The sequence below is a fragment of the Pseudomonas sp. Choline-02u-1 genome (genome assembly GCF_002836515.1).
Lineage (GTDB): Bacteria > Pseudomonadota > Gammaproteobacteria > Pseudomonadales > Pseudomonadaceae > Aquipseudomonas.
In genome coordinates, this window is sequence record NZ_PJBC01000011.1 from 57672 (window position 1) to 115342 (window position 57671).

A 57671-nucleotide genomic window follows, 5' to 3' on the forward strand; every position below is an offset into this window, starting at 1 on the left:
CCGCTTGAGTCAGCTGATGAGCTTTCTCTTTAGCAAAGTAACCTAACCCCAAGCTGGTTATGAAGAAACCGGCGGCAAGTATAGCAGTAAACTTACTAAGAAAGGTAGAGGAACCTTGGCTTCCGAACACAGTATTTGAAGCACCTGCTCCGAAAGATGCGCCAGCGTCCGCACCCTTACCCTGCTGCAGCAAAACCAGAGCAACTACGCCCAATGCACCCAGCAGATGAAAAACGACTACGACTGTTTCCAGCATTTTTTCAGTTTCCCGCGGCGCGACAGATCGCACCGAACTCATCTGCATTCAGGGAAGCCCCACCAATGAGCCCCCCATCGATATCCGGCATGCCGAACAGTTCGACCGCATTGGCCGCCTTCACGCTGCCGCCGTATAGAAGCCGCACTCCTCGTGCGACTTCAGAATTCTCTGCCGCCAACTGGTCACGGATGGCTTTATGCACATCCTGAGCCTGTTGCGGCGTTGCAGTCAGCCCGGTACCAATGGCCCAGACCGGCTCGTAAGCAATGACCGCCTTGGCAAAGGCACCGACACCCAGCTCCTCGATGATGCTGCCCAGCTGACGCCCGACAACATCAAGAGTCTTCCCGGCTTCGCGCTGCTCGAGGGTTTCACCTACGCACAACACCGGAATCAAGCCACACGCCTGTGCCGCTGCGAACTTGCGATTCAGCATTCCGTCTCGCTCGCCCATAATCTGGCGACGCTCGGAGTGCCCGACAAGCACCAGGGAACAACCTGCATCCACCAACTGACTGGGAGCAATTTCACCGGTCAGTGCACCTTGCATGGCTTCCACCGCAGAGTTCTGCGCGCCGACTGAAATCGACTTGCCTTTCAAGCCATCAATCACTTGATTGATATACAAGCAAGGCGGAAACACCGCGACATCAATACCGCTCGGCAAGGCCAGATGACGAAGGCCGTTGATCAGCTCAGCGACGCTGGCGCGGGTACCGTGCATCTTCCAGTTACCAGCTACCATAGGGCGACGCATGCTGTACCTCGTCGGTCAAAGTGGGCGCAGATGTTACCCAACACAATCATGGCTTGCAAGCCGTATCAGGCAGAAACTTCGGTTATCAGTTTTGCCAGCTCCTCGGCGTAGCCGCGGACCTGGTTTTCATCTTCGCCTTCAACCATGACGCGCACCAAAGGCTCTGTACCGGACTTGCGCAGAAGCACACGACCGCGCCCCGCCATTGCCTGCGTTACACGAGCACTGGCTTCCTTGACAGCCGGATGCTCCAGCGGGCTTTCCCCGCCGCCAAAGCGCACATTGATCAGCACTTGAGGACACTTGCGCAACGCCTGCCGGGTTTGTGCCAAACCATCATTGCGGGATTTGAGAGCCATCAACACTTGCAAGGCCGCGATGATTGCGTCGCCCGTGGTGGTGTGATTGAAGCAAACCACATGCCCGGAGTTTTCCCCACCTACCAGCCAATTGCGCTCCTGCAGCTCGGCGATCACGTAGCGGTCACCGACATTGGCGCGAACGAACGGGATCGACAGCTCCGCCAGTGCCAGCTCAAGACCAAGATTGCTCATCAACGTACCGACAACGCCACCCTGCAACTTGCCGCGCTCATGCAGATCCCGGGCGATGATAAACAGCAAATCGTCACCATCGACGATGGTGCCGGTGTGATCAACCATCAATACCCGGTCGCCATCACCATCGAATGCGATACCGAGGTCGGCATGCTCGGCAAGTACCGCAGCCTGCAACGGCCCCATATGCGTGGAACCACAGTTATCATTGATGTTCAACCCGTTCGGCTGAGCAGACAGCACAACAACTTCAGCCCCCAACTCACGGAAGACGCTCGGCGCTACCTTATAGGTCGCACCGTGCGCACAGTCGATAACGATTTTCAGCCCAGCAAAATTGGTCCCAGTAGGCACGCTGCTTTTGCAGAACTCGATGTAGCGACCCGATGCGTCGTTGATTCGCGAGACCTTGCCGATTTTGCTCGACTCGACGACGGTCATCGGCGTATCCAGCAACTCTTCGATCATCAACTCCAACTCGTCCGGCAGCTTGGTGCCCTTACCGGAGAAGAACTTGATGCCGTTATCGTCATGAGGGTTGTGCGATGCACTGATCACAATGCCTGCTTCAGCCTGGAACGTGCGCGACAGATAGGCGATCGCGGGGGTCGGCATCGGGCCGAGCAGCATCACATCGGCGCCCGCCGAGGTCAGCCCGGCCTCGAGTGCCGACTCAAACATATAACCGGAGATCCGCGTGTCCTTGCCGACCAGCACCTTGCAGGCACCCATCTTGCGGAAGGCCATGCCGGCCGCCCAGCCAAGCTTGAGCATGAAGTCAGGCGTGATCGGGTACTCACCAACGCGACCGCGAATGCCGTCGGTACCAAAATATTTCTTGCTCATAAGTGCTCCATCATTCTTATTCGGCTGATTCCACGGCCGCGATCATTCGCACGACATCGACGGTTTCCGCCACATCGTGAACCCGCAATATAGACGCGCCCTTGACTGAAGCAAGCGCCGCCAGTGCCAGCCCGCCATGCAGACGCTCGCCCACGGGACGATTCAAGGCGTGGCCAATCATACTCTTGCGCGAAACACCTACCAGCAGAGGTCGACCCAGAGCATGCAGGGCCTCCATGTGCTTGAACAAGCTTAGATTGTGCTGCAGGGTTTTGGCGAAGCCGAAGCCGGGGTCAAGAATGATCCGCTTAGCGGGAATGCCAGCCTGGGCACACCGATCCATGCGCTCGGCGAGAAACTCACCGACCTCGCGAGTGACATCCTGATACTGCGGATTGTCCTGCATATCGCCCGGCTCGCCGAGCATGTGCATGAGGCAGACCGGTAATCCGGTCGCGGCCGCCGCGTCCAGCGCACCGTCGCGACGCAACGAACGCACGTCATTGATCAGCCCGGCACCGAGCCGTGCGGTTTCACGCATGACTGCCGGGGTGGAAGTATCGACCGAGATAACGACATCCAGCTCGCGATTGATCAGCTCGACAATTGGTGCGACGCGCTCAAGCTCCTCCAACGGAGAAACCGCTCGCGCACCGGGCCGAGTCGATTCGCCGCCGACATCGATAAGCGTCGCACCAGCCAGCACCATGGCTTCGGCATGGCGCAGAGCCGCATCGAGCTGGCTGTAATGGCCGCCGTCGGAGAAGGAATCAGGGGTGACGTTGAGAATGCCCATGACATGCGTCTGGGCCAAATCAAGAACCCGGTTGCCGCAAGGCAACCGGGTCAGGGACTGAACAGAAGTCATTTCAAACCTTAAACGTCAGCAGCCGGACCGCCAATCGGTTTTTCCGGACGCTCGTCCTGCACGACAGGCGGTGGAGGCGTACCGGTGCCGCCAGACCAGTCACGAGGCTCACGAGGTGTACGACCTGCCATGATGTCGTCGATCTGCTCGGCATCAATGGTTTCATACTTCATCAGCGCATCAGCCATGGCATCCAGCTTGTCACGATTATCCGTGAGAATCTGCTTGGCCGTACCGTAGCAGTGATCGATGATGCTGCGCACTTCGGAGTCGATCAGCTTGGCAGTCTCGCCGGAGAAGCTGGCAGCCTGACCACCGCCGCCGCGACCGAGGAACACTTCGCCCTCTTCTTCGGCGTACATCAACGGACCCAGTTTTTCCGACAGTCCCCACTTCGTCACCATGTTCCGCGCGATCTGACTTGCCCGCATGATGTCGTTGGACGCACCGGTGGTAACCCCATCGAAGCCCAAGGTCATTTCTTCAGCAATACGACCACCGTACAGCGAGCAGATCTGGCTGATCAGCGCACGCTTGGACAGGCTGTAGCGATCTTCTTCCGGAAGGAACATGGTCACACCCAACGCACGACCGCGCGGGATGATCGATACTTTGTAGACCGGATCATGCTCAGGCACTACCCGACCAACAATGGCGTGGCCAGCTTCGTGATAAGCAGTGTTCTGTTTTTCTTTCTCGGACATGACCATTGATTTGCGCTCGGCGCCCATCATGATCTTGTCCTTGGCCAGTTCGAACTCTTTCATCTCGACGATACGCTTGCCGCTGCGCGCAGCGAACAGCGACGCTTCGTTGACCAGGTTGGCCAGGTCAGCACCGGAGAAACCCGGAGTACCACGTGCGATCACTGCCGGAGCAACGTCGTCGCCCATCGGCACTTTGCGCATGTGTACTTTCAAAATCTGCTCGCGACCACGAATGTCCGGCAAGCCAACCACCACCTGACGGTCGAAACGGCCCGGACGCAGCAGCGCAGGGTCGAGTACGTCCGGACGGTTGGTTGCGGCAATCACGATGATGCCATCGTTCATTTCGAAGCCATCCATCTCCACCAGCAACTGGTTGAGAGTCTGCTCACGCTCGTCGTGACCGCCGCCCATGCCGGCGCCACGGTGACGACCGACTGCGTCGATTTCGTCGATGAAGATGATGCAAGGGGCGTGCTTCTTGGCCTGTTCAAACATGTCGCGGACGCGGCTTGCGCCGACACCGACGAACATCTCGACGAAGTCGGAACCGGAAATGGTGAAGAACGGCACCTTCGCTTCACCGGCAATCGCCTTGGCCAGCAAGGTTTTACCGGTACCCGGCGGACCAACCATCAGCACACCGCGAGGAATGCGGCCGCCCAGACGCTGGAATTTGCCCGGATCACGCAGGAACTCGACGAGCTCGCCGACTTCTTCCTTGGCTTCGTCGCAACCGGCGACGTCAGCCAATGTGGTCTTCACCTGATCTTCGGAGAGCAGGCGTGCCTTGCTCTTGCCGAAGCTCATCGGGCCGCCCTTGCCACCAGCGCCACCCTGCATCTGGCGCATGAAGAACATGAACACCGCGATGATCACCAGAATCGGGAAGCTGGCCACCAGAAGCTGGGTCCAGATGCTTTGCTGCTCAGGCTGTTTACCTTCAACCACGACATGGTTGTCGACCAGGTCTCCGATAAGACCATTGTCCTGAATTGCCGGACGAATGGTCTTGAAACTGTCGCCATCGGTACGCTTGCCGGTAATCACATAACCATCAACGGCGACGCGCTCGACCTTGCCATCCTTGACCTGCTGGATGAAGTCGGAATAGTTGAGGGTTTGCGGCTCGTTAGGGCTGGAGAAGTTGTTCATCACCGTCACCAGGACAGCCGCGATGATCAACCACAGGATCAGATTCTTTGCCATATCGTTCAATTAACTACCCTCTGAAGCAAGCTCCGCTACTGGCGCGCGCTTCGCATGATATTCACCGGCCTAACTTACTACATTACCTACGACTCTGGCAGGCGCCGTCTGTAACCCTTTGTGAAACACTTTCTACACAATATTCGCTTATGCACGCGGAGCGAAATACGAAAAACCTATCGCCCTGGCGAAAAACCTCGCTTTACGCATCACCGCCGCGGTAACCCCATGCCAGCATGTATTGCTCACGAGAGCTGCCACGGGAAGAGTCTGGCTTGATCATCTGGATCTTGTCGAATTTCTTCCGAGCATCCTTCAGATAAACATCGAAACCTTCGCCCTGGAAAATCTTGATGACGAAATTGCCACCCGGCTTGAGTATCCGCTCCGCCAGATCCAGAGCCAGCTCGCAAAGGAACATGGCCTTGGGCATATCCACTTCCGGCGTACCACTCATATTGGGGGCCATATCGGAAATCACAAGGTCTACCTGCGAATTACCCACAGCCTCAAGGATCTGAGCGAGAACCGCGTCCTCAGTGAAGTCGCCCTGGATAAACTGCACGTCAGGGATGCTGTCCATTTCCAGGATGTCCGAGGCGATCAGACGCCCCTGCCCACCAATCAGCCGACTGGTGACCTGCGACCAGCCGCCCGGCGCAGCGCCCAGGTCGACCACGCTCATGCCCGGGCGGATCAGTTTGTATTTTTCCTGGATTTCCAGAAGCTTGTAACTTGCACGCGAGCGGTAACCATCCTTCTGCGCCTGCTTCACATAAGGATCGTTGACATGTCTTTTCAGCCAACCAAGGCTTGTCTTGGAACGCGCCATTGGGCACCTCGATGATTAGGGTCGTGATTAGTTGGGCGGATCCACGAACCCTCGGGTAAAATGGCCGCCATTTTACAGAATCCAGACGAAAGGGTCAGATTATGCCGCTCACTCCAGAGCAGAAAAAACAGTACAAATCCATTGGCCACCACCTGAAACCAGTTCTGACGGTGGCTGACAACGGTCTGACTGAAGGTGTGCTAGCCGAACTTGAACGCGCCCTGGCGGATCACGAGCTGATCAAGATCAAGCTCAACATCCTCGATCGCGAGTCGCGCCTGGCGCACATCGCAGAACTGTGCAAGGTCGGCAAAGCGGACCTGGTACAGGTCATCGGCAAGATGGCTCTGGTCTATCGCAAGAACTTCAGCGCCAACAAGCAGCTGTCGAACGTTCATCGCTTCAAGTGATGACAAGAGTCAAGGGTGTGCTTCGCGCACCCTGCCACTCCAACCCGGCACCGGCTGCATGACCAGCACCAGCCCGGAAAATCCGAGTACCAGATAACTGAACAACTGCCAGCGCTGCGCCTCCGGCCAGCCGACACGCACGGCGACATACATCGCACACGCGTACAACGCCATCATCAGCACCTGCCCGCGAAAATCCCGCCATAGACTGCCAGGGCCCTCGGCCTGTACCAGCACCAAAGCCTGAAAAATCACGCAAACCGCAGCGAAACCCACCACCAGCACTTCAAAGGCACTGGCGACTTCGTCGATCAGCAGCGGCGCCAGGCCAATCTGACCCAACGCCGGCTGCAAACCGAGATGAATCAACCATAGCCCGCCGACCCAAAGCATCTGGGCCAGCTGCCAAAGCATGGCGCCCGCATGCAGCGGGCTGCCTTCTTTCAGATGTGACGAACTTCGACAATCTCGTACTCGATCACGCCACTTGGCGTTTTGACGGCGACGACGTCACCCTCTTCCTTGCCAATCAAGGCACGGGCCAACGGTGAGCCGACGGAGATCTTGCCGAGTTTGAAGTCAGCCTCATCCTCACCCACGATGTGGTAAGTGACGCTTTCATCAGTCTCGACGTTCGCGATTTCGACAGTCGTACCGAAGATCACCTTACCGGTGTGAGGAATGGCCGTAACATCGATGATGACCTGATTCTGAATCCGGCCTTCGATATCACGGATCCGCGCCTCGACCATGCCCTGCTGCTCGCGGGCAGCATGGTATTCAGCGTTTTCCTTCAAGTCACCCAACTCGCGGGCCGTACCGATGTCCTGGCTGAGCTTCGGACGGACGACCTTGGTCAGGTGAGCGTGTTCTTCTTCCAGGGCTTTTGCGCCCTGAACGGTCATTGGGTACTTGGTTATGCTCATGCCTTCAATCCTGCGTGTAGATCCTGCAAGCGGCGCACGGTCTTTTCCGGACCGAACTTCAGCGCTTCGCAGATCGCTTCGCCCGCAGCGATAGTGGTGGTGCAGTAGATCTTGTGCTGCAGGGCATTGCGACGAATGGAGTACGAATCGGCGATCGACTGACGACCCTCGGTGGTGTTGATGATCAGCGTGACTTCGTCATTCTTGATCATGTCGACCACGTGTGGACGACCCTCGGTCACCTTGTTCACGCGGCGCACTTTCAGGCCTGCGGCTTCGATCAGCTTCGCAGTGCCGGCAGTGGCGACCACTTCGAAGCCCAAGTTGATCAGATCACGGGCCACGCCTGCAACCAGTGGCTTGTCGTCATCGCGCACGCTGATGAACGCGGTACCGCCGGTCGGCAGCACTTCGCTGGCGCCCATCTGCGCCTTGGCGAATGCTTCACCGAAGGTGTCGCCGACGCCCATCACTTCACCGGTCGACTTCATCTCCGGGCCGAGGATCGGGTCAACGCCAGGGAATTTGGCGAACGGAAACACCGCTTCTTTCACGCTGTAGAAGTTCGGGATGATTTCCTTGGTGAAACCGATCTCTTTCAGTGTCTTACCGGCCATCACGCGAGCAGCGATCATCGCCAGGGAAACGCCGATGCACTTGGACACGAACGGTACGGTACGCGAAGCGCGCGGGTTGACTTCGATGACGTAGATGTCTTCGCCTTGCAGCGCCAACTGCACGTTCATCAGGCCGACAACGCCCAGCTCCAGGGCCATTTTCTTGACCTGTTCGCGCATTTCGTCCTGGATGTGCGCCGGCAGCGAGTACGGCGGCAGCGAGCACGCGGAGTCACCGGAGTGAACGCCCGCCTGTTCGATGTGCTGCATGATCGCGCCGATCACGACGTCTTTGCCGTCGCAGACCGCGTCCACGTCCATTTCAATGGCGCAGTTGAGGAAGTGGTCGAGCAGCACCGGGCTGTCGTTCGACACTTGCACCGCGTCACGCAGGTAACGCTTGAGCTCGTCTTCCTTGTAAACGATTTCCATCGCACGGCCGCCCAGTACATAGGACGGACGCACGACCAGCGGATAACCGATTTTCGCCGCAGCGCGAACGGCTTCGTCTTCGCTGCGCACGGTGGCGTTCGGCGGCTGACGCAGGTTCAGACGCTCGACCATTTGCTGGAAGCGCTCGCGGTCTTCGGCGCGGTCGATGGCGTCAGGGCTGGTGCCGATGATCGGCACGCCAGCAGCTTCCAGAGCGCGCGCCAGTTTCAGCGGGGTCTGGCCGCCGTACTGGACGATCACGCCTTTCGGCTTTTCGACGCGGCAGATTTCGAGTACGTCTTCCAGGGTTACCGGCTCGAAGTACAGACGGTCGGAAGTGTCGTAGTCGGTAGAAACGGTTTCCGGGTTGCAGTTGACCATAATGGTTTCGTAGCCGTCTTCGCGCAGGGCGAGAGCAGCGTGAACGCAGCAGTAGTCGAACTCGATGCCCTGGCCGATACGGTTCGGACCGCCACCCAGAATCATGATCTTGTCGCGACCCGACGGCGCGGCTTCGCACTCTTCCTCGTAGGTCGAGTAGAGGTAAGCAGTGTCGGTAGCGAATTCGGCAGCGCAGGTGTCAACGCGCTTGTAGACCGGGAATACTTCGAGTTTCTGACGGTGCGTGCGCAGGTTTTTCTCGGTCACGCCCAGCAGCTTGGCCAGACGCTGGTCGGAGAAGCCTTTGCGCTTGAGCTTGAACATCAGGTCGCGGTCGATCGAAGACAGACCGAGGGTCTTGACCTTCTCTTCGTCCTTGATCAGGTCTTCGATCTGCACCAGGAACCAGGGGTCGATCATGTTCATGCCGAAGATGTCTTCGACCGACAAACCAGCGCGGAATGCGTCAGCCACGTACCAGATACGCTCGGCGCCCGGCACGGTCAGCTCGCGCTTGAGCACGCTCATGCTTTCCGGATTGCTCAGGTCGAGTTTCTCGTCCAGACCACACACGCCGACTTCCAGACCGCGCAGGGCTTTCTGCAGGGATTCCTGGAAAGTCCGGCCGATGGCCATGACTTCACCCACCGACTTCATCTGCGTGGTCAGGCGCGCGTCAGCCTTGGCGAATTTCTCGAAGGCGAAGCGTGGCAGCTTGGTCACGACGTAGTCGATCGACGGCTCGAAGGACGCCGGAGTCTTGCCGCCGGTGATGTCGTTCGACAGTTCGTCGAGGGTGTAACCCACAGCCAGTTTGGCCGCGACTTTGGCGATCGGGAAACCGGTGGCTTTCGAAGCCAGCGCCGAGGAACGCGATACGCGCGGGTTCATTTCGATCACGACCATACGGCCAGTGTTCGGGCAGATACCGAACTGCACGTTGGAACCGCCAGTCTCGACGCCGATCTCGCGCAGTACCGCCAGCGAGGCGTTACGCAGGATCTGGTATTCCTTGTCGGTCAGGGTTTGTGCCGGCGCAACGGTGATCGAGTCACCGGTGTGCACGCCCATCGGGTCGAAGTTTTCGATCGAGCACACGATGATGCAGTTGTCCTTTTTGTCGCGGACAACTTCCATTTCATATTCTTTCCAGCCGATCAGTGATTCGTCGATCAGCAGCTCTTTGGTCGGCGACAGGTCCAGACCACGGGCGCAGATTTCTTCGAACTCTTCACGGTTGTACGCGATACCGCCACCGGTGCCGCCCATGGTGAAGGACGGACGGATGATGCACGGGAAGCCCAGCGTCTCGAGGACGGCGTTGGCTTCTTCCATGCTGTGCGCAATACCGGAGCGCGGGCACGCCAGGCCGATGGATTTCATCGCCTTGTCGAAACGCGAACGGTCTTCAGCCTTGTCGATGGTGTCGGCGTTGGCACCGATCATCTCTACGCCGAACTTCTCCAGAACGCCTTCGCGCTCCAGGTCCAGGGCGCAGTTCAGAGCGGTCTGGCCACCCATGGTTGGCAGTACGGCGTCCGGACGCTCTTTTTCGATGATCTTGGCCACGGTCTGCCATTTGATCGGTTCGATGTAAGTGGCGTCGGCCATGTCCGGGTCGGTCATGATCGTGGCCGGGTTGGAGTTCACCAGGATGACGCGGTAACCCTCTTCGCGCAGCGCTTTGCAGGCCTGGGCGCCGGAGTAGTCGAATTCGCAGGCCTGGCCGATAACGATCGGGCCAGCGCCGAGAATCAGGATGCTTTTAATGTCTGTACGTTTTGGCATGGGTTGTCACTCAAATCCGCAGGTCAGTCGGCAAGCCGTCTTGATCGATTTCTGAAGTCCCGAAGGGGCCACCGGTGCCGGGGCCGCCCTCGAGGGCTTCTCTCTACAGTCTCAAGGCGAACGCTTAGCGTCGCTTGGCCATCTCGTTGATGAAGCGGTCGAACAGTGGCGCGACGTCGTTCGGGCCCGGGCTCGCTTCAGGGTGGCCCTGGAAGCTGAACGCGCTCTTGTCGGTGCGTTCGATGCCTTGCAGGGTGCCGTCGAACAGCGATTTGTGGATCGCGCGCACGTTGCCCGGCAGGGTGGCTTCGTCGACCGCAAAACCGTGGTTTTGGCTGGTGATCATCACAACGCCAGTGTCCAGATCCTGCACCGGGTGGTTGGCACCGTGGTGGCCATGGCCCATTTTCAGGGTCTTCGCGCCGGAGGCCAGTGCCAGCAACTGGTGGCCGAGGCAGATGCCGAATACCGGCGTCTCGGTTTCCAGCACTTCCTTGATTGCCTGAATTGCGTAGTCGCATGGCTCCGGATCGCCAGGGCCGTTGGACAGGAACACGCCGTCCGGCTTCAGCGCCAGGACATCGGCAGCCGGAGTCTGCGCAGGCACTACGGTGACGCGGCAGCCGCGCTCGACCAGCATGCGCAGGATGTTGACCTTGACGCCATAGTCGAAGGCCACCACGTGATACGGCAGCTCGGAAGCTTCGATGGTCGCGTGGCTGTCGGTTTTCAGATCCCAGACAGTCGAGCGCCATTCGTACTGAGTCTTGGTGCTGACGACTTTCGCCAGATCCATGCCCTTCAGGCCCGGGAAGCCTTGCGCAGCGGCGATGGCCGCTTCTTCGGAGATGTTGTCGCCGGCCATGATGCAGCCGTTCTGAGCGCCTTTTTCACGCAGGATGCGGGTCAGGCGACGGGTGTCGATACCGGCGATTGCCACTACATTGTTGGCTTTCAGGTAATCGGACAAGGACATTGTGTTACGCCAGTTGCTCGCTACCAGCGGCAGGTCACGGATGACCAGGCCAGCGGACCAGACGCGGTCGGACTCGGCATCTTCCGGCGTGGTACCGGTGTTGCCGATGTGCGGGTAAGTCAGGGTAACGATCTGTTGGGCGTAGGAAGGATCGGTAAGGATTTCCTGATAGCCGGTCATTGCGGTGTTGAACACCACCTCACCAACGGTCTGACCGTCGGCTCCAATGGCTTCGCCGCGAAAAATGCTGCCATCAGCAAGGGCGAGTATGGCTGGCTTAGTCAAGAAGACCTCCCGTAAATAACGCATGAAAGGGCAATCGCAGGTTGTAAAAAAGCGGAGTGACGTATGGACACGTCACCCCGCTTCTTCACTGAAATTATTCTGCGCGCTTTTAGTGGACACACTAAAGCTGTAGCTTACAGAAAAGGCCGTTTTTGGTCCACCGCTAAAGAGCCCTAAAGGCCAGAGAATGCGACAGGTCGTCGCCAAGCGGTAAAAACCGGCGCAAAACGTGACGTTTGCGCCGGGTTCAGCAGCAACTCAACGCAGGTCGAGCACGTCTTGCATGTCGTACAGGCCCGGCTCGCGACCATCCAGCCACAGCGCCGCACGCACCGCACCTTTGGCGAAGGTCATGCGGCTCGACGCCTTGTGGGTGATCTCGACACGCTCGCCATCGGCGGCGAACAGGACGGTGTGATCACCAACGATATCGCCAGCGCGCACGGTGGCGAAACCAATGGTTTCACGCTCACGCGCACCGGTCTGACCTTCACGACCATAGACCGCGACCTTCTTCAGATCACGCCCCAGGGCATCGGCAATCACTTCACCCATGCGCACCGCCGTTCCGGACGGAGCATCGACCTTGTGCCGGTGATGGGCTTCCATGATCTCGATATCGACATCGTCACCCAGCACGCGCGCAGCGGTGTCGAGCAATTTCAGGCAGAGGTTGACGCCAACGCTGAAGTTGGCAGCGAAGACAATCGGAATGTCCTTGCCCGCCTCGGCCAGCAATTGCTTCTCTTCAACACTGAAACCGGTGGTGCCGATGATCATCGCTTTGCCGTGTTTGCGGCAGAACGCGAGATTTTTCAGGGTCACGGTCGGGTGAGTGAAGTCGATCAGCACATCGAACTCTTCAACCACACGATCCAGGTCACCGGACAGCGGCACGCCAATACGGCCCAGCGCTGCCAGCTCACCAGCATCCGCGCCGACCAGCGTGCTGTCGGGACGATCGACCGCCGCCGTCAGACCGGCGCCCGGCGTCTGCTGCACCGCTTCAATCAGGGTCTTGCCCATGCGCCCGGCGGCGCCCATCACTGCAATACGTCGCATGCCGACTCCTTACAAATCGCCGAAGAAACGCTTCACACCGTCGAACCAACCGGTGGTTTTCGGCGAGTGGCTGTTGTCGTCGGCCAGGGAGCTGCGGAATTCTTCCAGCAGTTCACGCTGACGACGGTTGAGGTTGACCGGCGTTTCGACAGCCACACGACACATCAGGTCACCGGCACCGCCGCCACGCACTGGCGCGACGCCTTTGCCGCGCACGCGGAACTGCTTGCCGGTCTGCGTGCCTTCAGGGATTTTCAGTTTGACGCGACCGTCGAGGGTCGGGATTTCCAGCTCGCCGCCCAGCGCTGCGTCGACGAAGCTGATCGGCACTTCGCAGAACAGATGCTTGCCGTCACGCTGGAAGATGTCGTGTTCGCGGACATTGATGACCACGTACAGATCGCCCGTCGGCCCGCCCTGGGTACCCGCCTCGCCTTCGCCAGACAGACGAATGCGGTCGCCAGTATCGACACCGGCCGGCACTTTGACCGACAGCGTTTTGTACTCTTCAACGCGACCGTCACCGTGGCACGAGTCGCATGGGTCGGAAATAATCTTGCCTTGGCCATGGCAGCGCGGGCAGGTCTGCTGCACCGAGAAGAAACCTTGCTGCATACGCACCTGGCCAATGCCGCCACAGGTCGGGCACGTCGAAGGCGAAGAGCCTTTCTTGGCACCGGAACCATCGCAGGGCTTGCAGTTGACCAGTGTCGGAACGCGGATATTCACCGACGTGCCGCGCACCGCTTCTTCCAGATTCAGCTCCAGGGTGTAGCGTAGATCGCTGCCACGCTGGGCGCCGCCACGGGCACCGCCGCGACCGCCGCCGAAGAAATCACTGAAGACATCGCCAAAGATGTCCGAGAAGTTCTGACCACCGAACCCGGCACCGCCGCTGCCCATGCTCGGATCAACGCCGGCATGACCATACTGGTCGTACGCCGCGCGCTTGCTGGCGTCGGACAACACTTCATAGGCCTCGTTGGCCTCTTTGAATGCTTCTTCCGAAGCTTTGTCGCCGGGATTACGGTCGGGGTGGTGCTTCATGGCCAGGCGGCGATAGGCCTTCTTCAGGTCCGCTTCGCTCGTGCCCCGCTCAACACCCAATACTTCGTAATAGTCACGCTTTGCCATAAGTTCTTTGCACTCTTAAGGACGTTCGGCAAACCCCTCCTGAGCCTCGCCAAACTCGTTGAGCCCCCATGAAGGCCCGGACCCAACTCACGTCAATTCAACGATCCTGGTCTTGATTGATGCGGTATTTGCGGCGCGAAAAGCAGGAGCATTCCCGGCCATACCACCAACACGCGAGCACTGTCGCATGCTGTAAAAATTCGCGTATTCCAGATACGCCAACGCGGGAGGCAAGCTCCCGCGCGGCGACATCCTACCAGTCACCGCCGCAAGGCAGTCAACCGGGCGACCAACAACTTACTTGTGGTCTTTGACTTCTTCGAACTCGGCATCGACAACGTCGTCAGCCTTCTCAGCCGATTCGCCTTGCGGGGCTGCGCCATCAGCTGGCTGAGCCTGTTCGGCGTACATCTTCTGAGCAACCGGAGCGGAGACTTTCGACAGCTCTTCAACCTTGGCTTCGATGGCAGCCTTGTCGTCGCCTTTGACAGCGGCTTCCAGGGCAACCACAGCAGCTTCGATTGCAGTCTTCTCTTCGGCGGTGACCTTGTCACCGGCGTCAGCGATCATCTTGCGAGTCGAGTGAACCAGTGCATCACCCTGGTTACGGGCAGCGGCCAACTCTTCGAACTTGCGGTCTTCCTCGGCATTCGCCTCGGCATCACGCACCATGCGCTCGATTTCTTCGTCGGACAGACCGGAGTTGGCCTTGATCACGATCGACTGAGTCTTGCCGGTGGCCTTGTCTTTCGCACCAACGTGCAGAATGCCGTTAGCGTCGATGTCGAAGGTCACTTCGATCTGCGGTACGCCACGTGGAGCTGGTGGAATATCGGCCAGATCGAACTTGCCCAGCGATTTGTTCTGTGCGGCTTGCTTGCGCTCGCCCTGCAGAACGTGAATGGTCACAGCGCCTTGGTTGTCGTCGGCAGTCGAGAACACTTGCGATTTCTTGGTAGGAATCGTGGTGTTTTTCTCGATCAGCGCGGTCATCACGCCACCCATGGTTTCGATACCCAGGGTCAGCGGGCTGACGTCGAGCAGCAACACGTCTTTCACGTCGCCGGCCAGAACAGCACCCTGAATTGCAGCACCCATGGCAACAGCTTCGTCCGGGTTCACATCTTTACGCGCTTCTTTACCGAAGAAATCGGTAACCAGCTTCTGCACCAGCGGCATACGAGTCTGACCACCGACCAGAATCACGTCGTTGATCGCGCTGACGTCGATACCGGCGTCTTTCATGGCAATGCGGCAAGGTTCGATGGTGCGCTGAACCAGGTCTTCAACCAGCGCTTCGAGCTTGGCACGCGAGATTTTCACGTTCAGGTGCTTAGGACCGGTCGCGTCTGCAGTGATGTACGGCAGGTTCACGTCGGTCGACTGAGCGGACGACAGCTCGATCTTGGCTTTCTCAGCGGCTTCTTTCAGACGCTGCATGGCCAGCGGGTCACCTTTGAGGTTCATGCCGCTTTCTTTCTTGAATTCGTCAACGAGGTAGTCGATCAGACGAATGTCGAAGTCTTCACCGCCCAGGAACGTGTCACCGTTGGTGGCCAACACTTCGAACTGGTGCTCGCCATCAACTTCAGCGATCTCGATCACGGAAACGTCGAAAGTACCGCCACCCAGGTCGTAAACGATCACGGTGTGATCGCCCTTGGCCTTGTCCATACCGTAAGCCAGAGCGGCTGCGGTTGGTTCGTTGATGATACGTTTTACGTCCAGACCCGCGATGCGGCCGGCGTCTTTGGTCGCCTGACGCTGACTGTCGTTGAAGTAGGCCGGAACAGTGATCACCGCTTCGGTCACTGCTTCGCCGAGGTAGTCTTCGGCGGTCTTCTTCATCTTTTTCAGGATTTCAGCCGAGATTTGAGGCGGGGCCATTTTCTGGCCGTTCACTTCAACCCAGGCGTCGCTGTTATCAGCCTTGACGATCTTGTAAGGGACCATCTGGATGTCTTTCTGCACAACTTCTTCGTCGAAACGACGACCGATCAGACGCTTTACTGCGTACAGGGTGTTGTGCGGGTTGGTGACAGCCTGACGCTTGGCCGATTGACCTACCAGAATCTCGCCATCGTTGGCGTAAGCGATGATCGACGGCGTGGTACGCGCGCCTTCAGCGTTTTCAATAACTTTAGCCTTGCCGTTTTCCAGCACGGAGACGCAGGAGTTGGTAGTCCCCAGGTCGATACCGATAATTTTGCCCATGTTCACTCTCCCGAAACTTTGGATTTTTTTGCCGCAGCAGTGGTGGCTGACTGCGGTAATACTTAAACGCTTGACTTCTAAATGGGGGCCTTGCGGCTAATTTCAAGCCTGCTCGTCAATCGACGGCGAAACCGGCGCCGGTGCCTTGCTGACCACGACCATCGCCGGGCGCAACAGGCGACCATTGAGCTGGTAGCCCTTCTGGAAAACCTTCAGCACGCTGTTCGGCTCAACGTCGGCGCTTTCCTGCATGGCCATCGCCTGATGGTGAACGGCGTTGAACGGTTCGCCATGCGGATCGATCGCTTCGAGCTGGTAGCGCTTGAGGGTGTCGTGGAACATTTTCAGGGTCAGCTCGATGCCTTCGCGCATCGGACGGATGCTTTCATCGTCCGGACTCGACAGCTCAAGGCCGCGCTCCAGGCTGTCCACAATCGGCAGCAAGTCGCTGGCAAATTTTTCCAACGCAAACTTGTGCGCCTTCTCGACGTCCTGCTCGGCACGGCGGCGAACGTTCTGCAGATCGGCAGCAACACGCAGAGACTGATCCTGCGCGGCGGCCAATTGCTCTTCGAGCACTTGCACACGGGTCGCCAGGTCGTCACCCGAACCTTCGGGCGCCTGATTGGCATCTGGATTTTGCGTATCTACTGTCTGTTCGTCAGCCATAGAATTCTCCTTTCAATTTCGTCCGCGAGCCTGACTCGCGCTTCTGCCCCGATATATGGGGCCGCAAAATCAGGCTTCAAGGGCTGCAAGCGATTGACCCTACAAAAAAGTGCTGATTAATCATTCTGCAATGCACTAAGAAAACTTTCTGATCAAGCAAATCGAGCTAAGCAGGGGCATTGTCAGGCCAGAACAAAACACTGTATAAATAACCAGACCTCAAGCCTGGGAGCGGCCTTTATGCTGGTGCACCTGTCCGTACACAACTACGCCATCGTTGAACATCTCGATCTCGAGCTCGATCGCGGGATGAGCGTGATCACAGGAGAAACCGGCGCCGGCAAGTCGATCATGCTCGACGCCCTGGGCCTCACTCTGGGCGATCGCGCCGACAGCGGCGTGGTTCGACCAGGCGCTGACAAAGCAGACATTCTCGCTACCTTCGATCTGGCTGATATCCCCGAAGCGAGCGCCTGGCTGGCCGAGCGCGACCTGGAAAACGACGGGCCATGCATCCTGCGCCGAGTCATCACTTCGGAAGGTCGTTCGCGCGGCTACATCAACGGCACGCCTTGCCCGCTCGGCGATCTCAAAGCCCTCGGCGAGTTGCTGATCGACATCCACAGCCAGCACGAACATCAATCGCTGCTGAAAACAGACACCCATCGTCGCCTGCTCGACGAGTACGCCGGTGCCACCGATCTGGCGCGCCAGGTGCAACTGGCCGCGCAGCGCTGGCGTCAGACTCGCCAGGAACTGGAGCGCCTCTCCAACTCCGGCGACGAACAACGCGCACGCCATCAACTGCTCAGCTATCAACTCGAAGAACTGGAAAACCTCGGGCTCGGCGAAAACGAACTCGAACAGCTTGAACAGGAACACAAGAACCTGACGAACGCCGAAACGCTGTTGGGGATTTGCCGGCAAGTGGTCGAGCAGTGCAGCGAAAGCGATTCCGGCAATGTGCTGAATGCGCTGACCGCCAGCCTCAATCGCCTGTCCAGCGTGAACAATTCGGTGGGTGCGCTGGGTGAGGCCAGCAGCCTGTTGACGAGCGCGCAAATTCAGGTGGAAGAAGCGGTCGGCGAACTCAACCGCTTCCTCGACAACTTCGATGCCGACCCGGCTCGCCTGCAATATCTGGAAGAGCGCCTTGATGCGATCTACACCCTGGCGCGCAAACACCGGATTCAACCGACCGAAGTCGGCGAGATGCAGCAGAAACTGCTGGATGAAATCGAAACCCTCAACGCCAATGACGAATCCATCGAACGCCTGGGCGAAGAACTGGCCTCTTACGCCCGCCACTATCAAGAGAAAGCCCGCGAGCTCAGCGATCTTCGCCATCAGGCCGCTGGCAGCCTCGCCAGCGCTGTCGAGCAGGAAATTCAGCGCTTGGGCATGCCCGGAGGCCGGTTCACCATTGAACTGAACGCCAACAGCAGCGACGAATTGCTGCCGAACGGGCTGGAACAGGTCGAACTGCTGGTCAGCGCCAACCCCGGCCAACCGCTCAAGGCGCTGGCCAAAGTTGCTTCCGGCGGTGAGTTATCGCGAATCAGTCTGGCGATCCAGGTAATCACCGCACAAACATCGCGTGTGCCGACGCTGGTATTTGATGAAGTTGACGTGGGTATTGGCGGACCGACTGCCGAGATCGTCGGTCAGCTACTGCGACGCCTCGGTGATCGCGGACAGGTATTGACCGTGACCCACTTGCCACAAGTCGCGGCGCAGGGGCATCAACATCTGTTCGTGCACAAGGTCCGCGACGAGAAGGCGACTCACACCGCTGTCGCGAAGCTGAGCAAGAATGAACGCATCGAAGAAGTCGCGCGCATGCTCGGCGGCATCGATCTGACCAAGGAATCGCTGGCCCACGCGAAAAAAATGGTGGTGACCGCCAAGGCGTAACGGATAGTAGAAAGCACGAAGGCGACCCTTGGGTCGCCTTCGTTCGTTTCGCGAATGTGAAATTCGCGCGACATGCTTACTTTTTCTTGCGTACGTACAGCACGAGATTGTGATCAACCATCTCGAAGCCGTGCTTCTCAACGATCGACTTCTGAAGCTTTTCGATTTCTTCGTCGAAGAATTCGATCACTTCACCCGACTCCACGTTGACCATATGGTCGTGGTGGCCACCGTCAGCCAGTTCGAAGACCGCGTGGCCGCCGTCGAAGTTGTGGCGGACCACGAGGCCGGCCGCTTCGAACTGGGTCAGAACACGGTAAACCGTGGCCAGACCGACGTCCTCGCCAGCTTCCATCAACGCCTTGTAGACGTCCTCGGCACTCATGTGGCGCTGCTCGGTAGAGTCGAGCATTTGCAGGATCTTGACCCGTGGCAGGGTCACTTTGAGGCCGGCTTTGCGTAGTTCGCTATTTTCAACCATGGTCAGCTTTCTCGCGATGCTGCTTCGCAGCTTCTCTTAATGCGGGTATGATCGGCGTTTACGTTGTCCCAGCCAAGATAGTGGAAGTCGCCCACCGATGCAAAACACCAAGCTCTTGCTAACCAGTTTCACCTTTGTGGGACTGCTCGCACTCGCCGGTTGTTCATTCCCCGGGGTTTACAAAATCGACATCCAGCAGGGCAATGTCGTCACGCAGGACATGATAGACCAGTTACGCCCGGGAATGACCCGGCCGCAAGTACGGTTTATCATGGGCAACCCTCTGCTTGCCGACACGTTCCATGCCGATCGCTGGGATTATCTGTACAGCCTGCAACCGGGTGGCGGTGAACGCCAGCAGGAACGAATCAGCGTTATCTTCAATTCCAACGACCAGCTAGTCAGCCTGTCCGGTGACTTCATGCCCGGCGTGAGCCGTGACGAAGCCATTCTCGGCAAGGACAGCGGTACGACCGTGACCGCGCCTGCTGAAAACGCCGAGAAGCCAGAAGCTGAAAAACCAGCCAAGCCAGGCTCCTTGCTGGATCAGATCCAGAAGGACGTCGATGGTGTGGAAACCGTACCGGTTCCGACACCAGAGCCGCTCGACACCTCGCCGCAGTAATAGGCGAGGCAAAAAAAACCCGGACATTCCGGGTTTTTTATTGCCTGCCGTTTAGCCTGATCAAATATTCCGTGCTTTTGCCTCGGCAGCCTTGGCCGCACGCAAACGTCGAACTTCTTTGGGGTCAGCCAGCAGCGGTCGATATATTTCGATCCGGTCACCCGCCTGCACAGCGCGAGAATCCGCGTCAGTCACGACCTTGCCAAAAATCCCCAGTGGACACTCCGCCAGATTCAGCTCAGGAAATTCGGCCGCGATGCCCGATTCGTGCACGGCCGCCCGGACGGTGGCGCCTTCAGCCACGCTGATCGCACGCAAAACCTGCCGATCAACTGCCGCGTACACAACTTCTATGTCGATCACCGGCTCAACCGTGCATCTGCTTGGCGCGCTGGCAGAAAGCGTCCACCAATTGATTGGCCGCCTGATTGAACAATGGCCCCAACGTAGCGCGTACCAGCGGACCGGCGTAATCGAACGACAGATCCAGACTGATCTTGCAGGCCTTTTCGTTCAGCGCCTTGAATACCCAGATGCCGTGCAACTGAGTGAACGGGCCTTCTTCAAGATTCATCTCGATCGACTGCCCTGGCACCAGCGTATTGCGCGTGACGAAATGCTGGCTGAGGCCGCCTTTGGCCACACCGACACTGGCGCGCATTTGCTCCGGCGAGCTTTCCAGCACTTCTGCCTCCGAGCACCACGGCAAAAACTCCGGGTACCGCGCGACATCGTTGACCAGGTCGTAGAGAAATTGCGCCGGGTACGGCAGGAGCGCGGATCGTTGGATATGTGTCGTCATGTAAGCGTTACTTCCAGAGCTGAGCGGCAAAGACTACAAGAATGCCGATAGGCGCCACGTAGCGCATCAGGAACAGGGACAGGGCAAACAGAACCGGGTTGCGAATGGACAGTTCATCCCGCACCGCTTCACGCCCCATCACCCATCCCGCGAACAGCACGAAACACAAGCCACCGAGGGGCAACATGATCCGCGAGGTGAAGAAATCGATCACGCCGAAGAAATCCAGACCGCTCTGCGCGCCCCATTGGTAGAGGCTGAACATTCCGCCTTCGTTCACGAAAAACTTGGCTTCCTTCCATATATTGAAAGAAAACACCGTGCCCAGACCGACGAACCAGCAGGTAAAGGCCAGGCAGAACGTGACCCAGGCGCGACTGATTTTCGTGCGCTCGACCAGGTAAGCGACCATCGGCTCAAGCAGCGAAATCGCCGAACTCCACGCTGCCACCGCGACCAGTACAAAAAATACCACGCCCATCAACTGGCCGAAAACCACGTTGCCAAAGGCAAAGGGCAGACTGACAAACATCAGCCCCGGCCCCTCACTCGGGTTCAGGCCGGCTGCAAACACAATCGGAAACAATGCCAGACCAGCAACCAGCGACACGAACGTATCAAGCAACGCGACACCCACGACGGTACGCGACAGCGAGGTGTTCTTCGGCATGTAGGCGCCGTAGATCATGATCGAGCCGACACCGACGCTCAGCGAGAAGAACGCGTGGCCCATCGCCGGCAGCAAGCCATCCAGAACTTTCTCCGGATGGAAGTCGAACATGAAATGCACGCCCTCCATGAAATGCCCGGTGGTCATGCTGTAGCCCAGCAGCACCAGAATCATTACGAACAACAGCGGCATCATGATCCGCAGGCTGCGTTCCAGGCCGGCAACCACGCCCCTGGCGATGACGAACGCCGACAGCAGCATGAAAATCGTGTGCCAAAGTGTCAGCCGCCATGGATCGGCAATGACATTGCCGAAATACGCGCCAACCTGATCAGGTGTCGCGCCCTGGAAATCACCGCGCCCCATGTCGACGATGTAATCCAGCGACCAGCCGCCGACCACACTATAGAAAGACAGAATCAGCAACGCCGTGATCATCCCGGCGAAGGCGCCCCACGACCACTTGGGCGAATGCCCGGCTTCCAGCGCCAGCACCTTCAAGGCGTTCGCCGGACTTTGCCGGGCGCGCCGGCCGATCAGGGTTTCAGCGAGCATCACCGGCACGCCGATCAGCGCGATACACGCCAGAAACATCAGCACGAAGGCACCGCCACCGTAGACCCCGACCATGTAGGGGAATTTCCAGATACTACCCAGTCCCACGGCCGAACCGGTCGCGGCGAGTATGAATACCCAGCGGCTAGCCCAACTGCCGTGGACAGAAACCTTGTCTGTCGACATCGTTTATCACGCCCAAGCGTTAGAAAAAGAGGCCGCATTGTCCGGGATTCACTCAACCTGCTCAAGCACGCAGCAACACCGTAGCCGACAGCCGAACAACTCCATATAATGCCGCCCCTATGGCTAAACAGAAGAAACACCCAACAGGGACCATCGCGCAGAACAAAAAGGCGCGACACGATTACTTCATCGAGCACAAGTTCGAGGCCGGTCTGGTCCTGGCCGGCTGGGAAGTAAAAAGTCTGCGGGCGAGCAAGCTGCAACTGGTCGACAGCTATGTGCTGCTCAAGGACGGCGAAGCTTGGTTGCTCGGCAGCCACATCACGCCGCTGATGACCGCGAGCACTCACGTCATCGCCGACCCGGTGCGCACACGTAAACTGCTGCTCAACCGCCGCGAGCTGGACAAGCTTGCCGCCGCCGTGCAGCAGAAGGGTTACGCCTGCGTCTGCCTGTCCTGGTACTGGAGCAAGCACATGGTCAAGTGCGAGATTGCTCTGGGCAAGGGCAAGAAGGAATACGACAAGCGTGACACCGAGCGCGAGCGCGACGCCGGTCGTGAGTTGCAGCGTGCGGTGCGCAACAAGGGCAAGGAAGACTGACTTCCCCCCCCTTGAAAGCAAAGATCGCAGCCTGTGGCACCTCCTACAGGGAAATATTCCCGTGCAGGAGCTGCCGCAGGCTGCGATCTTTTGCTTTATAAAATCACATCCCCTTGCGCCGCTCCGCACGCGCCATGCGCTGCACCTCCTGACGCACCTCTTCCAGCACTTCCTGCACATACAGAATGTGTCGGCTGGACACTTCCCGCGCCTGCTCGGCACGCCCTTCGATAATCGCCAGATACAATTCCCGATGCTGTGAGATCAGCATGTCGCGGGTTTCCGCACGCTGTTTGTACATGCCGCCAATGTTGGTCACGACGTTACGCTTGAGCAGATCGAACAACCCGCGAATGGTATGCAGCAGTACGGCGTTGTGGCTCGCCTCGGCAATCGCCAGATGAAATTTTGCATCGGCGGCGCCCTCCTCCGCTCGACTGACTTCCTCGTGCCGCGAATAGCAATCCTGCAGCTCCTCGAACGCGGCGGTCAGGCGCTCGCGATCCACATCGGTGGCGCGCAATGCAGCGTAATAAGCGCACGATGCTTCCAAAGTGTGCCGAAACTCCAACAAATCCCGCTGCGCCTCGGGGTTACTTTCGAGCAGTTGCAACAGCGGATCGCTGAACGTCGACCCCAGGCTTTCGACCACATAGTTGCCGCCGCCCTGACGGCTGACCAACAAGCCCTTGGCTGCGAGTTTCTGGATCGCTTCGCGCAGCGACGGACGTGATACGCCAAATTGCTCGGCCAGCGTACGCTCCGCCGGCAGCCGCTCGCCGGACTTCAGCGTGCCCTCGAGAATCATCCCCTCAAGCCGCTCGACGATGTCATCAGACAAACGGCGCGAACGTATCTGATCAAACCCCATAACTCATTTCTCCACGATCCCGACCGCTCGCCGGGCTCTCTATTCTGGCCTATCGGCGCCCTGCCGGCACCTGGCAGACATCATTTGCCGAAAGCGGAACAGATGACCTCAGCACTGCATGTTCGACAAAAGTTTTAGAGCGGCAAATTGACACACCGTCATCAAGGCTTTTACCCTAGCCAACAGCGATTGTAAATTGGTCTTACCAATTATCCAAGAACGCTGACAGTGCCTGACCAACAACAATTAGGGGCCACCCCACTATGCAAACCTGGCAACAGCTCTACAGCCCGCTCGGCAGTCTCGGCGTCTCCGCACTCGCGGCCGTCATTCCTATCGTGTTCTTCTTTCTCGCCCTGGCGGTGTTTCGCCTCAAAGGCCATGTCGCGGGCAGCATCACGCTGGCACTGTCGATTGCCGTGGCGATCTTCGCCTTCCAGATGCCCGTGGACATGGCTTTCGCCGCCGCCGGATATGGCTTCGCTTATGGTCTGTGGCCGATTGCCTGGATCATTGTCGCAGCGGTGTTCCTCTACAAACTGACGGTGAAAAGCGGTCAGTTCGAGGTCATCCGCAGCTCGGTCCTGTCGATCACCGATGACCAGCGCCTGCAGGTGTTGCTGATCGGTTTCTGCTTCGGCGCATTTCTGGAAGGTGCCGCCGGTTTCGGCGCGCCAGTGGCAATTACTGCCGCACTGCTGGTAGGACTGGGCTTCAATCCGCTGTACGCCGCCGGCCTGTGCCTGATCGCCAACACTGCACCGGTAGCCTTCGGCGCCCTGGGGATTCCGATCATCGTCGCCGGCCAGGTCACCGGCATCGACGCCTTCAAGATCGGCGCCATGACCGGTCGGCAATTGCCGCTGCTGTCGCTGTTCGTGCCGTTCTGGCTGGTGTTCATGATGGACGGCTTGCGTGGTGTTCGCGAAACCTGGCCAGCCGCGCTGGTGGCAGGTTTGAGCTTCGCCATCACCCAATACTTCACCTCGAATTTCATCGGCCCGGAACTGCCGGACATCACCTCGGCACTGGCCAGCCTGATTTCCCTGACCCTGTTCCTGAAAATCTGGCAGCCAAAACGTGCAGCCGGCCAACACATCGCCGGCGCCGTTTCTGCTTCGGTGGTGAGCGCCAGCGTCGGCGGTTTCGGTCAGAAGCGCACTACTGTGGCTTCGCCTTACAGCCTCGGGGAAATTTTCAAGGCCTGGTCGCCCTTCCTGATCCTCACCGTACTGGTGACGATCTGGACGCTGAAGCCTTTCAAAGCGATGTTTGCTAGCGGTGGCTCGATGTACAGCTGGGTGTTCAACTTCGCGATTCCGCACCTTGATCAATTGGTGATCAAGACTGCGCCGATCGTGGCCAATCCAACGGCCATTCCAGCGGTATTCAAACTCGACCCGATTTCCGCCACCGGCACGGCGATTTTCTTCTCTGCGCTGATTTCGATGCTGGTGCTGAAGATCAATTTCAAAACTGGTCTGACCACTTTGAAAGAGACCTTCTACGAGCTGCGCTGGCCAATCCTGTCGATCGGCATGGTGCTGGCGTTCGCCTTCGTCACCAATTACTCCGGCATGTCCTCGACCATGGCCCTGGTGCTGGCGGGTACTGGCGCGGCGTTCCCGTTCTTCTCGCCGTTCCTCGGTTGGCTGGGCGTGTTCCTCACAGGTTCCGATACTTCGTCGAACGCGCTGTTCAGTTCGTTGCAAGCGACCACTGCGCACCAGATCGGCGTCAACGACACCCTGCTGGTGGCGGCCAATACCAGTGGCGGCGTGACCGGCAAGATGATCTCGCCGCAATCGATCGCCGTGGCCTGCGCCGCGACCGGGCTGGTGGGCAAGGAATCGGATCTGTTCCGCTTCACCCTCAAGCACAGCCTATTCTTTGCAACGATTGTCGGCTTGATCACCTTGGCTCAGGCCTACTGGTTCACCGGCATGCTGGTGCATTAAGCCTACAAGCAACACAGCAATAACCGACGCCGGCCCGTGATCCGGCGTCAGCCATTCACCACCGGGTCTGTAAGGCTGTTGAAAGCAATGCGCTTTATATTCAGCAGCCGCAGCAGACGGATAACCGGGCCCACCCGGAGACACGCCTGATGAGCGAGCTTTTTTACAACGCTGTGCCGAACGCGACCCGCGTGGCGCCGCCACTGCCCGAACCTCGGCAATATCCCAGCGAGAAACCGTCGCGGGTCTACCTGTTCGGCACGTGTGTGGTCGATTTGTTCTACCCCGAAGCCGGGATGGACGCGATACACCTGCTAGAGCGCGAAGGGATCCGGGTCGAGTATCCGCAAGGGCAGAGTTGCTGCGGCCAACCGGCCTACACCTCGGGTTACACCGAGCAGGCGCGGACGGTAGCGCGCTCGCAACTGGCGCTGTTTGCCGGGGATTATCCGGTGGTGGTGCCATCAGGTTCCTGCGCCGGCATGCTGCGTGAGCATTACGCCGACTTGTTCAAGGACGAGCCGGAAACGCTGAAACAGGTGCAAGCCCTTGCGGCTCGCACTTATGAATTGGCCGAGTTTCTGCTGTTCGTCTGCAAGGTGCAGCTCAAGGACAGCGGCGAACCGGTGAAGGTCGCGCTGCACACCTCTTGTTCGGCACGCCGCGAAATGAACACCCACCTGCACGGCCGCGAGTTGTTGGCGCAGTTGAGCAATGTGGAACGGGTCAATCACGACCACGAAAGCGAATGCTGTGGCTTCGGTGGGACATTCAGCGTCCGTATGCCAGACATTTCCGGCGCGATGGTGGCTGACAAGACCCGGGCCTTGAAGCAGTCCGGCGCGCACAAGGTGTTGAGTGCCGACTGCGGCTGTTTGATGAACATCAACGGCGCATTGGAGAAACAAAAAGAAGCGCTGCGCGGGCAACATCTCGCCAGCTTTCTCTGGCAGCGAACCGGAGGTGCGCAATGAGCATCTCGACGATTATTCCTACGGTCGCCGTAGAAGAAGATTTCCGCACCCGGGCACACAATGCCCTGGGTGATCAGCAGCTGCGGAATAACTTCCGCACTGCCATGGATTCACTGATGACCAAGCGGGCAGCGGCTTTCAGCGATGCCCACGAAAGAGAACACTTGCGCGCACTGGGCAATTCGATCAAGGCCCGCGCGCTGTCCAAGTTGCCCGACCTGCTCGAGCAACTGGAACAGAACCTGATCCGCAACGGTGTGACAGTGCACTGGGCGGAAACGGTGGACGAGGCCAATGGCATCGTCTTATCGATCATCCGCGCTCACGAGGCGCGGCAAGTGATCAAGGGCAAATCGATGGTCAGCGAAGAGATGGAGATGAACCATTTCCTCGAGGCTCGGGACATTGAATGTCTGGAGTCCGACATGGGGGAGTACATCGTCCAGCTCGACCACGAGAAGCCTTCACACATCATTATGCCGGCGATCCACAAGAATGCCGGTCAGGTCGCGTCCTTGTTCCACGACAAACTTGGCGTGGAATATACCAAGGACGTTGACCAACTCATTCAGATCGGTCGCCGGGTCCTGCGGCAGAAATTCTTCGAAGCCGACATTGGCGTTTCCGGCGTCAACTTCGCCGTGGCCGAAACCGGCACCCTGCTGCTGGTGGAAAACGAAGGCAACGGGCGCATGACCACCACCGTCCCGCCGGTGCATATCGCCGTCACCGGCATCGAAAAAGTCGTGGAAAACCTGCGCGACGTGGTGCCGCTGCTGTCACTGCTGACGCGCTCGGCGCTGGGCATTCCGATCACCACTTACGTCAACATGATCTCTGGCCCGCGCAAGGAACATGAACTCGACGGCCCGCAGGAAGTGCATCTGGTGTTGCTCGACAACGGTCGCAGCCAAGCCTTCGCCGACAGCGAATTGCGCCAGACCCTGAACTGCATCCGCTGCGGCGCCTGTATGAATCATTGCCCGGTGTACACCCGCGTCGGGGGCCACACCTATGGCGAGGTCTATCCGGGCCCGATCGGCAAAATCATCACCCCGCACATGGTCGGTCTGGCGAAAGTCCCCGATCACCCGAGCGCTTCGTCACTGTGCGGCGCCTGCGGTGAAGTGTGCCCGGTGAAGATCCCGATCCCCGCGATCCTGCGGCGATTACGCGAAGAAAACGTCAAAGCTCCAGACGCACCGAATCAGGTAATGCGCGGCCAGGGCAGCAAGTATTCGCGCAAGGAACGCTTGATCTGGAACGCCTGGGCGAAACTCAACAGCTCGCCGACGCTGTACCGCTTGTTCGCTTTTTTCGCCACCCGGCTGCGTGCCCTCACTCCGAGCAAGGTCGGCCCGTGGACGCAAAATCACAGCGCCCCAAAACCGGCCGCGCGTTCGTTGCATGACATGGCCCGCGAGCATTTGGGCAAACAGGGAGATCATCGATGAGCGCCAAGCAAAATATCCTCGGCAAACTGCGGAAAAGTCTGACCGGCACTACGCCAATCGCCGACAACTTCGATGTCGATCTGGTCACCCAGCCCTACACCTACAGCCCCGAGCAACGCATCCCGCAACTGCGCAAACTGATGGAAGCGGTACACACCGAAATCCACCTGACCTCGGGCGCCGAGTGGCCGGGTTTACTTGCGCAACTGCTGCGTGACCGCCAGTTGCCGAGCCTGCTGATCGCACCGGCCACGCCGCATGGGCAGCGCATCACACAACACTGGGCGAATAATCCCGACCTGCCAGCACTGAAATCCTACGACCGACCGATGGAAGAGTGGAAAGCCGAGCTGTTCAACGACACCCCCGCCAGTCTCACCGGCACTCTCGGTGCGATCGCCGCCACCGGCAGCCTGATTATCTGGCCCACTCGCGAAGAGCCACGCTTGATGAGCCTGGTGCCGCCGGTGCATTTCGCCCTGCTCAAAGCCAGCGAAATCCGCGACAACTTCTATCAAGTGCAACAGGAATTCGAATGGGCGCAAGGCATGCCGACCAATGCGCTGCTGGTCTCCGGCCCGTCGAAAACCGCCGATATTGAACAGGTCCTCGCCTATGGCGCGCATGGCCCGAAAGATCTGGTCGTGCTGATTCTGGAGGATCAATGAGTCTTCCTGCCGCTTTCCTGCGTGATGCTGAGCAACTGATCCCGGCAGACCGGCGCTTCGACGATCCGCTGTCGACCCTGGCCTTTGGCACCGACGCCAGTTTCTATCGGCTGATTCCGAAACTGGTGATCCGCGTCGAGTCCGAAGATGAAGTGGTGGCGCTGCTGCAACTGGCCCAGCGCGACAAGGTGCCGGTGACCTTCCGCGCCGCGGGTACCAGTCTGTCCGGTCAAGCGATCAGTGATTCGGTGTTGATCGTGCTTGGGGATAACTGGAACGCCCGCGAGATCCGTGATCAAGGCACGCAGATTCGTCTGCAACCGGGCGTTATCGGCGCGCAGGCCAACGCCTGGCTGGCGCCGTTCGGACGCAAGATCGGCCCGGACCCGGCGTCGATCAACGCCTGCAAGATCGGCGGCATTGTCGCCAACAACGCCAGCGGCATGTGCTGCGGCACGGCGCAAAACACCTATCACACGCTGGCCGGGATTCGTCTGGTGCTGGCCGACGGCACGCGCCTCGACAGCGAAGACCCTGCCAGCGTCGCGGCATTTCGCTCCAGCCACGGCGACCTGCTCGAACGCTTGGCGACATTAGGCCGCGAGACCCGCGCCAACACCGAATTAGCCGCAAGAATCCGCCACAAATACCGTCTGAAAAATACCACCGGCCTGTCGCTCAATGCTCTGGTGGATTTCGACGAGCCTGTGGATATCCTGAGCCACCTGCTGGTCGGCTCCGAAGGTACGCTTGGCTTCATCAGTGCGGTGACCTACGACACCGTTATCGACCACCCGAACAAAGCCTCGGCGCTGATCGTGTTTCCCGATGTCGAAACCTGCTGCAACGCGGTGACCGTGCTGAAAAGCCAACCGGTATCGGCGGTGGAGCTGCTCGATCGACGCAGCCTGCGCTCGGTGCAGGACAAAAAAGGCATGCCCGCTTTTGTACAGCTGCTGTCGGAAAATGCCTGCGCGCTGCTCATCGAATCCCGCGCCGCTTCGTCGACATTGCTGCAGGAACAACTGACGCAGATCATGGCGTCTCTGCGCGATTTTCCCGTTGAGAAGCAGGTGAACTTCACCGAAGACCCAGTGGAAAACTCCAGCCTCTGGGCCATCCGCAAGGACACCTTCCCCGCCGTCGGCGCCGTGCGTAAAACCGGTACGACAGTCATCATCGAAGACGTGACCTTTCCGGTCGAGCAACTGGCCATCGGCGTCAATCGCCTGATCGAGCTGTTCGATAAACATGCCTACGACGAAGCGATCCTTTTCGGACACGCGCTGGAAGGCAATCTGCACTTCGTATTCACCCAGGGCTTCAACAATCCGGAAGAAGTCGCACGCTACCAGGCGTTCATGGACGACGTCGCGCAACTGGTCGCGGTCGAGTTTGGCGGTTCGCTGAAGGCCGAACACGGCACAGGGCGTAACATGGCGCCGTTCGTTGAGCTGGAGTGGGGCAGCGACGCTTATCAACTGATGTGGCAGCTCAAACGCCTGCTCGACCCTAACGGCATCCTCAATCCGGACGTGGTGCTGAGCGAAGATCCGCAGATCCACCTCAAGCACCTGAAACCGCTGCCGGCCGCTGACGAGATTGTGGATAAGTGCATCGAGTGCGGTTTCTGCGAACCGGTTTGCCCGTCGAAAGGACTGACCCTGAGCCCGCGCCAGCGCATCGTCATCTGGCGCGATATCCAGGCGAAAAAACGCGCCGGCGTCGACACCACCGAACTGGAAAAAGCCTACGACTACCAAGGCATCGACACCTGCGCCGCGACCGGCCTGTGTGCGCAACGCTGCCCTGTAGGCATCAACACCGGCGAGTTGGTGAAAAAGCTCCGTGGCCGACACGCCACGCATCAGAAAACCGCTGACTGGATCGAAGGAAATTTCGCCAAGACCCTGCAAGGCGCACGCTTCACCCTGCATGTCGCCAACGGTGCGCGAATGATGCTCGGCGCACCGCGTCTGGCGAAGTTGTCGGCAACGTTGACGCGCCTGTCCAAAGGCCAGGTGCCGTTGTGGACCAACGCCATGCCACAGCCGGAAAAAGCCATTCGCTTCAGCCCAAGCGTGGCCGACGAGCGCCCGCGCGTGGTCTATCTGGCGGCTTGCGTGTCGCGGGTCATGGGCCCGGCGGCGGGCGACAAAGAACAAATGTCGCTGTATGACAAAACCCGTGGCCTGCTGGAAAAAGCCGGCTATCAAGTAGTCTTTCCCGACAACCAGGACAACCTCTGCTGCGGTCAGCCGTTCGCCTCCAAGGGCTACGCCGAACAGGCCGAACACAAACGCCAAGAGCTGATCAGCGCCCTGCTCCACGCCAGTCGCGGCGGCCTCGACCCGATCTATTGCGACACCAGCCCATGTACGTTACGGCTGGTTCAGGACATCGGCGAAACGCGACTGGATCTGTACGATCCGGTGCGCTTCATCCGTACGCATCTGCTGGATCGTCTGGACTTCACACCCCAGGAAGCGCCGATAGCCGTGCACGTGACCTGTAGCACTCAACACTTGGGCGAAAGCCAGGCGCTGATCGATCTGGCGCGCAAGTGCAGCAAGACCGTGGTGATTCCCGAAGGCATACATTGCTGCGGTTTTGCCGGCGATAAAGGCTTCACCACACCGGAGCTGAACAGCCATTCGCTGCGAACGCTCAAGGACGCCGTGCAGCACTGCAGCGAGGGTATTTCCACCAGCCGCACCTGCGAAATCGGCCTGACCCAGCACGGTGGCATTGACTATCACGGGCTGGTTTATCTGGTGGATCGGGTGACACGGGCAAAAGCCTGCAGAGGAAAAAATCAGAACCCTTGAGCGAGGCGGTAGTCCACTGCACATGCCCCGGACCATTCGGGGCCTGTTCAACGGTCAGCGAAGTCTGAACCCTCAGTTCAAGGAGATACACATGAACCGCTCTGTAATGTTAGGTCTGTTTGTCACTGCCTCGATGATGGCGTCCACTTCGTTCGCCGCTGAAAAACCTGCCGATTTGTGCGATGCCAATCTGCAGAGAATCGATAGCGCCAAGACGCAATATCAGACGTCATCGGATCTGAATGCGCGCGTCTCGGCCAGTGTCAGCAAAGCTCGCGCGCTGAAAGCACAAGGCAAGATTGACGACTGCCTCGCTGAAACCCAACAAACCCTGCTGGACATCCAGAACGCTACCGGTGACACCAAAAAATGATTCATGCGCCGACCTGTTACAGGTCGGCTGCATCGGCACCTGGCCGACCGATCTGGCCATTTGATATTCGTTGCAAATAAAACCGAATTCCTGCGCAGCGAAGCGGTCAACCAGACAGGTCCTATACTGACCTCGCTTGTCTTGACCTCGGCATCGCGGCCAGACCGTCCGGCAGCACCGAGCCCCCATCGTTCAAGGAGATACCCATGAAGCATTCTGCAATTGCTGGATTGTTTATCACTGGTGCACTTCTGGCCTCGCCGGTGTTCGCGGCGGACAAAGACCTCTGTGCCGGGAATCTTCAAAGCATCAAAGACTTCGTCACCAGCCAGCCGTCCCTTCCTGAAAGCTCCATGAATAACATCAAGGAAGCACAGGAAAAAGCCACTGCGGCCCAGGCGTCCGGCAACGACAAGGATTGCATCGAGATCACCAACGGCATCATCAGCAAGATGCAGATCCGTAACCCGACGCGTAACTGATGTCCCAAAGGCCAACCTGCGGGTTGGCCTGCAACCCTTTTTGACGTACACTGTGCACGCTTGTTGCCCGAACAGATTCACCGGGCAATGAGTTCGGGGCCGTTTAGGATTCGACGCCGGTTGCGAAACTCTAGGTGCATGCCGACTTGGTAACAGAAGTCGTAAATCCACTGTTGCAACTACTTATAGTTGCCAATGACGACCAATACGGTGTTGCTCTCGCTGCTTAATTGCAGCTGACAATGCTCCTGGTACCTTCGGGTCCAGCAATCATCAGGGGATGTCTGTAAACCCGAAATGATTGTCATATAGAACAGAATCGCCGTGCAGTACGTTGTGGACGAAGCGGCTAAAACTTACACAACTCGCCCAAAGCACCCTGCCCGTCGGGTCGCTGAGGGTTAACTTAATAGACACGGCTACGCATGTAGTACCGACAGCGGAGTACTGGCGGACGGGGGTTCAAATCCCCCCGGCTCCACCAACTCGATAAAAAAGACGCCTTATGGCGTCTTTTTTTATGCCAGCGAATCGTTGAATTAACCCTTGATCGCTCTCAAGCGGCATAGAGCTTCCAGATCCAACACCCCTGCCATCCCGGTTGCTAGCCCGTTGCAGCCAGGTCGCCGTCATGCGTTCCAAAACACAGCCAGGCTTCCATAACATTTGGGCCAGCACGACACAGGCTGTCGCCACCCGCTGCGATTCTGGCTGCACTCGGAAATCATCAGGTGCAACCATGCCCATCGCCCCCACGCCCTACACACTGGCCTGCCAGTACTGTTCATGGAAGAAGACCTTCCTTCCAACCAGTGACGTATTGGTGCTGAATCGCGACTGGTTCAATTGCTGCCCAAACTGCGATACCCCTTCACCCCAGCGCCGGATGGCGACCGCGAAAGAAGTGCTCAAAACCAGGTTGGAACAATTCCTGGCAGGCGACTGAAGCTGCTCAAAGCATTTGATGGCACAACGCCACTTAATTGAGTAGGATTCGCCATCATGTCGCCGGTTCGCTGGCGCTCAGTAGAAACACAGGACCAGGTAGTTACCATGCCCCAAGCGAAGGATACGCTGCTCAGGTTGTTCGCATTGCTACGCCTGATTCCGACCGAACCCCAGCGCATTGCCACTCCGACCCTGCTCGAGAAGCTGCGTGACAGAGGATTTTCGGTCACGCTGCGCTCAATTCAGCGTGACTTGAGCCGGTTGTCTATCCCGTTCTCCCTGCAGTGTGACGACAGCGAAACGCCCTTCCGCTGGAGCTTCACGCGTGAGGCGCCGCTCAAGCTGGAAGACATGGATGCACCCACCGCATTGGCGCTGTTCCTGTCCGAAAGCCATTTAAGTCCAATCCTGCCGCAAAGCGTCCTGGACCAGTTGGGCCCGCAGTTTCGTCGTGCCCGCAACTTCCTCAATGGGCTGGGTGGAAACGGTCTGGCCGATTGGGCCAGGCGGGTGCGTTCCCTGCCCAACGGCAAAACGCTGCTGCCTGCGCAAGTCAGCGCGCACACGTGGGCGCACGTGTCGGCTGGCCTGCTTGAGCGTAAACAACTTGAAGTGATGTACCGCAGCCGTAGCAAGGGAGAACTCAAGCGTTTTCGCCTGCACCCCGCCGGGCTAGTTTCAAGGCATGCGGTGAGCTACCTGCTGGCATCCGTGGACGGTTACAACGACCTGCGTCAATTTGCCTTGCACCGGATCATCGAGATCACCGTGCTTGAAGACGGTGCCCACGAACACGAAAGCTTCGACGTCGACGCCTACATCGCCAGTGGCGTTTTCAGCTATCGAGAAGCCCATGCCCACGTCGAACTGATTGCTGACGTACGCCCGCAAATCGCAGCCCTGCTGAATGAAACTCCGCTGAGCAGCCAGCAGGCCCTGAGCGATATGTCCGAGCAGGGCTGGCACCGCCTGCACGCCACCGTGCCGCTGGATCGCGAGACGCTGTGGTGGATCTTCGCCCTGAATGAAAACATCCGCCTGCATGCGCCCCAAGTTTGGGTGGACGAAATGCGTGGGCGGCTGGATTCGATGCAAGCGCTCTACCAGAACACTCACGCTATTAAGCCACCGCAACTCGCCTGACCTTCAACCATCAAAAAGGACATTGCTCATGCCACTTCCCCTGATCCTCGGCGCTGCTGCGCTCGTCAGTGCTGCATATGGTGCCAAAAAAGGCTACGACGGTTACCAGAAGCACTCGGAAGCAGACGATATCGTCAACGCTGCCAAGACGCGCTATGCCGATAAAAAGGCCGCCTTCGATATTCAGGAAAAGGCGACCAACGCAGCCCTTGAGGCGCTGGGCAAGCAGGAGCTGCAGATCGGCAAGCAATTCGACGCGTTCAAGACCCTCGCTGACAAGCTGCTGCTCAAACTCAACACAGGCCGTCAGGACAAGCTGAAAATAAACATTCCCAAACACAAACTGCAAAGCATCGAAAGCTACAGTTACACCGCCGTCGGCGTTTTGGGCGCAACCGCTGGTGCCGGTGCGGCCGGTGCTGCTGCGGGTTTCGCCGTGTATGGCGGGGTCATGGCACTGGGCGCCGCGTCCACCGGCACGGCCATCACATCGCTGGCCGGCGTGGCGGCTACCAATGCGACCCTGGCTGCAATTGGAGGTGGCTCACTTGCCACCGGTGGCCTGGGCATGGCGGGCGGTACGGCAATTCTTGGCGCAGCCGTTGCGGGCCCGGTATTGGCGATCGCCGGTTGGGCTTACGACAGCCATGGCGATGAAGCACTGAAGAATGCGCATAAAGCCGACCGGGAAGTGGACAGTGCTGTTTCCAAACTGCAGAAAGCCCAGAAACAGCTGAGCAAGGCGGAGGATTATGCGTTCGACGTCAACGACGTGCTCAAGTCGGTGTACGCGCAATTCGACAAGTACTTCGAACACCTCAAATTCATGGACAACCGCCTCGAAGACATTCGCTCTCGCAAGCTGGATGCGCAGGCTGAACTGGCCAAACTGGGCGACGCCATCATGCGTTCGGTCGACAATGGTTTCATGCTGGCGGCGATCCTTGTCGACCTGATCACCACACCGCTGTTCAAGGTCAAGGAAGTGAATGGCATCGTCGTCAAAGACAAAAACGATGTGCCGGTCATGGCTACCGATTCCGACGGTTCAATGATCCTCAATGACGACAAGCTGCAGGAGCAGATCAACCTGACCCAGAACAATGCGGCTCAGGTAGAACCTGCGTGATTCGCGCGCGGGGCTGAAAAGCCCCGCCTTCGACTTCTCCCTTCCTACATTCGTCATGGATTCCTCTATGCGCGCCGCAGCACAAGACTTCCCCTGGGCCGAAGAGCTCGAAAAAACCGTCATCGCCAGCCTCACGACCAGCTTCAGCCTGGATTTTTTGCTGTTCAAGGACAAGCAAGGCGGCGAGGTCGACACGCTTCACAACGTACGTAACGGTATATGGGCGACCGATGCAGAAAAGCAGCGGTTCGAGCAGCGTGGCGAGTATGACTCTACGCCCTACCACCAACACGCCAATTACATCGCAACTGGACGCGAAGACAAGGCCAGCCAGGCAGCCGGAACACTGCATGATCCTTACCGCAACACAGTGATGGCTGCCCATGAACAGCGCAACCTGGATCATGTAATCAGCGCCAAGGAAATCCACGATGACGCCGGGCGGGTGCTGGCAGGGCTCAGCGGCGTGGAACTGGCCAACCAAAGCAGCAATTTGCAAACCACCCACGAAACGGTCAACAAGTCGAAGAAGCAGACGCCGATCAATGAGTATCTGGATAGGCTGCCGGGCCTGATCCATAACCATGAAAAATCGCTGGCGGGCGACCGCGCACGGTTGGCAAAAGCTCCGCGAGAAACGCCGCAACAGCAACATGAAGCCCGCGCGCTGGAAGAAAAAATCCGCAAGACCGAAAGCAAGATCAACGAGCTCAAAGCCGTGGACCATGAGGGCATGCGCAAGCGTGATGCCGAGGCGCGCGCGCCTTACGAGCAGCAGATCAATGCAGCCTACTACACCAGCAGCAAGTTTCTGCACCAGACCGCGTACACAACGGGGAATGCAGGTTTGGCTATGGGAACCCGGCAGATGCTCGGGCTGGTGATGGCAGAAGTATGGTTCGAGTTGCGTGAGCAACTGCCGGCACTGCTTGAAAAGCTGAAGCATGCGTTCAGCCTGGAGACCTTCGTCGACGGCATCAACAAGTCGCTCAAAGGCATCTGGAAACGGGTGCAGGCGCGTTTCAACGATTTCCTGGTAGCGTTCAAGGATGGCGTGTTTGCGGGTGTGCTCGGGAGCCTGACCACTACGCTTTTCAACATTCTCGCCACCACACAAGCAATGGCGATCAAGATCATCCGCGAGCTGTGGGGACAACTGGTCAAGGCCATCAAGCTGATGGTGTTCAACCCCGACCAACTGAGCTTCGTCGAGCAGTGTCAGGCGGTGACATCGTTGTTGTCGGTGGGCGTTGCCACGGTGGTGGGCACTATGGCTTACACCCAGTTGGTGCCGTTCCTCAGTTTCCCTTTCGGCACCGAGCTGGCTGCGTTCGCCGGAGCGCTGGTGACGGGCGTGATGACCCTTGGCCTGAACTACTTTCTGTTGCACAGCGCAATGGCACGCAAGCTCTGGGCCTTCATTGAATCCTTGACGCCGCACGCCGGCACGGTGCGCGAGTTCCAGGCAATCAATGCAGAGCTTGACCGTTATCTCCTGGAGCTGGGCCGGGTCGAATTCAACATGGATGTGGAGGAGTTGCAGGCCTTCACCCAGGAACTTGAGGCGTGCAATGACGACATTCAGCGCAGCACGATATTGCAGAAGGCAGTGGCGGCCCGAGGCATCGAGCTGCCCTTCGAAGCAGGTAACGCGACCAGCACCCGCAACTGGCTGGCTTCGCTGGTATGACGCTACCGGCGTTTCCCTGCACGCAATGCGGGCTGTGCTGCCGCAATGTGCATCTGGCGGAACAGACGCAGTACCTGGATCGGGGTGACGGCGCATGTCGGCATTACAGTGATGCCGACAAGCAATGCCTGATCTACGAGACCCGGCCGGATATCTGCCGGGTCGACCGGCAGTACCGCATGCACTATGCGCAGCGGTTCAGCTGGGAAGCATTCGTAGAAGCCAATACGCAGGTTTGCAAGCTCCTCCAGCAGCAGGTAAAGGAGTGAACGGGAGTTTTTGAACGAGCTTCAGCGAGGTGTTACGAACTGATATCGGCTGGTCGATCGCTAACACCTCGTCAACCTGATGCAAGACCACACGTCCACCCAAAAAAACCCAACCCAGGCCGCAGCGCAACTAAAGCAAACCACTCTCGCGCAAAAAACCCTTGGACACCCCCTCGATCGATTCCCGCCCCACATCAACCCGTGAGTTGAGTCCCGCAATCGTCTCGTCATCCAGCCTGGAAGAAAGCGCATTCAGCAATTCCCCTACCTTCGGACTCGCCTCAAGCACCTCTGTCCGAATAACCGGCGTCAACGCATAGCCAGGAAAGAACCCCTTATCATCCTTCAACACCACAAACCCAAACGCCGGAATGCGTCCATCCGTCGAAAGAACCAACGCCAAATCAACCTGACCATCCCTAAGCGCCTGATAGGTCAACCCGCCATCCATGCGCACGATATTCTTGCGCTCGAATTCAAACCCGTACTCCTCCTGAAGAGGGCGCAGGCCATCGGGCCGGGAGAAGAACTCGGCGTTCGATGCGAGTTTGTAGGATTTGCCCGCTTCGATGTTTTTTGCCAGATCGCTGATCGAGACGACGCCGCCCTTTTCGGCGTCGACTTTGCGCATGGCCAGTGCGTAGGTGTTGTTGGCTTTGGAAGGGTTCAGCCAGGTGATGCCCTTTTGCGCATCGAGTTCGCTGATCCTTTTATAGGTTTGCTCGGCGCTGAGTTTGTCAGTGATCTTGTTGTAGGTAATCAGGGACGTGCCGGTGTATTCCCAATACACATCTACCTGACCGTTCTCTTGCGCCGCGCGCAGTACTGATGAACCCAGATCCGCGCGTTTATCGACCTTGTAGCCGTTGGCTCGCAATAGTTGTGCGGTCATTTCGGCGACCAATTGCTGTTCGGTAAATTTCTTGCCGCCGACGATAATTGCGTTGTTGGCAGAGGCGTTGCCGACAACACCGGCAACGAGACTAAAGCTGAAGATCAGACTGGCCAGCATTCGATAAATCATCGTGCACCTCATGTTATTGATTCAGATGGAGGGTGTTCAGATTCATTGGCGCCCGGCCATTCGCAAGCCTCGGGAGACTGCAATGTGTTGAATCACTCCGCAGCCGAGGTCGACGGCGATGGCCAGAAGCGCGGTCGCTACGGCGCCGGCCAGCATCATGCCGAAATCGTTCAGGTCGATCCCGGTGAAGATCAACTCGCCCAGTCCGCCGCCACCGACCAGAAATGCCAGCGGTGCGGTGCCGACGTTGATCGCCAGCGCGGTGCGGATGCCGGCAAAAATCACGTTCAGTGCATTGGGGATTTCGACCTTCCACAGTGTCTCTCTCGGCGTCATGCCCATGGCTTCGGCCGCTTCCACCAGATGCTGTGGCACTGCGCGCAAGCCTTCGCAGGTGTTGACCGCGACGGGGAGCAAGGTCGCAACAAACAACCCGATGATGGCCGCCCCGCTGCCAACACCGATCAAGCTCATGGCCAACGCCAACAGTGCGAGTTTGGGAATCGCCTGCCCGACGTTCAGGACTTGCATGCTGGCCATGGCATAACGCTGGTTCGCCGGGCGGCTCATCCACACACCCAACGGAAGCGCAATGGCGATGGCCAGCACTCCACTGACGGCGACGATCTGTAAATGCTGGACCGTCAGGTAGCTGATGTCGCCCCAGTAAAACTGCAGCCCCTGCCAGAATCGGTTGAGTGAGTCCGCCATCGTCAGTGCACCGCCGGAGTGATGTTTTCAACCAGGCGCGCGAGGATGTCAGCCTGGTGCACATAGCCGATAAAACGCCCGTCGCAGTCGTTGCATAGCGCCCAGTCCTGGCCGCGACCGAGCAGTTGCGAGAGTACCTGGCGCAGGTCATCGCCCGGTTTGACGATCAGGTGCGAGTGGGCAGCGATGCCGCTGCTGCTGCCGACGATTTGCATGTGTTGGCGCGGGGCGATCTTGCTGAGGACATCCGCCGCGCGCAGCAGGCGCAGGCGTTTCATGATTCGGTCGCCACCCATGAAGTTCGCCACGAACTCGCTGTTGGGCCGGGCCAGCAAATCATCCGAGCTGCCGAATTGCTGGATCTTTCCGTTGTGGAACAAGGCAACGCAGTCGGCCATCTTCACCGCTTCGTCGATGTCGTGGCTGACGAACAAAACAGTCTTGTTGACGAGACGCTGGATGCGCATGAACTCGTCCTGGATAACTTCACGGTTGATCGGGTCGATGGCGCCGAAGGGCTCGTCCATCAGCATCACTGGCGGGTCCGCTGCCAGCGCCCGCGCCACGCCTATACGCTGCTGTTGCCCACCGGAAAGCTCGCACGGATAGCGCTTGAGAAATTTCGCCGGATCCAGCGCAACCACTTCCAGCAACTCGCCCGCGCGCTTACGGCTTTTGCTCTTGTCCCAGCCCAACAGATCGGGCACGACGCAGATGTTTTCCTCAACGGTCATATTCGGGAACAGGCCGACTTGCTGGATCACATAGCCGATGGAGCGTTTGAGGGTGACGCTGTCCAGCTCCGACGTGTCGCGGCCATTGATTCTGATGGTGCCGGAAGTTGGCGTGATCAGTCGGTTGATCATTTTCAGCGTCGTGGTTTTGCCGCAACCCGACGGCCCGAGCAGTACGCAGATCTGTCCCTCTTCCACATTGAATGAGACATCTTCTACCGCCGTGACAGCGCCGAATTGCTTGTTCAGGTTTTCGATCTGGATCACGTCGTCACTTCCTTCATTCGGCCGGTGGCCAGTTTGTTCTTGTTCAACCCGTTCGGCGTGAGCAGGCGCTGCAAGCCGTACAGCGCATAATCGGCCGCGATGGCGATAACACTGATGACGATCGCACCGGCCAGGAGCTGTCGAGTATCCGATTGGGCGATGCCGCGAATGATCAGGCTGCCCAGGCCGCCGGCGCCGATATAAGCCGCGATGGCAGCGATGCCAATGTTGATGACGGTCGCCATCCTCACGCCGGCCATGATCAGCGGCACCGCAACAGGTAGCTCAAGCTTGCGCAATCGTTGCCCGGTCGACATGCCCATGCCGATCGCGGCTTCGCGCAAGGCTGGATCGATGTTGGAGATCGCCGTGGTGGTGTTACGGATGATTGGCAATTGGGCGTAAAGAAACAGCGCAATGACCGCCGGCACCACGCCGATCCCGTAGCCGATCTGCGATAGCACCGGAATCATCAGCCCGAACAGCGCGGCGGAAGGAATGGTCATCAGAACTGCGGCGAAGGCCAGGACCCAACGACGTGTTCTGGGGTGTTGGGAGATGGCGACTCCCACGGGCACACCGGTCAGAATTGCCAGCCCCACCGCGATCGCCACAATGAGCAGGTGCTGGCCGAGCAGCAGACTGATCAGCCCGCCGTTTTCCTGAATGAAACGCAAGGTTTCCATGAGGGTTGTGCCTTCTGTACGTCATTGTTGTTTTTATTCGGCGCGCATCTGGATTGAACGCCGTGTCTGGAAAAGACCTTACCGCGCCAGTGCGGGCACTCTGAGCTGCGGGCTCGACGTTTTCTATCAAAAAATCGACGTTGCGCAGAAAACCAAACCGCTGATCAGCGCATTGGGTTCAGGGCAACAGGCGGGTCGCGGGTGACAAACGTGTACGGTAATCCGCCTGCCAGACGGGTCATGCGTCAGCCAGGGGATGTGCCGACTGGAGAGATTCGAAGGGTCTGGACGGATACATTCTGTAAATGAAATCAGGAGTGAGCATCATCAAATTTCCGCCGCTCCTCTCCGGGGGTACAGCCCCAGACACGACGGTAAGCAGCACCCAGATGGGATGCCGAAACGAACCCGCAGCTGTAGGCAATCGAGGCAATGGGCTGTGTACTTTCACGCAGCAATCGGCGTGCTTCGTTCAACCGCAGCTCCAGATAAAACTTTTTAGGCGTCATGCCGAAGTGCTGGTGCCACAGCCTTTCGAGTTGGCGATGGGACAGATTGCAACGGTCGGCGATTTCTTCGATGCCGATGATGCTTTCCAGATTGTTCTCCATGAAGGCGATGGCGGCGGTCAGCCGGCGATCGTGAATGCCGAACCGCCACTGGATCGACATTCGCTGATGCTCTTCCGGCGCACGGATCCGCGCGTGGAGAAACTGTTCGGCGACACTCGCCGCAAGCTGGTTACCAAAATCGAGTGAGATCTGCGCCAGCATGAGGTCGATGGCCGCCGTCCCTCCGCCGCACGTCCAGCGGTTGTCATGGTTGACGTACAGCTCCCGGGTGACCTCGATCGTAGGAAATTCTTCGCAAAACTGACCGATGGATTCCCAGTGCAACGTACAGCGTTTGCCCTCCAGCAATCCGGCGCGGGCGAGGATGAACGTACCGGTGCTCAGTGCGCCGACAGTGACCCCGCGCGATGCGGCACGTTGCAGCAAGCGCAGCATTTTCGGTGGTTTCTGACGCTCGGTGTCCAGGCTGGCCAGGACAAATACGCGATCCAGTTCCGGCGCCTGATCAACCGCCACGGTGTGGATTTCGATGCCGCTGCTGGAGCTGACCGGTCCGCCTGACTCAGTCAGCAGTGTCCACTCATAAAGCGTTTTGCCGGACAACCGATTGGCGGCACGCAACGGCTCGCTGGCACCCGCCAGGGCCATCATCGAGAACTGAGGAAGAATGAGCAGCCTGATTCGCTTGGTAGGACCGTTATTCCCGGACGGCGCTGAATCATTGGTGGCTGTCATCGCCAGATCCTTTCAAGGGGGACCAGCCGTTCAAGCGGACGGCTTTTGACCCGCCATGTTAGGGGCTGGGCACGCATTCAGCCAGACCGGCACACACTCCGCCATGCTGGGCAATCGCTGCGAGGCCTCAATACCCGAGGTCTCGCAGAAGAATGGCCAGCGGATCAGCCACGCGTGCGGATGGCTTCGTCGATACTCTCGATCATCGCTTTGAACACCGGGTTGTCGGCCTGACTCTGCTGACCATGCTGCATCTTCGGAATGATGAACGCATGCGGGCCGGCATCGCCCGGATAGTTTTGATGCAGACGCACAGATTCCGATGGCATGTGCAAAGTGTTGTCGGCACCGTGGATGATCAGCGCGGGCGGAAAGCCTGTTGCGCCTTCGATGGATTGCTCCGGGTCATATTGCACACAGGACTTGTAGGATTTCGCCGTCACCCAGGTGCAGCCCGGCCAACGGTCCGCGCCACCCGCTTCGGTATAACCGCCCAATTGCAGGTCGACATACGCCTGGGTTTCAGGATCCAGCGGGTAGTAACCGAGTCGGGTCTCACCGGTGCCGGTGTCGAACGGCGGGATCGGCGCGTCATCGGCGAGTTGCACAATGGCCGCATCGGCCGCCGCCGGGTCTGCGCGCAAGGCCTGCAAGTTGCGGATGTTGGTGTAGCTCATCGGCACCCAGAAGCGGATCTGCTCAGCGCCCGCTGCGGCGAGTTCAGCCACCGCTGCAAGGCTGGCCACCGAGCCGATCGCCCACGATGCGACCGCCGGCATCTCACCGAAATTTTCGCGCGCCCAGGCAACGGCTCCCAGCACTTCATCTTTCTGGTCTTCGAGAATGACGTTAGTGATGACCTTGTCACCTGATTCGACGGCGTTACGGATGTGCTTGTTGGAAAAGAAGCCTGCCACGTCATACGTCATGACCCGATAACCAAGGGCCGCCAAGGCGCGACCAAACAGTTGGCCGTACATCGTGACTCCACCGGTGAACCCTGAGTTGAAAATTACCGGTGGCAGTTTTTGCGAGGCAGCGTCGCGTTGTTCTGGCTGAAATACCATGCCTTTGAGGCTGAGGGTTTCATCGCCGTACTTGACGCTGAAGTTGATGTCTCTTGTTGTAATGTTCGTCATTTGTGAGTGATCTCGAAGTGAGAGGTGTGGGCGTAGGTCAACTTGCCAACTGGCCAGACGCTCCTCGCAGAAGTTGGCTAACAGGAATTTCGCTTGCTTGGGAAACATGCCGTGCAACGGCATCTACAAAGTTGAACGCCTTGTTCGGATCGAACAGCTCGGAATAATTGGCTCCATCGTTGTCCGTTCCGACATGAGGCGCATCGGTTGCTTCCAGCAGGATCTTGTCTGCGCCGACGGCGCGGACTATTTGCGTCACGAAACGAGCGGTTTCTTCGGGGTGGCTGCTGGTTCGATAGCCGGGCCCCTTGAACCACACGTTGCCGCGCGCGCAGGCTTCAGCAAGCAGCGCGATCCAGGCAGGCTCGGCGATGCCCCGCTCACGGTGACAGGTGCCGAGGTGATCGATGATGACCCGCACATTGCGAGGGATCTGGCGCAGTACCCGCAAATTGGTCTCGGCTTCTTTCGCGTAAATGTGCAGATGCTGGTGCGGTTGCAGGCGTTGATAAAACGCTTGCCACTGTTGATCACTGAAGTGGAGAGGAGAAACGGTTTCCGGCCGTGCATCGTGCAAAACGATGCGGGCGCCAATTACCTGTGGGTGCGATAGTCGTTGCCGGGTGGCGTAAGCGGGGTCTGCCTTGATCGTCCCCACTAACCTCACGCCGCCGTAGCGCTGAGGGTTGGCCGCCTGAAGACTCTTGAGTTCGTCAAACGAGGCAAATACGTTTTCCGAGTCCGGCAAAATACTTAGATGAACGTTGTTGATCAGCGTCGGAGCAATACCGGCATCGATCAAGTTATCCAGATAAACCGTCAGCGAGTGCGGCGCGGGTAATGCATAGGGCAGTGCAGCAGATACTCGAAGCAGGTCTTGCGAAGTAAAAAAATGAACGTGACAGTCTGTTCTTTCAATCAACAGCAACATGATTTTTGTTTCCTGCATTTGTGCGAAAACAATAATCGTCGTCAGGCACTCGTCGCTCCCGCCAACTCGACGTGTAGTATCAAAATTTCGCCATGCGCGATTTTGTGAGCAAAGATGTTCTGAAAATCATCGCTTGGTTTTGCAGGCATTGAAGCCTGTGGCAGTAACTGGGCAACGGCCCGTCAGAAAGCATGGCGAAAAATTGATGCGCCTGTTTCGACGTGAATTTTTCTTCACCGCGCCCCGCCCCGCGAACCGATAAAATCCCCCCGCTCATTCAAGAAACTACGGTTCGCCCGCGCTCCTAGCGGGCTTTTTTTCGTCCTTGATTTCTCCGCACCTTGCCCCTCCCCAGCATATACGCGACCCTGCCTGCAGAACCCTCGCCAAGGAGCGCTCGATGCCGCTGTTATCCCTGCCCTGCCCGCGCCTCACGCTGGCGATCCTGTCCCCCGGTCAGGCCAAGCTCGAAAGCGCGTTCTACCAGCGCAACCAGCGGCACCTGGCCCCTTGGTCGCCCATCCGCACCACCGATTACTTCTCCACCGCGAACATCCGCCGTCGCCTCGAGATCCAGGCCAGCGCCTTCGAAGCAGGCCTGGCGATGCATTTCGCGCTGCTGTCGCCAGATGGTCAGCAAATGATCGGGGCCTGCAATTTCAGCGGCATCATTCGCGGGGCGTTTCAGGCGTGTTATCTGGGTTATCACATTGATGAAGCGCATCAGGGTCAGGGTTTGATGCAGGAGGCGCTGGAGGCGGGGATTGGTTATATGTTCGATACGCAGAATCTGCATCGGATCATGGCCAATTACATTCCTGGCAATGAGCGCAGTGCGCGCTTGCTTGAGCGTTTGGGCTTTGAGCGCGAGGGCTATGCGAAGGCGTATCTGAATATCGCCGGGCGCTGGCAGGACCATGTGCTGACGGCGCTGGTCAATCCCGGGTTCGAGGCGCCGGATCAGCGTTGGTCGCGGCGTCTGGGCTGAGGCGTTCCAAACCATCTGACAAAATCCTTTCAGCTCTCGGGTTTGCGGCCGATACAGACCTGCTAACACCCCTGCTGGCTCAAAAGAACAACAATCTTCCAGCCTAACTGACGACCAAGAAACCCAACGTTTCTGGAGGATTTGCATGAATAGCTGGTTCGGTAACATCAGCGTGAACATGAAACTCGGCCTGGGCTTCGGCCTCGTGCTGGCCCTGACCTGCATTCTGGCGCTGACCGGCTGGACCAGCCTCGGCGGCCTGATCGACCGCAGCAACTGGATGAGCGACATCACCCAGCTCAACGCCGGCCTGACCAAATTGCGCGTGGTGCGCCTGCAATACATGCTGACCAACGGCGACGAAACCGCCGCACAGAATGTGCAGACCACCCTTGAAAGTTTCGCCGCACAGCAGCAGGCGCTGATCAGCAAATTCAAGAGTCCTGAGAACGTCGCACTGCTCAAGCAGCAAGCGGCAACCATCGCTGAATACCAGACCTCGCTGAACAAAATGCGCAACGCCTATCGCACCGGCAACAGCGCCCGCGACACCATGAGCGCCAACGCCCAGACCGCGTACAACCTGATCGAGTCGATCAGCCAGCGCGTGCAGCAGATGGAGTTGAGCGATCAGCGTTTCGAGCAGTTCCAGGCGGTTACTGCGGCGAAGGAAGCGTTCATCCTCGCGCGCTATGAAGTGCGTGGTTACACCGCGACCAGCAACGCCGAGACCGAGCAGAAAGCCGTCGGCCAGATCGATGCGGCCATCGCCAGCCTCAAGCCACTGAATGCGCAATTTGCCGCGACTCAACAGGACGCCTTGCGTCAACTGGAAACCGCGCTGACCAGCTATCGCAGTGCGTTGATGGCGTACAAGAACGCCAATGCCGATGCCGTGCAGGCGCGCAAGGAAATGACCGATCAGGGCACCACCATCGTCGCCCTGAGCGAGCAGCTGTACCAGATTCAGCTTGATCGCCGTGACGCCGAAAGTGCTCAGGCGCGCACCTTTCAGTTGATCAGCACGTTGCTGGCGCTGCTGGTTGGCGTGATTGCGGCGGTGATCATCACCCGTCAGATCACCCGCCCGCTGCAGGAAACTCTCGCCGTGGTCGAGCGCATCGCCAGCGGTGACCTGACTCAGAATGTCACCGTCACTCGCCGCGACGAACTCGGCGTGTTGCAGCAAGGCATTGCGCGCATGGGCGTGACCCTGCGTGACTTGATCAGCGGTATCCGCGACGGCGTCACCCAGATCGCCAGTGCCGCCGAAGAACTCTCGGCGGTGACCGAGCAGACCAGCGCCGGCGTTAACAGTCAGAAAGTCGAGACCGATCAGGTCGCCACTGCCATGCACGAAATGACTGCCACCGTGCAGGAAGTTGCGCGCAATGCCGAAGAAGCATCGCAAGCCGCCGCTGCGGCGGACGGCGAAGCCCGTGAAGGCGACAAGGTTGTAAACGAAGCCATCGCGCAGATCGAACGTCTGGCCAGCGAAGTGGTGCGTTCGACCGAAGCGATGAGCGTGTTGCAACAGGAAAGCGACAAGATCGGCAGCGTTATGGACGTGATCAAGGCTGTCGCCGAACAGACCAACCTGCTCGCGCTCAACGCCGCGATCGAAGCAGCGCGTGCCGGTGAAGCCGGGCGTGGGTTCGCCGTGGTTGCAGATGAAGTGCGCGGTTTGGCTCAACGCACGCAGAAATCCACCGAGGAAATCGAAGGTCTGGTCGCCGGTCTGCAGAACGGCACCCAGCAGGTTTCTGCAGTGATGAACAACAGCCGCGCGCTGACCGACAGCAGTGTCGCCCTGACGCGCAAGGCCGGCGCCTCGCTGGAAAACATCACCCGCACGGTGTCGAACATCCAGTCGATGAACCAGCAGATCGCCGCCGCCGCCGAACAGCAAAGCGCCGTGGCCGAAGAGATCAGCCGCAGCATCATCAACGTGCGCGACGTGTCCGAGCAGACCGCCGCAGCGAGTGATGAGACGGCCGCGTCGAGTGTTGAACTGGCGCGTCTGGGTGGTCAGTTGCAGCAAATGGTCAGCCACTTCCGCGTTTGATTTCGTCTTGCGCTGAGACTTGCCCGCAATTGCGGTGGGTCAATCAAAACCACTTTGGCTGACCCACCGCCTTCGCGAGCAAGCCCGCTCCCACAATGGATCTGTGTGCCCCGCTGGATTTCGATCCCGCCGCAAATCCCTGTGGGAGCGGGCTTGCTCGCGAAGGCGGCGGGTCAAAAAAATCGTCGCCGACTGATGCTCGCGAAAGCGGCGGGTCAAAAAAATCATTGCTGACTGACACTCCGCCTTCGCGGGCAAGCCCGCTCCCACAATGGATCTGTGTGCCACGCTGGATCTCGATCCCGCCGCAAATCCCTGTGGGAGCGGGCTTGCTCGCGAAGGCGGCGGGTCAAAAAAATCGTCGCTGACTGACACTCAGCATTCGCAGGCAAGCCCGCTCCCACAACTGATTTGTGCGCCACGCTGGATCTCGATCCCGCCGCAAAATCCCCGTGGGAGCGGGCTTGCTCGCGAAAGCGGCGGGTCAAAAAAATCATTGCTGACTGACACTCCGCCTTCGCGGGCAAGCCCGCTCCCACAATGGATCTGTGTGCCACGCTGGATTTCGATCCCGCCGCAAAATCCCTGTGGGAGCGGGCTTGCTCGCGAAAGCGGCGGGTCAAAAAAATCGTCGCCGACTGATGCTCAGCATTCGCGGGCAAGCCCGCTCCCACACTGGTTTTTTGTCGCGGCCCGGATTCTGAGCACACCACCAAACGCTCCCCACAGGAATCTGTGGTGTCAGCACTATTCGGGATACCCGGTGATTTTGCGGATGCTTTGGTACAGCGGTTTGAGCTGGCGATACATCCGCAGATACACCTCTGTGTACAACCGCTCATAAACCTTCTGAGCTTCAGGCTGCGGTGTAAACACCGCTCCAACCCGGGTCATCGCCGCCATGGCCGATGGGTAATCCCTGTGTAATCCCAACCCCACCGCGCAACAGATCGCCGCCCCCAACCCGGACGCTTCATACACATGCGGGCGCTCTGCAGGCAGGCCGAAGATGTTGGCGGTCAGTTGCATGGCGGCGTCGCTTTGTGAGCCGCCGCCGGCGACGCGCAGGCGTTTGATCGAGACCTTTGAGCGGCGCTCGATCTTTTCCATGCCCTGGCGCAGCGCGTAGGCCAGGCCTTCGAGAATCGCCCGGTAGATGTGCGCGCGGGTGTGCACGTCGCCGAAGCCGATCATTGCGCCTTTGGCTTCCACGCCCGGTTCGCGAATGCCCGGTGACCAGTAGGGTTGCAGCATCAATCCCATCGAGCCGGGTGGCACCGCCTCGACCAGTGCGTCGAACAGTTGCTCCGGCTCGATCCCCTGCGCTTTTGCCTGCTGCATTTCGCGCAGGCCGAACTCGTTCTTGAACCAGCTGACCATCCAGTAGCCGCGATAGATCATCACCTCGCAGTTGTACTGATCGGGCACGGCCGAGGGGTACGGTGGGATCAGCGGGACGATTTCCAGGTAGCGTGAGCGGGTGCTGGTGATGGTCGCGGTGGTGCCGTAGGACAGGCACACGGTGCTCGCATCGACCACGCCGGCGCCGATCACTTCGCAAGCCTTGTCGGCGCCTGCGGCAATCAACGGCAGGCCTTCGGGAATGCCCGTGTGGCGGGCGGCCTCAGTCGTGATGTAGCCGAGGGTTTCGCCGGGTTTGTGCAGGGTCGGCAACTGCTCGGGGCACACCGCCAGTGCCTGCCATTTCCAGTCACGCGGGGCCGCCCATTTCAGCCGTTTGAAGTCAAAGGGCAGATAGCCGACGCAACAGCCGACCGAGTCGACGAAACGCCCGCACAGGCGATGAGTAAGAAAGCCCGAGAGCAGTAGAACTTTGTCGGTCGCCGCCCACACGTCAGGTTGATGCCGGGCGATCCAGTTGGCCTCGGCCTGGGCGCGAAAATAATCCACCGTCGCCCGGGCACCGACCAATTTGAACAGCCAGCCCCACGGTCCCTTGATGCCGCCCTTAACTTGAGTCTGGCGTTGATCGAGCCAGACAATTGCCGGGCGCAGCGGTTTGCCCTCAGCATCAACATTGATCATCGTGCCACGCTGGGTGGTCAGGGACACGCCGGCAATCTGCGTGCGGTCGATGCCGGTCTGCTGCCAGAGTTGCTGACAGGCCTCGCCGAGTTTCGCCCAGTAATATTCCGGATCCTGCTCGGCCCAACCGGGTTGCGTCGAGTAGTACGCCTGCAGACCGACTTTGCCTTTGCCGAGCAAGTTGCCCTGCAGATCGAAGAGCAATGCACGCACGCTCTGGGTACCGTTGTCGATCGCCAATAGGTATTTCATGACGTGATCTGCGGCAAGCCGTGATCGCGCAGCCACAACGACCGATAACGCTGAGTTTCCGCATGCCAGCGCTCATCGTCCCAGGCCAATCGCGGCTGGCACAGCGTGCGAATCGCAGGCAAATAATCCTCGCCACCGCGCGGCAGCAACAGGCCCAAACGGGTGCGGCGCAGCAGCAGATCATCCAGGTGCAGAATCATTTCCGCCTCGCAGGCGAACGCCAGTTCGGCCCACAACGTATCGGTGGCGCCAACCGTTTCCGGACCGAGTTCGCCGAGCAATTTCGCCAGCCTCGGCAGGTCTCGACCGTGACGCCCGGCCAAGCGTCGCCATTGACTGGCGCTCAGTCCTGGAATTGGCAGCGGCGGCACAGCGGCGAACACCGGCGCGCCGTCATCGACAAAAGAGCGCCCGAGCATCACCGCACACGCCTTGAGCACTTCGATCGCTTGCGGGCGAAATGTGGTCAGTTTGCCGCCGGCCAACGTCACGCAACCCGGCTCCTGCCACAACACATGTTCACGGGTTTCGTTGGACGGTTCGCCCTGCTGCGCACCCGTCGCGCTGCCGACCACCGGACGCACGCCTGACCAGGTCGACAGCACATCGTCGACACCAATTTCGGCGCCGGGAAATTGCTGCTGGCACGCGGCGAGCAGATAGTCGAGTTCGGCGCTGGAAATGCGCGCGCTGTGGTCGAGGTCTTCGCGGTGATCGAGGTCCGTGGTGCCGACCACCGTCGCGCCTTCCCACGGAAACACGAACACCGGACGCCGGTCGCGCGCATGCAGAAAGGTGAACGCCTGCGCCACCGGCAACCGCCAGCCCGGCAGTAACAAATGACTGCCACGCAACGGTCGCAATTGCTTCGCTGCTTCAGCCGGACGCAAGCGCTCAGCCCACGCGCCCGTAGCTACGGCCAACACAGCGGAGCGCAATTGCAGCGTCGTGCCGCCCTCGCCATCTTCGACCTGAACCCCACACACCCGCCCGCCTTCACGCAGCAATTGCTTGACCCGCACGCCATTAATGACCACGGCGCCGTCGGCCCGCGCCTCGTGCAGTACGCGCATGACCAGTCGCGCATCATCGGTCAGCGCGTCGACAAAACAGCTGCCGCCAAGCAGGCCGTTTTCCTTCACCCCCGGCGCGAGAAAACGCAGTTGCTGCGCGTCATGAAAACCATGATTGCGCCGCCCCGCCAGCGCGTCATAAACCGAGAGCAAGCCGCCCATGACGCGCGGCCCGGGAAAGCCGCCGCGATAGTGCGGCATCATGAAACTCATCGGCTCGACCAGCCCCGGCGCTTCGTCGAGCAAGCGCTGGCGCTCGCGCACCGAATCGCGGGTCAGGCGCCACTGGCCCTTGGCGATGTACCGCAAACCGCCGTGGACCATTTTCGATGATCGGCTGGAGGTGCCCCAGGCAAAATCGCGCTGCTCCAACAGCAGACAGCGCCAGCCCCGGCGCGCGGCTTCGCGGACAATTCCGGCGCCGCTGATGCCGCCGCCGATGACGATCAAGTCCCAGGTTTCATCTGCCAGCGTCGGCAGAATCTGTTCACGCCATTGCGCGTTCCAGTGCGCGGTCATGGCCGCGACTCTGGCAATAACGTGCCGGGATTGAGACGCCCCTGCGGGTCGAAATGTTCGCTCAGCGCCTGCAACGTCTGCATCGCCAGCAGGCCTTTTTCGCGCAGCAGATACGGCGCGTGATCCTTGCCGACACCGTGCTGATGACTGATGGTGCCGTGGTTGTCGACGATGGTCTGGCTGGCCGCGTGCTTGAGCACCCGCCAGCGCGCCAGCGTCGCGGCGTAGTCCGCTGCCGGGCGAAACACGTAAGTGGTGTAAATGCTCGAGCCTTCGCCGTAAACGTGCGAGAGGTGAGTGAAGACATGCACGCGTTCGCCCTCGGCCGCCAGGGCGTCGCGCAGGCTGTTTTCGATCAGGCTGAGCAAGTGGTCGACGTTGCTCCAGTCGGTGGCGGTTTCGAGGGTGTCGACCACGTAACCGGCGTTCCACAGATTTTCGCGCAGGTAGGGAAAGCGGAAGCGGTTTTGCGCCCACTTCTTGCCCAGCAGGGTGCCGGTGAACACGCCGCCGAAGGCTTTCAGATGTTGGCGCGCGTGTTTCAGCGACAGTGCGTTTTGCTGGCGATTGCCGGTGACGCCGAAGGTCAGCAGGCATTTGCCGTCGCTGGCGCCGCGCCACTTGAGGTACTTTTCCAGCCAGGCGATCTGCTGCGGATGGCCGGCCAGCGCCAGTTGTGTTTCGGTTTCCACCGCGTTCGACAGGCGCAGCATCGACAGCGGCACGCGCGCCTGCGCCAGTTGCCGGATCGCTTGCAACGCCTGCGGCCAGTCTGGCAGGAACACACCGTAGAAACGCTCGTCCGCCGGCAACGCACTGACCCGCACTTTGACCTCGGAAATGATCCCGAAACGGCCCTCGCAACCGAGCACCATTTCACGCAGATCGGGACCTGCCGCCGACGCGGGAAAGGTTGGAATCTGCAAAGGCCCGGCGAACGTTTCCAGGGTGCCGCCCGCGAACAATTGCTCGATCCGCCCGTAGCGCAACGACTGCTGGCCGCTGGAACGACTGGCCACCCAACCGCCCAGGGTCGACAGCTCCCACGACTGCGGAAAATGCCCCAGCGTGTAGCCGCGCGCGCGCAACTGGCTTTCCACTTGCGGCCCGCTGGCGCCGGGGCCGAACGTCGCCAGCAGGCTCTGTTCGTCGAGGTCGGTCAGGCGATTCATCCGCGCCAGCGACACCGTCAGCACCGGCCGCGCTGACGTCGGCGGATTGATGTGCCCGGCCACCGACGTGCCGCCGCCATAGGGAATCAGGCATAAATCCTGATCATGGGCGAGCGCCAGCAATTGGCGGATCTGCTCAGCGGTCTCGGGAAACGCCACGGCATCGGGATACGTGCCCAGCACGCCTTCGCGCAGCGCCAGCCAGTCCGGCAGACTCTGGCCGCGCGCGTGCAGCAGGCGGTCGTGAGTGTCGACGCTGTATAAACGGTGCGGCACCAGCCGCGAGGTCGGCACTTGCGCCAACGCCGCTGCCAGGGTCGCATCGGGCAATGCCCGGCCAGCGCCCAAGCGTTCATGGAGAAATGTCGCGCCCTGGGCCGGCAGTTCGACCACCGTGCCTGCCTCTCCCCAGCCGTTCCAGCGTCGCATGCGGGTGTCCTTTTTCTGCCGTCGGATCAAGCTTGCATACTAGTCAGCGCTGTGGATCTGTCACGGTCGCATCCGGCCAGATCCTGTAGCGAATGGCGCCAAACGTCCGGGCATTTACTTTCGCCGGGCAATCCACTTACCTTGCGGCATTCATTCACTCACGCGCCGTCGATCAAAGGACCGCGACCATGCCATCGCTCGGCTTCACTTCTGTTCCGCCGTTGCTCAAATACCTGCGCCATGCCGAACAGTTGGGCATGGCCATCGAGCCTGCGTTGGCGGCGGCCGGGTTGCAGGCGCAGCAGTTGAGCGACAACACGTTGCGCCTGCCGGGTGAGGTCCACGAGCGCTTGCTGGATTATTTCTGCGAGCACTCCGGCGATGGGTTGTTCGGCCTGCATGCGGCGAATTTCGTCCTGCCCAATTCGTGGAGCGTGCTCGGTTACATCACCATGAATTGCGCGACGCTAGGCGATGCGATGAGCCGGATCATGCCGTTCGAAAAACTCGTCGGCGACATGGGCGTCAGCCGCGCCGAGGTGCAGGACGAGCACGTGCATCTGATCTGGACCTGCCGTTTCCAGCGGCCACGGATTCGTCGGCATCTGGTGGAAAACGTGCTCGGTTCGTGGCTGCACTATGCGCGCTGGATCGCCGACACGCAGCTGTCGCCGGCCTGCGTATGGCTGGAGCATGCGCGGCCGGATGAGGTGACGCAGGCCGAGTACGAGGCGTTTTTCGGTTGCCCGGTGCGGTTCGATCAGGCGTATTCGGCGCTGGTGGTGCCGCTGGTTTATTTGCAGTTGCCGCTGCGCCAGGCCGATGCGCAATTGCTGCGAACCCTGGAAGAACATGCGATGGGTCTGCTGGCGACGCTGGAGAACGTGTCGCTGGCGCAGCAGGTGAAAAACATCCTGCGCGGTTTGCTCAAGGAGGGCCTGCCGCGCAAGGAGCAAGTGGCCGAACAGCTCAGCGTTTCGGTGCGCACGTTGCAGCGACAGTTACAGCAGGCCGGGACGTCGTATCAGCAGATTCTTGATGAGTTGCGTCAGGAACTGGCGGAGCACTATTTGCTCAACAGCACGTTGCCGATTCAGGACATTGCGCAATATCTGGGCTTCACCGAACCGCGCTCGTTTCATCGCACGTTCAAGAGCTGGCGCGGTATGCCGCCGGGGGAGTTTCGGTTGCGCAATCGGCGGTGAATGTGCCGGCCCCTTCGCGAGCAAGCCCGCTCCCACAGTAGTTCTCGGTTGCCTGCTCTTTCGAATTCATCGCAGATCCCCTTGTGGGAGCGGGCTTGCTAGCGAAGGCGTCATTCGCCACACCGATTAAACACGTTTTGGCACAACTGTTTAAAGCCACCAGACATTCAGCGAAACCACCCACAAATCCTTGCGCCGCTGCCTACGCCTGCGCCAGAATCCGCCGGCTTGTGCGCCCCAGACCTCATCGCTACTGTGATTGCGTCACTGCCCATCAGTGATCGGGTTTAGTAGCCCGGAGTATTTGGGGTGCATCGTTCATCAGACAGTCAGGTCTCGCCTGAGCTTTATGGTGGCTGTGCGCAGGGCGCTCTCGGGCGCGCCGGTTTCCCAGATCCCCGGTCTACTAACCTGCGCACAGCTGCCTCCACTTTCTTTAGTAGGGAAGCGGTGGCCAGCCAAACTGAGGATCTGGATATGTTCAAAGTAACCCCAAACCCGCCAACCACCGACCCGGCATCGCCCTACGAATCCCCCGATTCAAAGAAATTCCACGAAGCCGCCGATCGCGCGCTCGACCATTACCTCGGCACGTCTGGCGCTGAATTCATGGCCCCACCCTACAAACCCAACACGCTGTACATGGCCAATCCCGAGGCCGACAACGAATCGCTGTTGGCCGACGCCTGCGAAACCCTGGGCTCAGCGACGGTAATGCTCAACGATCAGGCGGGGCTGGTGAACGGCTCGCAACGCAAGACGTTGCAGGGTATTGCGCAGATTGTGATGGTCGCGGAGATGGCAGTGAATCGGGTGCTGGATCGGTTGGTGCCGACGGAATGAGGTGAGCGCCCGCAAGTATTACTGATGCCTGCGGGCAATCCCAAGAGGTCAGGTCGCGCCGGGCGTTCAAGTCAAAGACTGATCGCATTGGTAAACACCAACCGATTGCCAAACGGATCAGCAACGGTCATGTCTTGGCTGCCCCACGGCATCGCCTGAATCTGCGGATGGGAAAAGGTGTAGTTCTTGGCGATCAATTGCTGTTGAAACGCCTCCAGCTCATCGGTCTCGATACGCAGCGCCGAACCGGGGCACGCATCGCCGTGATGCTCGGACAGATGCAGCACACATTCGCCCCGCGACACTTGCAGATACAGCGGAAAATTGGCTTCGAAGCGATGCTGCCAGTCGATCTTGAAGCCGAGAAAATCGACGTAGAACTCGACAGCCTTGGCCTCATCGAAGATCCGCAGAATCGGGGTGGTTTTGCCGAAGCTCATGGGGTGCTCCCTGACTGATTGGCCCCACAGTGTAGCCGGGGAGGATGTCAACAAATCGGCTTGTTGATGGCTTTCTTTAATCTCATAGTGCCATCACTTTATAAAATCAAAAGATCGCAGCCTTCGGCAGCTCCTACAGGAGAGTCTCGATCAATGAAATCCTTTGCGCAAATCACCTTCGCGTGCCAGAAACCGCCCCGCGCGGCTCCCATTCGCCTGCCCGTCGCGATAACTCAAAACGCCGTTGACCCAAACCCCGTCAATCCCCTGCGCCGCCCGCTGCGGATCGTTGAAATCGGCGACGTCACGCACGGTCGCCGGATCAAACAACACCAGATCCGCCCAATGTCCTTCACGAATCTCGCCTCTTTCCTGCAAGCCAAAACGCGCCGCCGACAGGCCGGTCATCTTGTGCACGGCGGTGTGCAGGGGAAACAGGCCGACGTCGCGACTGAAATGGCCGAGCACCCGTGGGAAAGCGCCCCACAGGCGCGGATGCGGGAACGGGTCTTCGGGCAGTCCGTCAGAGCCGACCATCGACAGCGGATGGGCGAGGATTCTTCTGACATCGGCCTCGTCCATGCCGTAGTACACCGCGCCGGCCGGTTGCAGACGCTTCGCGGTTTCTTCCAGCGACAGTTTCCATTGGCCAGCGATGTCGATCAGGTCGCGCCCGCTGACTTCCGGGTGCGGCGTCGACCAGGTAATGGTGATGCGATGGGCGTCGGTGACTTGCTTCAAATCCAGCGTCGAGGAACTCGCCGCGTACGGGTAGCAATCGCAGCCGACCGGATGGGTTTTCGCTGCTTCCTCCAATGCTGCGAGCAATTGCGGACTGCGCCCCCAGTTACCGACGCCGGCGCATTTGAGGTGGGAAATGATCACCGGCGATTGCGCGTGGAGGCCGATCTGAAATGCTTCGTCCATTGCCTCCAGCACCGGGGCGAATTCGCTGCGCAAATGGGTGGTGTACACCGCGCCGAACGCCGTCAGCTCTTCGGTCAGTTGCTTGACCTCATCGGTGGACGCGTTGAAGGCGCTGGCATAGGCCAGGCCTGTGGATAAACCCAACGCGCCAGCCTCCAGGCTGTCGCGCAACTGTTCGCGCATGGCAGTGATTTCGTCGGAGGTCGCGGTGCGGAACAAATCGTCGAGGTGATTGCTGCGCAGCGCCGTATGGCCGACCAGTGCGGCGACGTTCAACGTGGGGTTGGCCACTTCGACGGCCGCGCGGTAGTCGCGGAAACGCGGGTAAACGAACGCCGCTGCGCTGCCGAGCAGGTTCATCGGATCGGGTGGATTGCCCTTCAAAGTGACCGGCGAAGCGCTGATGCCGCAGTTGCCGACAATCACCGTGGTCACGCCCTGGCTGAGCTTGGGCAGCATCTCGGGTTGGCGGATGACCACGGTGTCGTCGTGGGTGTGCACGTCGATGAACCCCGGCGCCAGCACGCGGCCGGCGGCGTCGATTTCTTCCGTGGCGCGGGCATCGTGCAGGTCGCCGATGCGCTCGATGCGGCCATTGAGAATCGCCACGTCTGCGCGATAGCCGGGCGTGTTGCTGCCGTCGATGACCAGAGCATTGCGGATCAGGGTGTCGTACTGCATGTCAGTCTCCCAGCGGCAGGTGATCGTCGCCGCCTCGGTATTCGTCGAGGGCGAGTTTGATTCGCCGCAAACGTTCTTGATTGTCTTCGGGGCTGGCCAGCGCCAGCTCGGTGGCGAGCACGTCGATGGCCAGCAGCATGCCGTAGCGCGCCGCGGTCGGTTTGTAGATGAACGAGGTTTCCGCGCCTTGCAGCGGCAGAACAACGTCGGCCAGCTCGGCCAGCGGCGAATCGCCGCGAGTGATGGCGAGGATGCGCGCGCCGTAGTTGCGCGCCAGTTCGACGGTTTCCAAAAGCTCCGGGGTGATGCCGGTCAGCGAGCAAACGATCAGCACTTGCTCGGCGTTGAGGCTGGCGGCGGTGACGCGCATCATCACCGCGTCATGACACACCGCAATCGGGTAGCCGAGGCGCACCAGGCGCACCTGCAATTCATCGCTGCACAGGGTCGAGCAACCGCCCATGCCGAACGCGTGAATCATCCGCGCCTGGCTGAGCAATTTCACTGCGTCGGCGAAGCGCGATTCATCGAAACCGGCCAGATGCTGGCGCAGCGTGGTTTCGATGTCGCCGACGATCTGCCCGTAGAACGCCGACTGCTCAGGCGTGCCCGCCGGATCGAGAAAACGGCTGCCAACGCCGCTGGCCTGAGCCAGTTGCAGGCGCAGATCGCGCAAGTCAC

Annotated in this window: 52 protein-coding genes, 1 other RNA gene and 1 pseudogene (2 of these 54 cut by a window edge); 22 read left to right on the forward strand and 32 right to left on the reverse strand. The window is 59.3% G+C overall.

The features are described from left to right. The 6 genes from secG to rlmE all read right to left on the reverse strand — a co-directional run. On the reverse strand, positions 1 to 256 hold the 5' portion of the coding sequence (gene secG / locus CXF97_RS09050; protein WP_016771756.1) for a preprotein translocase subunit SecG. 128 nt of this gene lie to the left of the window's left edge; the window shows 256 of its 384 coding nt (coding positions 1–256); it begins with the start codon at positions 254 to 256; the stop codon falls past the left edge of the window. A 4-nt stretch (positions 257 to 260) separates the two neighbouring features. Continuing rightward, complete coding sequence (tpiA, locus tag CXF97_RS09055) at positions 261 to 1016, reverse strand: triose-phosphate isomerase (RefSeq protein ID WP_101158074.1); 756 nt, start codon at positions 1014 to 1016, stop codon at positions 261 to 263. A 65-nt stretch (positions 1017 to 1081) separates the two neighbouring features. Further along, the gene (glmM, locus tag CXF97_RS09060) at positions 1082 to 2419 is read right to left on the reverse strand and encodes a phosphoglucosamine mutase (protein ID WP_101158076.1); all 1338 of its coding nucleotides are present in this window, start codon (positions 2417 to 2419) and stop codon (positions 1082 to 1084) included. Between the two features lie 16 nt (positions 2420 to 2435). Continuing rightward, a complete protein-coding gene (gene folP, locus CXF97_RS09065; RefSeq protein WP_101158078.1) occupies positions 2436 to 3287 on the reverse strand; it encodes a dihydropteroate synthase in 852 nt (283 codons plus the stop codon). Positions 3288 to 3295: 8 nt separating this feature from the next. After that, positions 3296 to 5203, reverse strand: a complete 1908-nt coding sequence (gene ftsH / locus CXF97_RS09070; RefSeq protein ID WP_101158080.1) for an ATP-dependent zinc metalloprotease FtsH — start codon at positions 5201 to 5203, stop codon at positions 3296 to 3298. Between the two features lie 202 nt (positions 5204 to 5405). Continuing rightward, on the reverse strand, positions 5406 to 6035 hold the full coding sequence (gene rlmE, locus CXF97_RS09075) for a 23S rRNA (uridine(2552)-2'-O)-methyltransferase RlmE (RefSeq protein ID WP_101158082.1): 630 nt from the start codon (positions 6033 to 6035) through the stop codon (positions 5406 to 5408). Between the two features lie 101 nt (positions 6036 to 6136). Here rlmE and CXF97_RS09080 point away from each other — a divergent pair, with 101 nt between their 5' ends. Next, the gene (locus CXF97_RS09080; RefSeq protein WP_016771761.1) at positions 6137 to 6445 is read left to right on the forward strand and encodes a YhbY family RNA-binding protein; all 309 of its coding nucleotides are present in this window, start codon (positions 6137 to 6139) and stop codon (positions 6443 to 6445) included. A 9-nt stretch (positions 6446 to 6454) separates the two neighbouring features. On the opposite strand, the gene CXF97_RS09085 is transcribed toward CXF97_RS09080, so the two are convergent. The 8 genes from CXF97_RS09085 to grpE all read right to left on the reverse strand — a co-directional run bounded on the left by CXF97_RS09085 (position 6455) and on the right by grpE (position 16929). Further along, a complete protein-coding gene (locus CXF97_RS09085) occupies positions 6455 to 6859 on the reverse strand; it encodes an MFS transporter (RefSeq protein ID WP_101158084.1) in 405 nt (134 codons plus the stop codon). A gap of 29 nt (positions 6860 to 6888) precedes the next feature. Beyond that, positions 6889 to 7365: a transcription elongation factor GreA gene (gene greA, locus CXF97_RS09090; RefSeq protein ID WP_101158199.1), complete on the reverse strand. Its 477-nt coding sequence runs from the start codon at positions 7363 to 7365 to the stop codon at positions 6889 to 6891. A 2-nt stretch (positions 7366 to 7367) separates the two neighbouring features. Continuing rightward, positions 7368 to 10589, reverse strand: coding sequence for a carbamoyl-phosphate synthase large subunit (carB, locus tag CXF97_RS09095; protein ID WP_039759558.1), 3222 nt, complete (start codon positions 10587 to 10589; stop codon positions 7368 to 7370). A 124-nt stretch (positions 10590 to 10713) separates the two neighbouring features. Next, the gene (carA, locus tag CXF97_RS09100) at positions 10714 to 11850 is read right to left on the reverse strand and encodes a glutamine-hydrolyzing carbamoyl-phosphate synthase small subunit (protein WP_039759561.1); all 1137 of its coding nucleotides are present in this window, start codon (positions 11848 to 11850) and stop codon (positions 10714 to 10716) included. 258 nt (positions 11851 to 12108) lie between these two features. Beyond that, positions 12109 to 12912 carry a 4-hydroxy-tetrahydrodipicolinate reductase gene (dapB, locus tag CXF97_RS09105; protein WP_016771766.1) on the reverse strand — a complete coding sequence of 268 codons (804 nt, stop codon included), beginning with the start codon at positions 12910 to 12912 and terminating at the stop codon, positions 12109 to 12111. Positions 12913 to 12921: 9 nt separating this feature from the next. After that, positions 12922 to 14046, reverse strand: coding sequence for a molecular chaperone DnaJ (dnaJ, locus tag CXF97_RS09110; RefSeq protein WP_101158086.1), 1125 nt, complete (start codon positions 14044 to 14046; stop codon positions 12922 to 12924). 297 nt (positions 14047 to 14343) lie between these two features. Beyond that, on the reverse strand, positions 14344 to 16260 hold the full coding sequence (gene dnaK, locus CXF97_RS09115) for a molecular chaperone DnaK (RefSeq protein WP_101158088.1): 1917 nt from the start codon (positions 16258 to 16260) through the stop codon (positions 14344 to 14346). 102 nt (positions 16261 to 16362) lie between these two features. Next, a complete protein-coding gene (gene grpE / locus CXF97_RS09120; RefSeq protein ID WP_039759570.1) occupies positions 16363 to 16929 on the reverse strand; it encodes a nucleotide exchange factor GrpE in 567 nt (188 codons plus the stop codon). A gap of 240 nt (positions 16930 to 17169) precedes the next feature. On the opposite strand from grpE, the gene recN reads away from it, so the two are divergent. Further along, positions 17170 to 18843, forward strand: a complete 1674-nt coding sequence (recN, locus tag CXF97_RS09125) for a DNA repair protein RecN (protein WP_101158090.1) — start codon at positions 17170 to 17172, stop codon at positions 18841 to 18843. A gap of 76 nt (positions 18844 to 18919) precedes the next feature. Here recN and fur read toward each other — a convergent pair whose 3' ends face one another. Beyond that, positions 18920 to 19324: a ferric iron uptake transcriptional regulator gene (fur, locus tag CXF97_RS09130; RefSeq protein ID WP_016771770.1), complete on the reverse strand. Its 405-nt coding sequence runs from the start codon at positions 19322 to 19324 to the stop codon at positions 18920 to 18922. Between the two features lie 97 nt (positions 19325 to 19421). Here fur and CXF97_RS09135 point away from each other — a divergent pair, with 97 nt between their 5' ends. Then, positions 19422 to 19949: an outer membrane protein assembly factor BamE gene (locus CXF97_RS09135; RefSeq protein ID WP_090281698.1), complete on the forward strand. Its 528-nt coding sequence runs from the start codon at positions 19422 to 19424 to the stop codon at positions 19947 to 19949. 60 nt (positions 19950 to 20009) lie between these two features. On the opposite strand, the gene CXF97_RS09140 is transcribed toward CXF97_RS09135, so the two are convergent. Genes CXF97_RS09140 through CXF97_RS09150 form a run of 3 tightly spaced genes read right to left on the reverse strand, consistent with a single transcriptional unit; the run spans position 20010 to position 22162 of the window. Beyond that, on the reverse strand, positions 20010 to 20312 hold the full coding sequence (locus CXF97_RS09140) for an RnfH family protein (protein ID WP_256589742.1): 303 nt from the start codon (positions 20310 to 20312) through the stop codon (positions 20010 to 20012). A gap of 4 nt (positions 20313 to 20316) precedes the next feature. Continuing rightward, entirely contained in the window at positions 20317 to 20751 is a 435-nt protein-coding gene (locus CXF97_RS09145) for a type II toxin-antitoxin system RatA family toxin (protein ID WP_042608855.1), read from the reverse strand. A 7-nt stretch (positions 20752 to 20758) separates the two neighbouring features. After that, on the reverse strand, positions 20759 to 22162 hold the full coding sequence (locus tag CXF97_RS09150; protein ID WP_101158094.1) for a sodium-dependent transporter: 1404 nt from the start codon (positions 22160 to 22162) through the stop codon (positions 20759 to 20761). Positions 22163 to 22281: 119 nt separating this feature from the next. On the opposite strand from CXF97_RS09150, the gene smpB reads away from it, so the two are divergent. Then, positions 22282 to 22764 carry an SsrA-binding protein SmpB gene (smpB, locus tag CXF97_RS09155; RefSeq protein WP_007953781.1) on the forward strand — a complete coding sequence of 161 codons (483 nt, stop codon included), beginning with the start codon at positions 22282 to 22284 and terminating at the stop codon, positions 22762 to 22764. Between the two features lie 103 nt (positions 22765 to 22867). Here the strand turns inward: smpB and CXF97_RS09160 are convergent, their stop codons facing one another. Next, entirely contained in the window at positions 22868 to 23635 is a 768-nt protein-coding gene (locus CXF97_RS09160; protein WP_101158096.1) for an FCD domain-containing protein, read from the reverse strand. Between the two features lie 263 nt (positions 23636 to 23898). On the opposite strand from CXF97_RS09160, the gene CXF97_RS09165 reads away from it, so the two are divergent. From CXF97_RS09165 to CXF97_RS09225, 13 genes are all read left to right on the forward strand, one after another. Beyond that, complete coding sequence (locus tag CXF97_RS09165) at positions 23899 to 25593, forward strand: lactate permease LctP family transporter (protein ID WP_101158098.1); 1695 nt, start codon at positions 23899 to 23901, stop codon at positions 25591 to 25593. Between the two features lie 149 nt (positions 25594 to 25742). After that, on the forward strand, positions 25743 to 26567 hold the full coding sequence (locus CXF97_RS09170) for a (Fe-S)-binding protein (RefSeq protein ID WP_101158100.1): 825 nt from the start codon (positions 25743 to 25745) through the stop codon (positions 26565 to 26567). Further along, positions 26564 to 28021: a LutB/LldF family L-lactate oxidation iron-sulfur protein gene (locus CXF97_RS09175; RefSeq protein ID WP_101158102.1), complete on the forward strand. Its 1458-nt coding sequence runs from the start codon at positions 26564 to 26566 to the stop codon at positions 28019 to 28021. The genes CXF97_RS09170 and CXF97_RS09175 overlap by 4 nt, the downstream gene beginning before the upstream one ends. Further along, positions 28018 to 28689 (forward strand): lactate utilization protein C, encoded by a 672-nt coding sequence (locus CXF97_RS09180; protein ID WP_101158104.1) that lies wholly within the window; start codon positions 28018 to 28020, stop codon positions 28687 to 28689. Before CXF97_RS09175 ends, CXF97_RS09180 begins: the two co-directional genes overlap by 4 nt. Further along, complete coding sequence (locus tag CXF97_RS09185) at positions 28686 to 31517, forward strand: FAD-binding and (Fe-S)-binding domain-containing protein (RefSeq protein WP_101158105.1); 2832 nt, start codon at positions 28686 to 28688, stop codon at positions 31515 to 31517. The genes CXF97_RS09180 and CXF97_RS09185 overlap by 4 nt, the downstream gene beginning before the upstream one ends. Positions 31518 to 31608: 91 nt before the next feature. Beyond that, the gene (locus CXF97_RS09190) at positions 31609 to 31890 is read left to right on the forward strand and encodes a hypothetical protein (protein WP_101158107.1); all 282 of its coding nucleotides are present in this window, start codon (positions 31609 to 31611) and stop codon (positions 31888 to 31890) included. Between the two features lie 206 nt (positions 31891 to 32096). Continuing rightward, positions 32097 to 32372 (forward strand): hypothetical protein, encoded by a 276-nt coding sequence (locus CXF97_RS09195; RefSeq protein ID WP_101158109.1) that lies wholly within the window; start codon positions 32097 to 32099, stop codon positions 32370 to 32372. A gap of 95 nt (positions 32373 to 32467) precedes the next feature. Then, positions 32468 to 32856: a transfer-messenger RNA gene (gene ssrA, locus CXF97_RS09200) on the forward strand. A 255-nt stretch (positions 32857 to 33111) separates the two neighbouring features. Further along, positions 33112 to 33318, forward strand: coding sequence for a hypothetical protein (locus CXF97_RS09205; protein WP_101158111.1), 207 nt, complete (start codon positions 33112 to 33114; stop codon positions 33316 to 33318). 107 nt (positions 33319 to 33425) lie between these two features. Next, positions 33426 to 34463 (forward strand): YafY family protein, encoded by a 1038-nt coding sequence (locus CXF97_RS09210; protein ID WP_101158113.1) that lies wholly within the window; start codon positions 33426 to 33428, stop codon positions 34461 to 34463. A gap of 28 nt (positions 34464 to 34491) precedes the next feature. Further along, complete coding sequence (locus tag CXF97_RS09215) at positions 34492 to 35592, forward strand: chemotaxis protein (RefSeq protein WP_101158115.1); 1101 nt, start codon at positions 34492 to 34494, stop codon at positions 35590 to 35592. Positions 35593 to 35659: 67 nt separating this feature from the next. Continuing rightward, complete coding sequence (locus CXF97_RS09220; RefSeq protein ID WP_101158117.1) at positions 35660 to 37282, forward strand: hypothetical protein; 1623 nt, start codon at positions 35660 to 35662, stop codon at positions 37280 to 37282. Continuing rightward, positions 37279 to 37551, forward strand: coding sequence for a YkgJ family cysteine cluster protein (locus CXF97_RS09225; protein WP_101158119.1), 273 nt, complete (start codon positions 37279 to 37281; stop codon positions 37549 to 37551). Before CXF97_RS09220 ends, CXF97_RS09225 begins: the two co-directional genes overlap by 4 nt. 130 nt (positions 37552 to 37681) lie before the next feature. Here the strand turns inward: CXF97_RS09225 and CXF97_RS09230 are convergent, their stop codons facing one another. From CXF97_RS09230 to CXF97_RS09260, 7 genes are all read right to left on the reverse strand, one after another. Next, positions 37682 to 38563, reverse strand: coding sequence for a glycine betaine ABC transporter substrate-binding protein (locus tag CXF97_RS09230; RefSeq protein WP_256589744.1), 882 nt, complete (start codon positions 38561 to 38563; stop codon positions 37682 to 37684). Positions 38564 to 38617: 54 nt separating this feature from the next. Beyond that, complete coding sequence (locus CXF97_RS09235) at positions 38618 to 39286, reverse strand: ABC transporter permease (protein WP_101158123.1); 669 nt, start codon at positions 39284 to 39286, stop codon at positions 38618 to 38620. Between the two features lie 2 nt (positions 39287 to 39288). Then, positions 39289 to 40287, reverse strand: a complete 999-nt coding sequence (locus CXF97_RS09240; protein ID WP_101158125.1) for an ABC transporter ATP-binding protein — start codon at positions 40285 to 40287, stop codon at positions 39289 to 39291. Beyond that, positions 40284 to 40973, reverse strand: coding sequence for an ABC transporter permease (locus CXF97_RS09245; protein WP_101158127.1), 690 nt, complete (start codon positions 40971 to 40973; stop codon positions 40284 to 40286). Before CXF97_RS09245 ends, CXF97_RS09240 begins: the two co-directional genes overlap by 4 nt. Positions 40974 to 41284: 311 nt before the next feature. Continuing rightward, positions 41285 to 42280, reverse strand: a complete 996-nt coding sequence (locus tag CXF97_RS09250; RefSeq protein ID WP_101158129.1) for a GlxA family transcriptional regulator — start codon at positions 42278 to 42280, stop codon at positions 41285 to 41287. Between the two features lie 164 nt (positions 42281 to 42444). Then, positions 42445 to 43419 carry an alpha/beta hydrolase gene (locus CXF97_RS09255; RefSeq protein ID WP_101158131.1) on the reverse strand — a complete coding sequence of 325 codons (975 nt, stop codon included), beginning with the start codon at positions 43417 to 43419 and terminating at the stop codon, positions 42445 to 42447. A gap of 37 nt (positions 43420 to 43456) precedes the next feature. Beyond that, complete coding sequence (locus CXF97_RS09260) at positions 43457 to 44350, reverse strand: amidohydrolase (RefSeq protein WP_101158133.1); 894 nt, start codon at positions 44348 to 44350, stop codon at positions 43457 to 43459. A gap of 400 nt (positions 44351 to 44750) precedes the next feature. On the opposite strand from CXF97_RS09260, the gene rimJ reads away from it, so the two are divergent. From rimJ to CXF97_RS28755, 3 genes and pseudogenes are all read left to right on the forward strand, one after another. Further along, positions 44751 to 45338, forward strand: a complete 588-nt coding sequence (rimJ, locus tag CXF97_RS09265; protein WP_101158143.1) for a ribosomal protein S5-alanine N-acetyltransferase — start codon at positions 44751 to 44753, stop codon at positions 45336 to 45338. 280 nt (positions 45339 to 45618) lie between these two features. Beyond that, positions 45619 to 46497: pseudogene (locus CXF97_RS28750) on the forward strand (methyl-accepting chemotaxis protein); the annotation flags it as partial. A 201-nt stretch (positions 46498 to 46698) separates the two neighbouring features. After that, positions 46699 to 47403, forward strand: a complete 705-nt coding sequence (locus CXF97_RS28755) for a methyl-accepting chemotaxis protein (RefSeq protein WP_370593651.1) — start codon at positions 46699 to 46701, stop codon at positions 47401 to 47403. 747 nt (positions 47404 to 48150) lie between these two features. Here CXF97_RS28755 and CXF97_RS09280 read toward each other — a convergent pair. Genes CXF97_RS09280 through CXF97_RS09290 form a run of 3 tightly spaced genes read right to left on the reverse strand, consistent with a single transcriptional unit; the run spans position 48151 to position 52894 of the window. Then, complete coding sequence (locus tag CXF97_RS09280) at positions 48151 to 49701, reverse strand: FGGY-family carbohydrate kinase (protein ID WP_101158149.1); 1551 nt, start codon at positions 49699 to 49701, stop codon at positions 48151 to 48153. Then, a complete protein-coding gene (locus tag CXF97_RS09285) occupies positions 49698 to 51293 on the reverse strand; it encodes a glycerol-3-phosphate dehydrogenase/oxidase (RefSeq protein WP_101158151.1) in 1596 nt (531 codons plus the stop codon). Before CXF97_RS09285 ends, CXF97_RS09280 begins: the two co-directional genes overlap by 4 nt. Further along, positions 51290 to 52894, reverse strand: a complete 1605-nt coding sequence (locus CXF97_RS09290; RefSeq protein WP_101158153.1) for an FAD-binding oxidoreductase — start codon at positions 52892 to 52894, stop codon at positions 51290 to 51292. Before CXF97_RS09290 ends, CXF97_RS09285 begins: the two co-directional genes overlap by 4 nt. A 188-nt stretch (positions 52895 to 53082) precedes the next feature. On the opposite strand from CXF97_RS09290, the gene CXF97_RS09295 reads away from it, so the two are divergent. Together CXF97_RS09295 and CXF97_RS09300 are read left to right on the forward strand one after the other, a co-directional pair. Further along, complete coding sequence (locus CXF97_RS09295) at positions 53083 to 54099, forward strand: AraC family transcriptional regulator (RefSeq protein ID WP_101158155.1); 1017 nt, start codon at positions 53083 to 53085, stop codon at positions 54097 to 54099. A gap of 477 nt (positions 54100 to 54576) precedes the next feature. After that, positions 54577 to 54942, forward strand: a complete 366-nt coding sequence (locus CXF97_RS09300) for a DUF6124 family protein (RefSeq protein ID WP_101158157.1) — start codon at positions 54577 to 54579, stop codon at positions 54940 to 54942. A 71-nt stretch (positions 54943 to 55013) separates the two neighbouring features. Here CXF97_RS09300 and CXF97_RS09305 read toward each other — a convergent pair whose 3' ends face one another. The 3 genes from CXF97_RS09305 to CXF97_RS09315 all read right to left on the reverse strand — a co-directional run. After that, entirely contained in the window at positions 55014 to 55382 is a 369-nt protein-coding gene (locus tag CXF97_RS09305; protein ID WP_101158159.1) for a glyoxalase superfamily protein, read from the reverse strand. A 150-nt stretch (positions 55383 to 55532) separates the two neighbouring features. After that, the gene (locus CXF97_RS09310; RefSeq protein ID WP_101158161.1) at positions 55533 to 56990 is read right to left on the reverse strand and encodes an amidohydrolase family protein; all 1458 of its coding nucleotides are present in this window, start codon (positions 56988 to 56990) and stop codon (positions 55533 to 55535) included. A 1-nt stretch (position 56991) separates the two neighbouring features. Further along, on the reverse strand, positions 56992 to 57671 hold the 3' portion of the coding sequence (locus tag CXF97_RS09315) for a MurR/RpiR family transcriptional regulator (protein ID WP_101158163.1). It continues 181 nt past the right edge of the window; 680 of the gene's 861 nt are visible here — the last part of the coding sequence; the start codon falls outside the window, past its right edge; its stop codon occupies positions 56992 to 56994.

Excerpts from the sequence above, each read along its gene's own strand:
- tpiA (WP_101158074.1), bottom strand. The coding sequence starts at position 1,016 with ATGCGTCGCCCTATGGTAGCTGGTAACTGGAAGATGCACGGTACCCGC.
- glmM (WP_101158076.1), bottom strand. The coding sequence starts at position 2,419 with ATGAGCAAGAAATATTTTGGTACCGACGGCATTCGCGGTCGCGTTGGT.
- folP (WP_101158078.1), bottom strand. The coding sequence starts at position 3,287 with ATGACTTCTGTTCAGTCCCTGACCCGGTTGCCTTGCGGCAACCGGGTT.
- ftsH (WP_101158080.1), bottom strand. The coding sequence starts at position 5,203 with ATGGCAAAGAATCTGATCCTGTGGTTGATCATCGCGGCTGTCCTGGTG.
- rlmE (WP_101158082.1), bottom strand. The coding sequence starts at position 6,035 with ATGGCGCGTTCCAAGACAAGCCTTGGTTGGCTGAAAAGACATGTCAAC.
- CXF97_RS09080 (WP_016771761.1), top strand. The coding sequence starts at position 6,137 with ATGCCGCTCACTCCAGAGCAGAAAAAACAGTACAAATCCATTGGCCAC.
- CXF97_RS09085 (WP_101158084.1), bottom strand. The coding sequence starts at position 6,859 with ATGCTTTGGCAGCTGGCCCAGATGCTTTGGGTCGGCGGGCTATGGTTG.
- carB (WP_039759558.1), bottom strand. The coding sequence starts at position 10,589 with ATGCCAAAACGTACAGACATTAAAAGCATCCTGATTCTCGGCGCTGGC.
- dapB (WP_016771766.1), bottom strand. The coding sequence starts at position 12,912 with ATGCGACGTATTGCAGTGATGGGCGCCGCCGGGCGCATGGGCAAGACC.
- dnaJ (WP_101158086.1), bottom strand. The coding sequence starts at position 14,046 with ATGGCAAAGCGTGACTATTACGAAGTATTGGGTGTTGAGCGGGGCACG.
- dnaK (WP_101158088.1), bottom strand. The coding sequence starts at position 16,260 with ATGGGCAAAATTATCGGTATCGACCTGGGGACTACCAACTCCTGCGTC.
- grpE (WP_039759570.1), bottom strand. The coding sequence starts at position 16,929 with ATGGCTGACGAACAGACAGTAGATACGCAAAATCCAGATGCCAATCAG.
- recN (WP_101158090.1), top strand. The coding sequence starts at position 17,170 with ATGCTGGTGCACCTGTCCGTACACAACTACGCCATCGTTGAACATCTC.
- fur (WP_016771770.1), bottom strand. The coding sequence starts at position 19,324 with ATGGTTGAAAATAGCGAACTACGCAAAGCCGGCCTCAAAGTGACCCTG.
- CXF97_RS09135 (WP_090281698.1), top strand. The coding sequence starts at position 19,422 with ATGCAAAACACCAAGCTCTTGCTAACCAGTTTCACCTTTGTGGGACTG.
- CXF97_RS09145 (WP_042608855.1), bottom strand. The coding sequence starts at position 20,751 with ATGACGACACATATCCAACGATCCGCGCTCCTGCCGTACCCGGCGCAA.
- CXF97_RS09150 (WP_101158094.1), bottom strand. The coding sequence starts at position 22,162 with ATGTCGACAGACAAGGTTTCTGTCCACGGCAGTTGGGCTAGCCGCTGG.
- smpB (WP_007953781.1), top strand. The coding sequence starts at position 22,282 with ATGGCTAAACAGAAGAAACACCCAACAGGGACCATCGCGCAGAACAAA.
- CXF97_RS09160 (WP_101158096.1), bottom strand. The coding sequence starts at position 23,635 with ATGGGGTTTGATCAGATACGTTCGCGCCGTTTGTCTGATGACATCGTC.
- CXF97_RS09165 (WP_101158098.1), top strand. The coding sequence starts at position 23,899 with ATGCAAACCTGGCAACAGCTCTACAGCCCGCTCGGCAGTCTCGGCGTC.
- CXF97_RS09170 (WP_101158100.1), top strand. The coding sequence starts at position 25,743 with ATGAGCGAGCTTTTTTACAACGCTGTGCCGAACGCGACCCGCGTGGCG.
- CXF97_RS09175 (WP_101158102.1), top strand. The coding sequence starts at position 26,564 with ATGAGCATCTCGACGATTATTCCTACGGTCGCCGTAGAAGAAGATTTC.
- CXF97_RS09180 (WP_101158104.1), top strand. The coding sequence starts at position 28,018 with ATGAGCGCCAAGCAAAATATCCTCGGCAAACTGCGGAAAAGTCTGACC.
- CXF97_RS09185 (WP_101158105.1), top strand. The coding sequence starts at position 28,686 with ATGAGTCTTCCTGCCGCTTTCCTGCGTGATGCTGAGCAACTGATCCCG.
- CXF97_RS09190 (WP_101158107.1), top strand. The coding sequence starts at position 31,609 with ATGAACCGCTCTGTAATGTTAGGTCTGTTTGTCACTGCCTCGATGATG.
- CXF97_RS09195 (WP_101158109.1), top strand. The coding sequence starts at position 32,097 with ATGAAGCATTCTGCAATTGCTGGATTGTTTATCACTGGTGCACTTCTG.
- CXF97_RS09205 (WP_101158111.1), top strand. The coding sequence starts at position 33,112 with ATGCCCATCGCCCCCACGCCCTACACACTGGCCTGCCAGTACTGTTCA.
- CXF97_RS09210 (WP_101158113.1), top strand. The coding sequence starts at position 33,426 with ATGCCCCAAGCGAAGGATACGCTGCTCAGGTTGTTCGCATTGCTACGC.
- CXF97_RS09215 (WP_101158115.1), top strand. The coding sequence starts at position 34,492 with ATGCCACTTCCCCTGATCCTCGGCGCTGCTGCGCTCGTCAGTGCTGCA.
- CXF97_RS09220 (WP_101158117.1), top strand. The coding sequence starts at position 35,660 with ATGCGCGCCGCAGCACAAGACTTCCCCTGGGCCGAAGAGCTCGAAAAA.
- CXF97_RS09225 (WP_101158119.1), top strand. The coding sequence starts at position 37,279 with ATGACGCTACCGGCGTTTCCCTGCACGCAATGCGGGCTGTGCTGCCGC.
- CXF97_RS09230 (WP_256589744.1), bottom strand. The coding sequence starts at position 38,563 with ATGCTGGCCAGTCTGATCTTCAGCTTTAGTCTCGTTGCCGGTGTTGTC.
- CXF97_RS09235 (WP_101158123.1), bottom strand. The coding sequence starts at position 39,286 with ATGGCGGACTCACTCAACCGATTCTGGCAGGGGCTGCAGTTTTACTGG.
- CXF97_RS09245 (WP_101158127.1), bottom strand. The coding sequence starts at position 40,973 with ATGGAAACCTTGCGTTTCATTCAGGAAAACGGCGGGCTGATCAGTCTG.
- CXF97_RS09250 (WP_101158129.1), bottom strand. The coding sequence starts at position 42,280 with ATGACAGCCACCAATGATTCAGCGCCGTCCGGGAATAACGGTCCTACC.
- CXF97_RS09255 (WP_101158131.1), bottom strand. The coding sequence starts at position 43,419 with ATGACGAACATTACAACAAGAGACATCAACTTCAGCGTCAAGTACGGC.
- CXF97_RS09260 (WP_101158133.1), bottom strand. The coding sequence starts at position 44,350 with ATGTTGCTGTTGATTGAAAGAACAGACTGTCACGTTCATTTTTTTACT.
- rimJ (WP_101158143.1), top strand. The coding sequence starts at position 44,751 with ATGCCGCTGTTATCCCTGCCCTGCCCGCGCCTCACGCTGGCGATCCTG.
- CXF97_RS28755 (WP_370593651.1), top strand. The coding sequence starts at position 46,699 with ATGACTGCCACCGTGCAGGAAGTTGCGCGCAATGCCGAAGAAGCATCG.
- CXF97_RS09280 (WP_101158149.1), bottom strand. The coding sequence starts at position 49,701 with ATGAAATACCTATTGGCGATCGACAACGGTACCCAGAGCGTGCGTGCA.
- CXF97_RS09285 (WP_101158151.1), bottom strand. The coding sequence starts at position 51,293 with ATGACCGCGCACTGGAACGCGCAATGGCGTGAACAGATTCTGCCGACG.
- CXF97_RS09290 (WP_101158153.1), bottom strand. The coding sequence starts at position 52,894 with ATGCGACGCTGGAACGGCTGGGGAGAGGCAGGCACGGTGGTCGAACTG.
- CXF97_RS09295 (WP_101158155.1), top strand. The coding sequence starts at position 53,083 with ATGCCATCGCTCGGCTTCACTTCTGTTCCGCCGTTGCTCAAATACCTG.
- CXF97_RS09300 (WP_101158157.1), top strand. The coding sequence starts at position 54,577 with ATGTTCAAAGTAACCCCAAACCCGCCAACCACCGACCCGGCATCGCCC.
- CXF97_RS09305 (WP_101158159.1), bottom strand. The coding sequence starts at position 55,382 with ATGAGCTTCGGCAAAACCACCCCGATTCTGCGGATCTTCGATGAGGCC.
- CXF97_RS09310 (WP_101158161.1), bottom strand. The coding sequence starts at position 56,990 with ATGCAGTACGACACCCTGATCCGCAATGCTCTGGTCATCGACGGCAGC.